This is a genomic window from Actinotalea fermentans, from assembly GCF_007991475.1.
GTDB classification, from domain to species: domain Bacteria; phylum Actinomycetota; class Actinomycetes; order Actinomycetales; family Cellulomonadaceae; genus Actinotalea; species Actinotalea fermentans.
Genome location: NZ_BJYK01000014.1, coordinates 1 through 52,907, shown reverse-complemented (window position 1 = coordinate 52,907; position 52,907 = coordinate 1). Strand labels below are relative to the sequence as shown.

Here is a 52,907-nt window from a genome sequence, read left to right as displayed (position 1 = left end):
TTCCGATCGAGAGATCGGGAGGGCCTCTGGCGTCGGAGTGGCCATGAGGCACGCGAGGGCGCCCGAGGTCGCGTGTGTGGGACTCCGGTAGATGGTGGACATCGTGCTTCCAGCTCCGCCATCACAGGTCGCGGACGCGGTTCCGGCACGTGGGCGACGGCGATTCCGGCTCGTGCCTGACGCTCGCGCTCACGTCCGCTCGTTCGCGGCTGCGGGGTTTGGCCGTCGTGTCGATGCGTCGCGGTCAGCGGAAGTGTTGTGCTGGTTGGGCGGCATGGTGGAGCAGCGGCTCCAGTCGACGGTCGAGATCCTCGGCGGAGTGTCGCCGGCTGAGGTCGTCCACCGCAACGGAGTGGTCCCCCCAGCCGATCCACGAGTCGCTGCGCCGGTATGCCGGACTGGCCGACTGGCCGACTGGCCGCGGCAGACACCCTCCGTGGCCGAGGCGACGGAGATTCGGCGGCGGCATCCAGTCTGCGGTTCGTCGTGCAGGGAGGCGTGAGGCCCGCCGGTTGACGTACTCCGCGGCTCCCTACTACTGTGCGGAAACCGGTTGCGAAACTTCGAGCAAGGGAGCTTGAGCGATGACTGCAGCGAGATGGGCGCGGTGCGTGCCCGCCGTTGGAGCGACACTGGTTCTGACCCTCGCGGCGTGCGCCCCGTCGGCGCCCGAGGCAAGCGGGCCGACGGCGCCGACTGGTGGAGAAGGTGGCGAGAGGTCCATCACCGTGGGTATGGAGGCTGGATCTCCCCACGAGTCCTTCTACAAGGAGAAGGCCGAGCAGTTCACCGCGGAAACCGGTATTGGCGTGGAGATCCTCGGCGTTCCGCACGACAACATGCACCAGCAGTTCCTCTCGGACGCCGTCGCCGCTGGCGGCGCGCACGACGTCCTCATGGTGGATCAGCCGTGGGTCGCCGAGTTCGCCGCGAACGGGTACCTCGCCAGCCTCGACGAGCGGCTGTCTGACGAGGACCGCGACGACTTCATCGAGGGCACGCTCGATACCGTCAGCTATGAGGGCGCGGTCTACGGGCTGCCATTCCTCGTGCACAACCAGGTCATGTACTACCGCCCGAGCCTCCTCGAGGCTGCAGGCTACGACTCGCCTCCCGCCACGTGGGAGCAGTACCGCGAGATCGCGGCTGCGACGACCGATGCGGCCGCCGGGACCTTCGGGACGATGATCCCCGGCAACCGCGACGGCGAGGTCGCCACCCGCTTCATGTCGTACGTCCAGCAGGCCGGCGGTGACATCGTCGACGAGAACCTCCGCCCTGCCATCGAGAACGATGCCGCCCTCGAGGCGTTCGCGATGATGCAGCAGATCCAGTTCGAGGACGGCTCCAGCCCCGAAGGGCTGCACGATCTCTCGGCTATCCAAGGCCAGTTCCTCGAAGGCAAGATCGCGATGGTCGCCCAATGGCCGTACATGTGGGCGATGGCAACCGACCCCGAGCAGTCGAAGGTCGTTGACGACGTGGCCGTAGCGCTGGACCCGGGCAACCCGGACCAGGTCGCTACGACCTTCGCATGGGGTCTCGGCGTCAGCGCTTCGTCGGACGACCAGGACGCCGCGTGGGAGTTCGTCCACTGGGCGACGAGCGGCGAGGTGCTCGCGGCCAAGGCGATCGAGCAGCTCTCGCCCGTGCCGCGCGTCTCGTCGATGGAGGCGCTCGCGGCGGCCGAGGAAGTCTCCGAAGCAGACCGTGCCGCCTTGGCTGTGTTCGGGGAATCCGTGGCGCGTAGCCGCACCATGCCGATGACGCCGGCGTTCCCCCAGTACCAGACCGCCATCGCCGAGGCCGTTTCGGCTGTCATGTCGGGCCAGGCCACGCCGGAGGCGGCGCTCCGGCAGGCCCAGAGCCAGATGGAGCAGGCCGCCGGCTGAGGCTCGCGGTGGGCCGGCGCCCCGTCGCCGGCCCACCCGCTCACCGGCACCGGTCCCGTGCGTCAGCACGCGACCGCCGCACCGAAGGGAGGAAGTTGTGGAGCGGAACGCACCAGGCGACGCGATCCACCTCGCCCCGCGCAGGGTCGCCGAAGCGACCCGGGCCCCCGCGCCCGTCCGGGCCGCACGGCACGGCCGTCGAGGCTCGCTCGTCGACCGGCGCCGCCGGTCGGGGATGCTCCTGACGCTGCCGGCATTGCTCACGCTCGCCGCGACGGCCCTGTACCCGCTTCTGTGGACCATGTCGCTGAGCTTCCAGAGCTTCAGCCTCGCCGTCGGCGGTGAGGAGCCGGCCTTCGCCGGACTCGCGAACTACGAGCGCGTGCTCGGTGACGCCGCCTTCTGGACAGCGATCGGCCAGACCGTCGGCTACGTCACCGTCACGCTCACTGTAGAGCTCCTCGTCGGCCTCCCCATCGCCCTCGTACTGCACCGGGAGACGCGCGGGCGCAAGGTCCTCCGCCTCGTCGTCGCCCTCCCGCTGATGATCGCGCCGGTGGTCGCCGCAATGGCCGGCAAGTTCCTCTTCTCACCGGGCTACGGCCTCGTCAACGAGGGCCTTGCGGCTCTGGGCATCGATGGGCCCGCCTGGTTCGCGGACCCGTGGCTCGCGCGCGCCGCCGTGCTGAGCACGAACGCGTGGCTTGCCCTGCCCTTCGTCGTCCTCGTCCTTCTCGCCGGCCTCGCCAACATCCCAGGCGAGCTGCGGGAGGCTGCGGTCACCGATGGTGCAGGCCGGTGGCGGATCCTTTGGCACATCACCTTGCCGCTGCTGCGCCCGTCGATCCTCATCATCCTCGTGATCCGGCTGGCGGACGCCTTCCGCGTGTTCGACGCCGTCTACGTCATGACGGGCGGAGGCCCCGGCTCCGCCACCGAGGTCCTGAGCACCTACCTGTACCGGCAGATGTTCACGCGCACCGACTTCGCCGGTGGCGCCGCGACCTCCGTCCTCTTCGTCCTCGTGATCGGCATCTGCGCCGGCGCTGTGTTCCTGTCGTTGCGCGGACGGAGAGGTGAGCGATGACCACCGACAGCATCACTAGGGCGCGGCGGGCTCCCGCCCGAGGAAGCAGCGAGTGGCTTCGGTTCGGCCCACGCGCGGTCTCGCGGCCCGTCGCCTTCACGGTGGTGGCCCTGGCCGGCGCGTTCCTCCTCCTCATGCCGGTGATCTGGATCGTCTCGACGTCCCTCAAGCCGGACGGAGAGGTCTACGCGATCCCCCCGACGTTGCTGCCGCAAAACCCGACGCTGGAGCACTTCGTCTCTGTGCTCGGGGACGAGACCGTCCTGCGCTTCTTCGGCAACAGCCTGGTTGCCAGCGCCGGCGCCACGGCAATCAGCCTCCTCATGGGCATCCCGGCGGCGCTCGGGTTCGCCCGGTTCCGCTTCCGGGCGTCGGGAATGCTGCTGGGCGCGATCCTCGTCACCCGGATGTTCCCGCCCGTGGCTCTCGCACTGCCCTTCTTCCTGCAGTTCAGGCAGCTCGGCCTCATCAACTCCCCAGTCGGCCTGGTCATCGCGTACATCCCGATCGTGCTGCCGCTGGTCATCTGGATGCTCGAGGGGTTCTTCCGGGACCTGCCCGAGGAACTGCTCGAGGCATCCCGCCTCGACGGCCTGGGCACCCTCGGCACGCTGCTGAGGATCGTGCTCCCGATCGCCAAGCCCGGGGTCGCCGTCGCCGCCCTCTTCGGCTTCCTGGCGGCGTGGAACGAGTTCATCATCGCGCTCTCGCTGACCCGGACGCCCGATGCGCAGACCATGCCCGTCGGCATCGCCGGGTACATCACCCAGTTCCAGACCCTCTGGGGCGACATGACGGCGGCCTCGGTCATCTACCTGGTGCCCGTGCTGATCGTGACCGTCGTCACCCAGCGGGGCATCATCTCCGGCCTCACCGCAGGAGCCACCAAGGGCTGACACGCCGGCGCCCGTCGGTACCCGCCGCCGTCCCGTGCCGGCCTCGGCACCAACGCACCACAAGGAGCACCCGTGATCGACATCCGAACGACCGGCACCACCGGTCACCAGGGCATCGAGCTGCTGCTGACCGGCGGCGCCCCCGAGACCCTCGTGCGGCTGGACCGGCCCGTCCGGCTCGAGACGTTCGACGGTCGGGGCGACCGATGGGAAGGCGCGGCGTCGACCCACGCGTACGCGACGGTGACCCGTGAGGGTGCACGGGTCGTCGGCACGGTCACTGCTCCCACCTCCGCCGGGCCCGTCGAGGTGGTCGACCGGTGGACAGTCGACGATCGGGGCGTGCAGGTCGAGCGCCGGGTCCGGCAGCTCGAGCCGGTCGCGGGCGGGGCGGTCCGCGCCGTCCTGGAGCTCCCCGTGGTCGCCGACGGCTTCGGCGAGGACGCGCAGGTGTTCGCGCCGCCGGCGCTGTACGACCTCAACGACATCGACGGCGACGGGGTGGAGGACTACCTCGACACGCGTGAGCTCGTCTTCCGCGACGATCGGCTGTCCGGTCTGGCGGTGCTGCTCCACGCCAGGTCGCGCGGGCTGGGCGTCGCGCTCAGCCGGGAGGACCTACCCGACCACGACGACGTGCCCGAGCGGGTGCGCGGGCAGCAGGCGTTCGTCCAGCGGACCGACATCGGCAGCCTGGGTGTCGTGCCGCGTGACGGGGGCTGGTCCGTTGTGGCCGCGTACCCGTTCGTCGAGCGCGCGCGCTCCCACGCCCTGACCGCTCGGGCGCGCGAGCCGTGGGGCGCCTTCTGGCCGGCCGACGGCGGCGACGCGATCGCTCGGTACCGGGTCACCGTCGTGCACGGTGCCTCCGCGATCGACTCCCTGTGGGCGCTCTGGCGGGACCGCGCCGCCCACCTCGCGCCGCGGCGGGTCGAACTGCCGGAGACGGTCGAACGTCTGACGCGCCTGCGGCTGGACGCGCTCCTGCCCTACTACCGGCAGGACGAGAACGTCGCGGGGTTCGTCACCAACTGCCACCCGCAGGACGGAGTGCAGCTCGAGGACATCGTGCAGTACGGCTTCACCGGTCAGATGGTGCTGAACGCGCTGCACGTGCTCAACCACGCCGACGAGCTCGACGACCCCGAGGCACGAACCAAGGGGCTGCGGACGGTCGAGAGCTTCGTCCGCCGCGCCGGCGCGTCGCCGCACGGCCTCGTGCACACGCTGTACGACTTCGAGAAGCAGCGGGACGCGTCCTGGTGGAGCGGCCTGCTGCTGCCCCTCGCCTACGCGGACGAGGACACGAACCTCGAGGAGCTCATGGGCCCGGTGCTCGACCACATGCGCTATGCCGTCGACGCCTTGTCTGCGGCCCCGGACGGGACGTACGTGCGCTGCGTCGCCGAGGAGCACCACGCCCTGCTCCGGGCCTACCGCGCCGAGCGGGGGCGCGGGCAGGACCACCCCGAGTGGCTGTCGACGGCCCAGTCCTTCGCCAGGTTCCTCCTGCAGGTGCAGGAGGAGGACGGCTCGTGGCGCCGGGCGTACACCTTCGCCGGGGAACCACTCGTCGAGCCGCGGGCCTGGTTCGGCCGAGCCGAGCTCAACCAGAAGTCGTCGACCGCGACGGTGGTGCCGTTCCTCCACGAGCTGTACGCCCTCACGGGTGACCTGGCCGTCAGGGACGCCGCGATCCGCGCTGCGCGCTTCGTGGCCGAGCACTTCGTCCGCGGGGTCTCGCACAACGGCGGCATCCACGACTCCATCTACGCACGGGCCCAGCTCGTCGACTCCGAGAGCATCCTCTTCTCGCTCCGGGCCTGCCTCGCAGCGGCCGAGATGAGCGGGGACGAGGACCTCGCGCAGGCGGCGGTCGACGCCGCCCGCCTTCTCGCGACGTGGGTCTACCTCTGGGACGTGCCCCTGCCGCCGTCGAGCACTCTGGCCCGGTACGGCTTCCGGACCACCGGCTGGAGCGCCTGTGACACGGCCGGCGCCGGGTACATCCACCCGTACGAGCTGCATGCGGTTCCCGACCTCGTGGAGGCGGCGCTGATCGGGCGGGACGAGCTGCTCGCCACGGTGGCCGACCTCACGCTCCACGGCTCGAACGAGACCGTCGCCACGGAGGCCAAGGACTGGGGCTACGCCCGCCTGGGACTCCAGGAGGAGGGCGTCCTCGTGAGCTGGTGGCTCATCGACGACCCGATGTTCGTCGACACCGGCTTCGGCGGCCGAGGCAAGGGCGAGGGCAACAAGACCTGTCTCCCCTGGATCTCCGCCGTCGGTATCGACGCGACCGACGTGGTGCTCGAGCGCTACGGAACGACGGAGGTCCTCGAGGCATTCCGGGTCCGTGCTGCATCGGTCACCCACTAGCTACGGTACGAGCACGGCTGTGATCGACGGCCGCAGGGAGGGGGACGGCATGGGCGCTGACCTTCAGGTCGTCGCCGGCCAGGGGCGCCGGCCGACCATCGCCGACGTCGCACGGGTCGCCGGGGTGTCCAAGGGCACCGCGTCCAAGGCGCTCAACGGACGCGGAGAGCTGACGGACGAGACCCGTCGCCGCGTCCTCGAAGCGGCGGAGGAGCTCGACTTCCGTCCCTCGTCGCTCGCCCGCAGCCTGGTGAGCGGTCGGACCGGGATCGTCGGCGTGCTCACGAACGACCTCGAGGGCCGGTTCGTCCTTCCCATTCTCATGGGCGCCGAGGACGCCTTGGGTGCTGGGCGCGTGTCGGTCATCCTCACCGATGCGCGGGGCGACGCCGTACGCGAGGCCCAACAGCTCCGCACGCTGCTGGAGCGACAGATCGATGGGCTCATCGTCGTGGGAGGCCCCCGTAACGACGCACGCCCGTCCCTCGGCCGGGACCTCCCCGTGCCGGTCGTCTACGCGTACGCGCCGTCCGAGGACCCCAGGGACCTGTCGATCGTGCCTGACAACGTCATGGCTGGTCGGCTCCTGGCCGAGCACCTGTGGGAGCTCGGCCGACGCCGGATCGGCTTCGTCGGGGGCGACCCGACCTACGGCGCCTCCCGCGCACGCGAGTCAGGGGCGGCGGCGGCGCTCGCCGAGCGCGGTGCAGAGCTGCTCGGTGCCGGCGTCACGGCCGGCGACTGGACGGAACGTTGGGGACGCGCGGCGACCGCTCGGTTGCTCGCGGCGCACCGCCCGGACGCGATCATCGCGGCGTCGGACATGCTCGCGCGAGCCGCGCTAGACGTGCTGCGGGACCTCGGCCGCCGCGTGCCCGAGGACGTTGCGGTAGCCGGCCACGACGACTGGTCTGTCATCGTCACCAACACCCGACCTGAGCTCACGAGTGTGGACGCGCGGCTCGAGTCGCTCGGCCGGCGCGCTGCCGCAGCCATCTTCGCCGCCCTCGCGGGAGAGCCGATCGGCGAGGGCGTCGAGTACCGCCCGGTCCGACTCGCCATCCGTGGGAGCACCGTTCCGGACAACTGGGCCTCCGGGACGCACGAGCCCTGAACAGTTCCCATCGTCCTCACATCCCACGATCAGACCGCGCGCAGTCGACAGTCGTCGGCGTGTGCGACGAAGGAAGCAGCCATGCCATCGAACGCGACCACCCCACTCCTGCGGGGCGCCGCCGCACCCGTCCGGGGCCTCCCCGTCGTGCCGTCCCAGGGAGTCCTCCGGCCGCTCGGCATGGCGGATGTGACGATCGACGACGGCTTCTGGGCTGACCTGCAGGAGCTGAATGCGTCGACGATGATCGAGCACGCGCAGTCGTGGATGGAGCGCCTGGGTTGGATCGGGAACTTCGACGCCGCCGTCGAGGGCCGGCTGCCGCACGACCGTCGCGGCCGGGAGTTCTCGGACTCGGAGATCTACAAGCTCCTCGAGGCGATCGCGTGGGAGGGTGCGCGCACGGGCGACCCCGCCATGGAGTCCCGCTTCCAGGCACTGTCGGCGCGCGTGGCCCGCGCGCAAGAGCCGGACGGCTACCTCGGCACGATGTTCGGCCGTCCCGGCCAGCGGCCGCGCTACAGCGACCTGGAGTGGGGGCACGAGCTCTACTGCCTGGGCCACCTCATCCAGGCCGGGGTCGCGCGGGCGCGCACCGCCGGTCTGGATGACTCGTTCGTCGACGTGGTCCGCCGGGCTGCGGACCACGTGTGCGACGTCTTCGGCCCGGGCGGGAACCCTGGGGTGTGCGGGCACCCCGAGATCGAGGTGGCGCTTGTCGAGCTGTTCCGCGTCACGGGGGAGCGGCGGTACCTGGACCAGGCGCGGCTCTTCGTCGACCGGCGCGGTCATGGGGTGCTCGCCGAGATCGAGTTCGGTCAGCAGTACTTTCAGGACGACGTCCCGGTGCGTGACGCGACGGTGCTCGACGGACACGCGGTGCGTGCGCTCTACCTGGCGGCAGGAGCCGTCGACCTTGCGATCGAGGACGACGACGCCGACCTGCTCGCCGCGGTGCGCGCGCAGACCCTCGCCACGCTGGCCACCCGGACCTACCTCACGGGCGGCATGGGCGCGCACCACGAGGGGGAGTCGTTCGGCCAGGACTTCGAGCTCCCCCCTGACCGGGCCTACTCCGAGACGTGCGCGGGGGTGGCGTCCGTGATGCTCAACCAGCGGCTGCTCCTCGCCACCGGCGAGGCCCGCCACGCCGACGCGGTTGAGCGCACGCTCTACAACGTCGTGGCTGGGTCCCCGGCGCAGGACGGCCGGGCCTTCTTCTACACCAACACGCTCCACCAGCGGACGCCGGGCCGGGCGCCGGCCGAGGACGAAGTAAGCCCGCGCGCCGCGTCGTCGTTGCGCGCGCCGTGGTTCGCCGTGTCCTGTTGTCCGAGCAACCTCACCCGCACGTTCGCGTCCCTGGCGGCGTACCTCGCAACGGTGGATGACGACGGGGTACAGCTCCACCAGTACGCCGGCTCCACGATCCGGGCGGCGCTTCCCGCAGGCGTCGTCACGCTCCGGGTGTCGACGGCCTACCCTGCCGACGGCAGGGTGGAGGTTCAGGTGCTCGACGCGCCGCCGTCGGCGTGGGCCCTGCGGCTGCGCGTCCCCGGCTGGGCGCAGGGCGCGACCCTGACCGCGCCGGACGGTACGTCGACCGGCGTGGCACCGGGGTACGCGGAGGTGCGTCAGGTCTTCGCCCCGCGGGACCGCGTCGTCCTCGACGTCCCGATGGCGCCGCGATGGACCTGGGCCGACCCGCGCGTCGACGCCGTCCGGGGGCAGGTCGCGGTTGAGCGTGGCCCCGTGGTCCTGTGCATGGAGTCCGTCGACCTCGGCGCGGACGTGTCGCAGGTGCGGGTGGACACCGCTCGGCCACCGCGCGAGCACGACGGGCAGGTCGTCGTGCGTGCCACCGTGCTGGACGTCGCGAAGGGCCCCTGGCCGTTCGCGGCCGATCCTGTGGCCTTGGTGCGTGGCGCGGACGCTGCTCGGGAGGTTCCTCTACTGCCGTACCGCCAGCGGGCGAATCGAGGCCCGTCGACCATGCGGGTCTGGATGCCCGTCGTCGATCCCGCATCCCCGACCGGCTGACAGGTCTTCGACGCCAGGGCCGACCGTCAGGGCAATCGGTCGGTGGCCGCCGGCAGGTCGATGAGGTCCGCGTTCGCGACGCCGAGGGACGGTGTTCTCGCTGGAGAAGGCTCGGGAGGCAGGGGCGGCGGCCGCGCGCGCCGGTCGCGTGCAGCCGGTCCTCGCGCGGATCGTCGCCGACGGCGACAGGTTCTACCGCGGCCACGAAGGCGGCTTCCCGGCCGACGACGTGGTCTCGGTTTCAGATGCGCTCGACGCGATCGACGGGGTTCGCTTCGCCGGCGTGACGTCGTTCCCCACTGCACTGTTCGACGTCGAGAGCGGCGCGGTGCGCACCACGCCGAACCTCCGCACGCTCACGGCCGCGAAGGTGGCGCTCGACGCGACGGGCCGCACCGGCGTCGAGCTCAATGCCCCGGGCACGACGTCGACGGCGATGCTCGCGATGCTCGCCGAGGCCGGAGCGACGCAGGTCGAGCCGGGCCATGGCCTTACGGGCACGACGCCCTGGCACGCGGTCACGGACCTCGTCGAGGAGCCCGCGGTGGCGTACGTGACGGAGGTGTCGCACCTCTGGGCGGGTGAGGCGTTCGTCTTCGGCGGCGGGCTGTACGTCGACCCCGTGCTCGGGCGCACGCCGACCCGGGCGCTGGTCGTACCGGCCGGCGGTGGGCTGGCCGACGCGCGTCTGTTCGACGTCGACATGCCCGCACCTGAGGCGATCGACTACTACGCGACGATCCCGCTCGAGGGGGCGCCGGTGCGCCCGGGTGACACGGTCATCATGGGTTTCCGCCCCCAGGTGTTCGTCTCGCGGTCGCTCACGGTGGGTATCGCAGGGGTGGGCGGTGCGCCGACCGCCGGGGTGCCGTGGTCGGCCGATGGCGCCCGGCCGCTCAGTCTCACCGACACGACGGGGGGCGCCCGATGACCGCCACGACCACCACGTCTCCGCTGGTCCTGCGAGGCCTGAGCAAGCACTTCGGGGGCGTCGTTGCTGTCGAGCGGTTCGACCTCGAGGTCGCCGCCGGCGAGATCGTCGCGCTCGTCGGCGACAACGGCGCCGGCAAGTCCACGCTCGTGAAGATGATCTCGGGCCTGTACCAGCCGACGGACGGGGAGATCGTCATCCACGGCAAGCCCGTGCACTTCAGGGACGCCTCCGACGCGCGGGCCGCAGGTGTCGAGGTCGTCTACCAGGACCTGGCCCTCGTCGACCAGCAGCCTGTCTACATGAACCTCTTCCTCGGCCGAGAGCTGCGGAAGCCGTTCACGGGTGTCCTCGACCGGCGCCGGATGGCGGACGAGACCCAGCGGCTCATCGACGAGCTCGACGTCCGCATCCCGTCGGCGCGTGCGGTGATCTCGGACCTGTCGGGTGGTCAGCGTCAGGGCATCGCCATCGCGCGGGCCACCCACTGGGCGTCGGGACTCGTGCTGATGGACGAGCCAACCGCGGCGCTTGGCATCGCGGAGACCGCGCGGGTCGAGGACACGATCATGCGGCTCAAGCAGCGCGGTGCCGCCGTACTCATCGTGTCGCACAACCTCGACCAGGTCTTCCGGCTCGCGGACCGTGTGGCCGTGCTGCGGCGCGGTCGTCAGGTCGGGGTCCGCGCCATCGGTGAGGTGGAGCGCAACGACATCGTCGGCATGATCACCGGGTTGGTGTCGTGACCGGGGAACCCGATGTCGCCCCGGTGGTACCCCTCGTCCTCCCCCAGTCGGGCGCCTCGCCGGACCTGCTCGCGGTCGTCGCCGGCGCGCGCGCCGCTGGCCGGCGGGTTGTCGCGTTCACGAACGCCGCGGACAGTCCGCTGGCACGTGAGGCGGACGTCCACGTCGACCTGAGCGCGGGACCCGAGCGCTCGGTGGCGGCGACGAAGTCGTACACGGCCGAGCTCCTGGCCCTCTTCGCGACGGTTCGGGTCGCGGCGGGCGAGCCATGGGAGGCCGTGGTCGCCTGGGCCTCGGCGGCGGCCGACGTGGCCCGTGGAGCCGTCCCTGCGGCCGAGGAGTGGGCGCGGACCGTCGTCGCCGGCTGGGGCCGGCCGGACCACGCCGTGATGGTGGGTCGGGGGGCCAGCCTCGCGTCGGCGCTCGAGGGTGCGTTGAAGCTCGTCGAGACGTCCGGGATCGCGGCGTCCGGCTGGTCCTCGGCGGAGGTACGGCACGGCCCGCTCGGGCAGGTGTCGTCCGGGGTCCCGTTCGTCACGTTCGGGGTTGGCGCGCCCGGCGACCAGTCCACGGTCGATGCCGCCCTCGCCGCAGCGGACCTCGGCGCGCGGGTCATTGCCGTCGGGTGCGGGCACCCTGGTGCCGCGCACGTGTTCGAGATGGACGGACGAGCCGGGCTGGACCCGGCGCTCGTACCGCTCGTGGACATCATCGCGGCGCAGCACCTCGCCCTGGCTGCATCCCTCGGGCGCGGCCGCGACCCGGATCACCCGAGAGGGCTGTCGAAGGTGACACTCACGCGTTAGTGAGTTCGCCGGTCGGAGGTGACGCACGACTTCCCCGCTCCCGTGTTCTCCAAAGGGGTCGTGGGTTACTCCGTCAGCGACCGCACGGTTCCCTGAGAATCGTGGCGAACGCGCTGGTCAGTGCCGTGCATCAGCGACGCGATGTGGCGGGCGCGTGGTGCATCGGAGAGCGTCTTGTTCCGTTGCTGCAGAAGAACGTCCTGGAACGGGGTCGGTGGGATCGCTCGGATCGGGAGGCCGTGCTGTCGCCGGCGACGCCACAGAGGCTCGGTCGCCTGACTCCTGTCGAGTTCGGGGCGATCATGACCACTCAGACCCGCTGTGTACCCATGCAGCGGATCCCTCACCGCCGGTGTGAGGTGAGTCCGGTGGACTCCCGGACGACCAGACGCGGTTCGACGGTGTGACGCCCGGGTGACGGTGCGCCCTCGATCGCCGCGACGAGGAGCTGCGCCGCTCGCTGTCCGAGCCCTTCCAGATTGAGGTCCAGGCTTGTCAGGGGAGGGGCGGAGTCGGCGGTCAGGACCTCCCAGTTGTCGAATCCGATCACGGCGATGTCGTCGGGCACGCCCCGGCCACTCTGCTGAACCACCTCCATCGCGCCTCGCGCTATCTGGTCGTTCGCGCAGACGAGGGAATCGACGTCTGGGTCGAGTTCAAGGACCACGCGTGCGGCAGTGCGCCCCCAGCTCTCTGACCAACTCCCGTAGTGCGGCCGACCACCGGCCCCGAGGGGTAGGGAGGCTTCCTCGAGACCGACGGTCACGCCCGCGGCCCGGTCACGAGCGGCGGCGAACGCGCTGTCACCGCCGATGTGAGCGATCCGCCGTCGGCCCATCTGCACGAGGTGCTCCACCGCGCGGCGGCCCGCGGCGACGTCGTCAACGGCGACGGAGATGTCCTCATCCGACGTCGAGGGCGCGTACGCGTACACGACTGGGACCTCCGCATCGAGCGATAGCGGCGGTCGAGGGTCCGTGCTGTTGCCCACGACGATGAAGCCGTCGATCTGCCGCCGGAGCAACGCCCTGATGTGGTGTTGCTCGCGGATCGAGTCCCCGCGAGCGTCACAGAGGAAGACGGACAGTTGGCCGGCCCCGAACGCATCCTCTGCACCCATGAGGATGGGGAGGCTGAAGCGACCCACGAGGTCACTGGTGAGCATGCCCACCGTGCCCGAGCGCCCGGCCGAGAGTCCTTGAGCCAGGGTGTTGAACTCAAACCCGAGTCTCTCTGCCGCGACCCGGACTCGCTCTCGCGTTGCGTCCCGCACGTCGCCCCGGCCGTTCAGGGCCTTCGAGGCGGTCGCGAGGGAGACGCCGGCGAAGGCCGCGACGTCCGCGAGCGTGACGCGGCGGCTGCCGGAGCCGGGCGACGACATCGATGCACCTCGCGGAGACGGTTCTTGACTGGGCCTGAGCATGAGCCTAGAGTACCCGAAACAAGCGAAAGCGCTTTCGAGAGTTTCGGAAAGGAGCATGGCGATGGTGCGCGCCCGCGAGGCAGTCCCGGTCGCACCGGTCGGCGGCCGGCTTGCGCCGATCGGCGTCGGTGCTGTTGAGATCACCGGTGGCTTCTGGGCCGAGCGTCGGGCTGTGAACAGTGCAAGCACGCTCGAGCACTGCACCTCGTGGCTTGAGGAACTGGGTTGGCTGGCGAATTTCGACCGCGCCGCGGCAGGGCAGCGCAGCGAGCGGTCGGGCCGGGAGTTCGCCGACTCGGAGACCTACAAGGTCATAGAGGCGTGCGCCTGGGATGTGGCTGGCGCGGCGGACCCGCAAGCCCGGGAGACGGCCGAGCGGCTCTACCAGTCGTTGGCCGCGCGCGTCGTCGCGGCGCAGCAGCCGGATGGGTACCTCAACACGCGGTTCGGGGGAGCAGGGCAGCCGGAGCGTTACTCCGACCTTGCGTGGGGGCACGAGCTGTACTGCGCTGGTCACCTGATCCAGGCGGCGGTCGCCCGGCTTCGGACGGCGGGCGAGGACGCGTTCGTGCGTGCCGCATATCGGGTCGCGGACCACGTCTGCAGCGTGTTCGGGCCTGGTGGTGCGGAGCAGGTCTGTGGTCACCCCGAGATCGAGACGGCGTTGGCCGAGCTCGCCCGAGCAACGGGCGTCGACCGATACCGCCAGACGGCGGCGGCGTTCGTCGAGCGGCGCGGGCGCGGCCTGCTGCCCCCTTCGTTGTTCGGGTCTGCGTACTTCCAGGACGACGTGCCGGTCAGGGAAGCGACCGTACTCAGGGGTCACGCCGTACGAGCGCTGTACCTGTCTGCGGCGGCGGTGGACGTCGCCGTCGATACGGGGGACGACGACCTCCTCGCGGCCGTCGTGCGCCAGTGGGACGCCACCCTGGCTCGACGGACCTACCTGACCGGCGGGATGGGCTCCCGCCTCATGGACGAGTCCTTCGGCGACGACTACGAGCTCCCTTCGGACGGCGCCTACGCCGAGACCTGTGCAGGCATCGCGTCGATCATGCTCGCGTGGAGGCTGCTCCTCGCTACCGGCGAAGAGAGGTTCGCCGACGCGATGGAACGCGCCATGTACAACATCGTGGCCGCGAGCGTCGGTCGGGACGGTCGTTCGTTCTTCTACGCGAACACCCTCCACCGCCGGGTCGCGGTCGACGATGTCGACCCGAGCACCCCGCATCCGCGTTCCGTGTCCGGGCTGCGAGCACCGTGGTTCGACGTGTCCTGCTGCCCGACCAACTCAGCCCGGTTCCTGGCCAGTCTGCCCGGCTACGTCGCCACCGCCGATGGCGACGGGGTCCAGATTCACCAGTACGCGACGTCGCGGGTTCGGACGGTGGTCCGCGGGATGAACGTCGACCTGGACGTCGAGACGGACTACCCCGTGAGCGGGCGTGTTGCCGTCACAATCCGAACGGACGCCGCCGAGCCATGGTCTCTGAGCCTGCGCGTGCCGGAGTGGGCCGACGGAGGTGCACGGCTCGACGGCGTGCCGGTCGTCGGGCCCGTCGCACGTGTCACCCGTGCCTTCTCTTCGGGCGACACGGTGGTTCTGGACCTTCCTGTCGTACCCAGGCTGGTGCACCCGGACCATCGGATCGACGCCGTCCGCGGCACGGTCGCGGCGATGCGTGGACCGCTCGTCGAGTGCCTGGAGTCCATCGATCTCCCGCCCGGTGCACGCCTCGAGGACGTTGTCGTGTTGCCCGAGCCGCCGCGATTGGAAGCCGGCAGGGTCGTCCTCCGCGGCGTGACCGTGGAGGCCTCGCAGCAGCTTCCCTACCGGAGAGAACCAGACCGGTCTTCCCGGTCATCGGAGCCGTTCGACGTGGTGCTCGTGCCGTACCTCGAGCACGCCGAGCGAGGGCCGAGCGCCATGCGCGTCTGGCTGCCTCTAGCAACGCCGGACCCGGAGGCGACGGCATGACAAACGCAGCACCGCAGGGGACCTGCGTCGGGCAAGGTGCCGCGACGCGCACACTGAGGGCGAGGAGGCCCACGATGCACAGGATCATGCGCCGACGCGGCGCGCTCGCGGTTGCCACGGCGGCATCCGTGGCGGCCCTGGCCGCTTGCAGCGGCGGCGGTAGCGGCGAGGTAGAGGACTCCGCGACGCCGGCCGCCGAGGAAACGACCGAGATCACCGTCGGGTACGCCGCCGGCTCCCTGGACGCGTACCTGGAAGCGATGTTCGACCGCGTCGAGTCGGAGCTCGGCGTCACCGTCACGCCCGTCGTCTACCCCACCTACGACGACCAGCTGAACCAGCTGCCCAACCAGTTCGCTGCACAGACCGCGCCCGACATCATCCTGTGGGACAACGCAGCCCCCGTCGCCCAGTACGCGACCGAAGGTGTGATCCAGCCCATCGACGGCCTCGTCGCCGACGCGGGGGTCGACCTCGGCGCTTACCCCCAGGCCCTGGTGGACGGGTGGACGATCGACGGCGGCCTCTACGCCGTCCCGTCATACCTGCAGAACTCGGCAATGATCTTCAACCTGGACGTCCTCAGCGCGGCAGGTGTGGCGGACGTTCCGACGTCTGTCGAGGAGCTCGGACGAGTCGCCCAGCAGGTGAAGGACGAGACCGGCAACGCCGGCATCGTGGTCCTTGAGAACCTTTTCCATCTCACGCAGTACGTGTTGGCGTTCGGCGGAGGCTGGGACTACGGGCGGACGATCGACTCGGCGGAGAACGTCGAGGCACTCCAGTGGCTCGCGGACCTGTACGGCACCGGTGCGGCCGCCTCGGCGCAGCAGCTCGGCGCAACGTGGGACGGCGAGGCGATCGCGGCGGGCACGGCGGCGATGTCGGACGGCGGTCCGTGGTACGTCGGCTTCATGGCCGGCTCCGCTCCGGACGTGAAGTACGAGATGCTCCCGATCCCCGGCGCGGACGGCTCGGGAGTCGTCACGACCTACGGCGGCGGCTTCAGCATCAACGCTCAGGCGACCGATCCGCAGACGGCGATGGATGTCGTCAAGGTCCTCACGGACGCCACGGCCCAGGAGGCGATCGTGTCGATGGAGGTCGGCTTCGTGCCGGCGATGACGCAGTTCGCGGCGGACTACCGAGGCGCCACGCCGCAGTACGCCGCATTCACCGACGAGGTGCTCGGTTCCGGCCGCACGCTCGACTACCCGCTTCAGACGGCCGAGTTCGGGAACGCGCTCGTCTCGGGCTTCCAGGCCCTCGTCGCCAACCCGGGGAGCACCACGGCGGCAGAACTGCTCGCGGACCTCCAGGAGCAGTTCGGTCAGTGACCCGAGCCGCTGCGCGGCTCCGACCGTCGCGTCGGGCCCCCTCTTCTTCTCCTCCAATCGGGGGCCCGACGCGGCAGATCACAGAGAGATGACATGACGACGATGCTCGATCGGCGGCCTGGACCTTCGCCCAGTTCCGGGCAGAGCGCCAGCGCTCAGCTCACCGGGCGCTGGCGCGGCCGGTGGCGACGCACGACCACCCGCGAGGCGGGCGCCGCATGGGTCATGCTGACCCCGGCGATCGTTCTGCTCGCGTGGTGGTTCGTCACCCCCATCGTGCAGTCGGTGGTTCTGAGCTTCCAGCAGGTGAGCAAGTTCCGGTTCGACGAGCGAACCTTCGTCGGCCTGCAGAACTACTCCGAGCTCTTCGCCGACGACGCGTTCCGACGCTCGCTCGGGATCACAGCGACCTTCGTGCTCTTCGTGGTTCCCGCGCAGACGGTCCTGGCGATCCTCGTCGCCGCGACGCTCCAGGGCGTCGCGCGCGGCCGGACCCTCTTCCGCACGGTCTTCTTCGTCCCCTACATGACCTCGACCGTCGCGATCACGACGATCTTCATGCAGCTGTTCGTGAAGGGCGGCCCCGTGTCGTCCACCCTCGCCAGGTTCGGGACGCCGGACGTCACCTGGTACGCGGATACGGGGATGGCCCTCATCTTCCTGGTCATCGTGTACGTCTACATGTTCGTCGGCCTCTACATCGTGATCTTCGTCGGCGGGATGGAGAGCATCCCGGCGAGCCTCTACGAGGCGGCGACGATGGACGGCGCGGGGGTCGTGCGGCGCTTCTGGCACGTCACACTGCCCGGGCTGCGGCCCTATGCGGTCTTCGTCGTGGTCGCGGGCGTCATCCAGGCGATCCAGGTGTTCGACCAGGCGTACGTGATCTCTGGGGGGACGGTGCTCGGCAGTCCGGCGGGTGCGACGTCGACGATCGTCGTCTTCATCTACCAGCAGGCGTTCCGGCTGAACGCGATCGGCTACGGAAGCGCTGCGACGGTGGTGCTGCTGGCCACCGTGATCATCGCCGGCGTGATCAGCCGTCGCATCGCTCCGAAGGAGGCATGATGGCCGCCACCGCCACGCGAGTCCCGCCGCCGTCGGTCGTTCGTGGGGGCCGCAGCAGCGCTCGGCGGGTCGCTCGCATGGCCCAGCTCCTGGTGCTCTCGGTCTTCGGCCTCGTGATGGTCGCCCCCCTCGCCTTCGCGCTCTACGTGTCGATGCTCGACCGAGCGGACTACCTCTCGTTGGTACCGCCGAGCCGACTGACGCTCGACAACTACCGCTTCGTCTGGGAGAACGCGCCCGTCGGGCGCTGGTACCTGAACACCATCCTGGTCACGGCGCTCGTCGTCGGCGGTGCCGTCGTGGTCAACACCCTCGCGGGATACGCGCTCGCCCGGTTCCGTTTCCGTGGACGGCAGCTCGTCTTCCTGGCCGTCGTGGCGATCCTCATGGTGCCGCTCCAGGCGTACCTCATCCCCCTCTACCTCCAGGTGGTCGACCTGGGCTGGCTCAACACGATCCTCGCCCTGACCGTCCCCTTCATCGTGAACCCGCTGCTGATCTTCCTCATGCGGCAGTCGTTCTCGACCTTGCCCAAGGAGCTCGACGAGGCCGCGGCTGTGGACGGTGCGGGACGCTTCTACACGTTCTTGCGGATCGGTGTTCCCCTGACGCTCACGGGCGTGGCGACCCAGGCCATCCTGGCCGGGACGTGGACGTGGAACTCGTTCATGATCCCGGTGACCATGACGACGGAACCTGAGAAGTTTGTGCTCACCGTCGGGCTGAACAGCCTCCAGGCCCAGAACTACGTGCTCCCGACCGTCCAGATGGCCGGCGTGGTCCTGCTCACGATCCCCGTCGTCCTCATGTTCGTCGTCTTCCAGCGCTTCATCGTCCCCAGCTTGGCCTCGACCGGGATCAAGGGGTGACCACCCGGTTCGAAGCCGTCCGCTCTGCGGACGGGTGGGGCGTGCGGCTGGCGGCCGACGGATGGCGACTCGTCCAGGACCGACCCGTGGCCGTGCTGGTGCCCGGCGGACCGGCGACCGGGACGGCCGTCGCCTATGCGCAATGGACCGCCGACGGCGGGGGAGGTCGAGGCTGCGCCCGCGTCCCGCTGGGGGACGACGCCTGGGCGGACGTGACGGACACTTGGTCGCTCGTCGGCGACGGCGTCCGCGTCGCCCGCGAGCTGGTGGTCTGCGGGACCTCGCGTGGCGCTTTCGGGTCGCGCCTCTCCCTGCGCCGGGACGACGTTCGTGCCGGGTGGGCGGACGTCGCCGTCTTTGTTCCGGGCGTCGCCTACGGCGACGCGACCCAGGTCGCGGAAGGGGCGCTCGGTGGGCTGCCGGCGCGGCATGCGGGCGTGCGGGCGGTCCTCGTGCGGGAGGACCGGGCGGCAGCCCCGCTCTTCGTCGCACGCTACCCGGATGGCGGCTTCGTGGCGTTACTGCACGAGGACGTCCGCGGCGGCACGACCGCTGCCGACTGCCTTGTGCCTGACGGTGGCGAGACGCTGGTGGACGAGCGCTTCGACTTCGCCTCGCTCGGTGGTGTCGTGACCACGGACGAGACCGTCGAGCTCGGCCTGTGGTTCCCGGCCACGGAGGGTGAGTACACATACTCCAGCGGCGGCCTGCCGCTGGGTCAGCCGCGAGCCTGGCGTGCCCGCTTCCAGCCGGTGCGCGACGGCCTGCGGCAGCGCTACACGATGGTGGTACGCACCGGTTCGACCGCGGTGGGGAGTGGCGTCGCGGCGCTTGCCGGGCTGGCGTCGACGACGTGGCGGTGGGCCTGGGACGAGCTGCGCCCGGCGGTCCCGTCGGTGGACATCGGGCGCGTCGCCGGCGCCGTTCTCGACGTCTTGGCCGAACGCGTCGTCACGGTGGCCGACCGGACCGGCGTCGCGCTCGAGGCCGACGCGGTGGAACGGCACGACCACGGGTGCGCCACCGTCTCGGTCATGGGCTTCGTCGGTGCGGCCACGGACGCCGGCTACCTCCTGCTGCGTGCCGGGGGACACCGTTCCGGCGACCGTGGAATGACCATGGCCCGCCAGGGAGCCGCGATCCTCGACACGTTCGCCGCGATGCCGATGGATCCGCCGGCGGGCGAGGGCTTCGACACGGTCACCGGCGGCTGGGCGACGTACCGGTCCGTGGCGGGCAGGCCCGCGGTCTACGCGCGATCCGTCGCCGAGGGGTGCCTCGCGACCCTCCGGGCGGAGGCACACGAGGAGGACGCAGGACGCAGTCGGCCGGTATGGCGGACGTGGTGGCAAGCGGGAGCCCGCTGGCTCGTGGCCAACCAGGATCCCGACGGCGGCCTCCCACGCGCCTGGGAGGCAGGGACGGGGGAGGTGCTGGATCCCTCGCGCTCGTCGGCGGCTGTCGTCGTGCCCTTCCTCGTGGCCGCGTCGAGGCGTGCCGATGAGCCCCGCTGGCTCGAGGCGGCCGTCGCGGCCGGGTCGCACGCCTGGGCCGAAGCGGACCGGACGGGATGCTTCGCCGGCGGGACGCTCGACAACCCCGACGTGGTCGACAAGGAGGCGGCCGTGCTCGCCCTGGAGGCGTTCTGCGACCTGCACCAGGCCGTCGGCGGAGAGCCGTGGCTCGAGCGGGCGCTCGTCGCGGCCCGCCTCGCCGAGACGTGGACGTACGTCTGGGACGTGCCGATGCCTGTGGACGCCGATCCGGCGGACCTGCACTGGAAGCCTGGCGTCCCTACCGTGGGCCACCAGCTGATCACTACGGGCGCGTCGATGACCGACGGGTTCCTGGCTGTGAACGCCGCAGCCTTCGCGCGGCTCTGGCGTCTGACCGGCGACGACCACTGGCTCGATGTGGCGCGTCTCGTGACGCACGGGACGACCTCGATGCTGGCGCTTCCCGGGCGTACCTTCGACCTGCGTGGCGTCGGCTGGCAGCAGGAGCACTGGTGCTTCGGCGGCCGTCGCGGATATGGGCTCAACCGGCGCTGGCTCACGTGGGTGCCGGTGGCCCACGCCCTCGGCGCCGCCCGGCTCGAGGACCTAGGCCCCTGGGCCGCCACGGTGACCGGCGGGGGAGGCCGATGAGCGCGCCAGGACACCCCCGCGCGTGCTGGGTGCGGCCTGACGGCCTCGTCGACGTCCTCGGTACCGGCGGCTCCTCGACGGCCGTCGCGCCCCACGGCCGGATCGACGGCTGGACGCTCATGGCTACCCTCGGTGACGCAGCCATCCTGGAGACCCTCGGCATCGACGAGGGGGCGATCCTCCTGGTCGGACCCGAGGGGACACGGCGCTGCTGGCCCACGTCGCTCGCCTGGACCGGCCGTGACCAGGGCAACCAGCCGTCCCACGAGGACGTCCTGCCCGGGACACCTGACGTCCTGCGTGCCCAGCTGTTGGCGGGGCCCGATGATCCCGACCCGGCAGCCATCGCCCGTGCTGTGGCTCCGATCAGACGCCTCGCGGACGGCGCCGGCGAGCGGCCGCACACCTTCGTCGGCTCGCCCGGGTGCGCCGACGTCGTGCCGGTCTACTACGACAGCCTGCGGGCCACGACCCGGGTGAACCCGGTGGTCGTGGCACCGGAGGCGCGCGCCGCCATCGAGGCGCAGGAGCTCGGCGAGGGCCTGGTGGGCGGTTGGCTCCCCGCGGTGCGGATCGTCTACCCCGTGGCGGACGGCTCCCGCTGGGAGCAGCTGCTCTTCGCCGCGCCGAACGCCTCGCGCGAACGGTCCCAGCCCGTCTGGTACCGCTTCTGCCACGTCGGCGCGGACGGTGCCCTCCTTGCGGTCCGGTACGTCGACACCTACCTGCCGTACCCGGTCGGCGAGGAACCTCCGGCCGAGACGTTCTACGCCGCCCTCGCCGAGCTGGACGACTTCTGGTCGGAGCGGCTGCCCGGAGGCGTCCAGGTCGACCTGCCCGAGCCCCGGCTCGCCGATTTCGTGCGGCACTCCTTCGCGCTGGAGATGATCACACGACAGGGCGACGCGCCGCGGTACGGCGTCGTCGACCGGATCTACGGCGCGCCGGAGCACGACGGCTTCCAGGACACCCTCACGAGCACTGCGGCCGCGTACCTCGCGTGGGGGAGGTCCGATGTGGCTGGCCGTTACTTGGACCAGTACCTGGCCGACGTCGTCCGCCCTGACGGGTCGCTGGACTACCGCGGGCCCGAGATCGGCCAGTACGGCCGGATGCTCACCGTCCTGGCAGACCACGCGACGCAGACCGGGGACTGGTCGCTGCTGCGGAGACATGGCGCCAAGGTGGACGCCATCGTCGGGATCCTCCTTGCCCGCCGTGCCGCCGGCCTGCGGCGTCCCGCCGAGGATCCCGCACATGGGCTGATCGCCGGCCGGCACGAGGCCGACATCAGTTTCGACACGCCCTCGTTGGGCACGCACGACTACGAGCAGCCGTACCTGTCCAACTCGGCCGAGGGGTGGAGAGGTCTGCGGGACCTCGGGCGCGCCTGGCAGCGCCTGGGCCGGGTGGACGGGGACGAAACGCGCGTCGTCGCGGGCCGTTCGCTGGTACGCGCGGCCGAGAGCCTGCGCACTGACCTCCTGCGGGCCGTCGAGGCGTCCTGGATCGAGCGGAGCGACGACCGAGTGCTGCCGATCGTCGCCGGGTCCACGCACGGCCACCTCGACGCGCCGTACCGCAGCAGGCCTGAGTCCTTCGACGACAACCGCGTGTGGCACGAGCTGTTCGGCTCCGGCGCGCTACCCGCCGACGTCGTCAGGGAGATCGTCGAGGGAGGCGCGCGGCGCGGGGACACCGCCTTCGGCATTTTCGGCAACCGCAAGCACGCCGTGGCGTTCACGGCGCACGGCGTTGCGTACGGTCTCCTGCAGCACGACCTTGTCCGTGAGTACCTGCTGCTTCTGCGCGCGCACCTTTTGCACATGCACACCCGAGGGACGTGGACCGCGGTCGAGTGCTCGGACCTGGACCGCGATCGCGGCGAGCACTGGCCGTACTGCGCCCCAGCTCAGATGACCATCCCACTGCTGCTGCGTTGGCTGCTCGTCTTCGAGGACCCGCTGGCGCCGCGGGTGTGGCTGGCGCGCGCGGTGCCGCGAGACTGGCTGCGGCGTGGGCAAACGGTGGCCGTGTCGGGCGTCCCGACGGCCTACGGTCCTGTGGGGTTCAGGATCGAGTCGACGCTCGGGGGGGGAATCATCACCGCGGAGGTCGACCGCCCGGCCGGCGCTACCTTCGTCCTCCGGCTACGCGCGCCACAGGGATGGACCCTCGACGAGGCGGAGGTGGACGGTCGAGACGTGCCCGTCGTGCGCGGTGCGGAGGACCTCGAGCTACCGCGGGGATCGGGCATTGTCAGAGTTGCTGTGCGTTACCGGGTGGAATGAGGGCTGCGAAGCCAGCCCCCCGTCTCGCAGCCTGCGCCCGGTAGGTAGCGCTCCGTGCGGATCGAAGCACGACCACGGCTCGACGACTACGCGCCCGCGATCGTCGAGCCCCGGACCACGACGTGGACCGGGACCGCTTCGATCCCCTGGGCAGGGCGCCCGTTGATGGCGTCGACCAGTCGCTGCGCGGCGATCCGACCGAGGGTCTTGAAGCTCATGTCGACGCTCGTCAACTGGGGTCGTGCGCCCGAGGTCATGATCTCCCAGTTGTCGAAACCCATGACGGCGACGTCCCGTGGGACGGCAGCGCCGCGCTCATGGAGTGCGTCCAGAGCGCCACGGGCGATCTGGTCGCTGCCGCACAGCAGAGCGTCCACGTCCGGCGCGTCGTCGAGGGTCGCGTGCGTCGCCGCCCTTCCCCACGCCTCCGTCCAGCTCCCGTACCGGACGGGTCCGACCTGCTCAAGCCCGGCGGCCGCGAGCGCGCTCGCGACGCCGAGCGCGCGGTCCTGCGCGGCGGTGTAGTGCACGTCGCCGGAGATGTGGGCGATCCGACGCCGACCGACGGAGACCAGATGTTCCACCGCGAGCGACCCGGCGCTGACGTTGTCCGGGACGATGCTGCAGTCCTCCGGGTCCTCGGAGGGCGCGTACGCGTACACGACGGGAACGGCGAGGTCGCGGCCGAGCGACGGCCGGGGGTCGGTCTTCGAGCCGACCACGATGAGGCCGTCCACCCGCCGGCCGAGGAGCGCCTTGAGGTGGTACTGCTCCCGGATGGCGTCCTCGCGCGCGTCACACAGGAACACGGACATCTGCCCGGCGCCGAAGGCGTCCTCCGCGCCCTGCGGGTGTCGCCGTTTGGCGGCGGTGTTCGGCTGGAGTCCGACGGCGACGTCGTCGCGACCTGCGACGCACCGGTGCGCGTCCTCGCGGAGGGCGATGCGCCGATAGCCATGGGCTACGCCACGACGACCGACGGGCCGGACGTTGTCGGCGAGGCTGAGGTCACCCGGGTCGGCGCTGTGGTCCGGGTCGTGGACGTCTGGGCGCTCGCGTCGGACGGCGTCACCCTTACGCGCCGGCTCACCGTCCAGCCACACGGACCTGCGTCGGGGGCGGTCCACGTCGGGCTCGACCTGGAGCTCCCGGGCGTGCGGCCGAGGTACTTCGCGCCCGGCATGGCCTACGCGCCCGGCCAGTGGGCCCGCGGGGGCTGCTTCACCTACGCGGACCATCGGCTGGCGTACCCCGTCGTCGCAGCCCACGTCGGTGAACGAGGGGCCGTCCTGTCCCTCGAGCGCCAGAGCCTCGCCACGTACGACGCCGCGCCCGAGCGGCGCCCCGGGCAGACGGTGTACCGGCAGCGGACCGATGTCGGATCGGTCGGCTTCAGGGCCGGCGACCGGGCGGCCCTCTGCGCCGCCTGGCCGTACGCGGAGGTCGACGAGTCGGCGATGCTGGACGCGCAGCGCAGCCCCGCGGTGGCGCTGCACCCGGTCGGGGACGGCCTCGACGTCGTCGTCCGGTACCGGCTCCGCCTGCTTCCGGCCGCGGACTACGTGTCCGCCGTCCGAGGCGTCTTCGGTGCCGTCGTCGCCGCCGTCGCTCCGGAGCCGAGCCCGCTGCCGGTCTCGCTCGAGGAGAGCATCGCGCTCCGCCTGGACTCCGCGGCGAAGACGTACACCCGCTTCGCCGACGGCTTTGCAGGGTTCGTCCTCAACGTCGACCCGGATCGCGGCTACGCCTCGCAGGCGAAGGCGTTCGGCGCGTCGTTCGCCGACCACCACATGGACGGGTCCCGCGAGATCCTCGAGTTCGGGTTCACCGGCCGACAGCTCAACATCGCGGCGATGCTCGCCAGGCGTTCACCCCGCCAGTGGCGCGACCGCGCCGCTGCGGTCGTCGACGGGTTCGTCGAGCGGATGACGACCCCGTCGGGCTGGGTGCACACCCTCTGGGACGCGGGCCGCGGGCGCCCACTCTTCGCCTGCGGTGATCCGAGCGGGACGGTGATGCACTACCTCGGCCGCTCCGACGCACCTGGCACCTACACGCGGATGATGTGCGAGGCCGGCTCGGACCTCCTGCTCAACGTCGACCTGCGGGCGCGGGACGACGTCGTCCGAGGGCGGTGGTGGGCGGCGGCCGTCCGACTCGCGGAGTTCCTCGTCAGGGTCCAGGAGCCCGACGGCGCCTGGTACCGGGCCTATGCGCCCGACGGCTCCCCCCTGACGGGTGACTGGTTGGGCGATGCAGGCAGCGGCGGCAAGAGCGCCACCGGCACCGTCGTCCCGTTCCTGCTCGATGTTGCAGCCCGGGCGGATGACGGGGCGCGATACATCGCCGCCGCCCGCCGCGCAGCTGGCTACATCCTCGCGGAGCAGACGGCGTCAGACGAGTACCGCGGCGGCACGCTCGACAACCCGAACGTGGTGGACAAGGAGGCCGCGTTCATCGCCATGCGGGCGCTGCTGGCCGTGCATCGTCACGACCCGGACCCCGCGCTCCTCGAGGGCGCGCGACGTGCCGCCGTCCTTGCCGTGACCTGGCACAGCATCTGGGAGGTGCCAGCGGTGCCCGGCACACGGCTGGCCACGGAGCGGGTCCGCTCCGTGGGCTGGGGAGGCATCAACCCGGTCTGGGGCGTCGGCGTCACCGACATCTACTCCCTCTTCTTCCTGGCGGACCTGCACGAACTCGCCGGCCTCGTCGGCGACCAGCTCTTCGCCGAGGTCGCCCGGCTGTCCGCGCACTCGTCCCTGCAGATCCTCGCCGTGCCGCACGACCGGCACGGGCTGGCGGACGCCGGGATGCAGCCCGAAGGCATCTCCTTCTGTCCCCAGGGCGTCGACGACGGCCTCATCGCCAAGGGCGACACCTGGGGCGGCCTGGCCTGGCCCTACACCGCAGGAACATTCGCGCTCGAGCGCTATCTCGAGGCGTGCGCGCGCGATCGGAAGTCCCCCGAGCACGACCGAGCGAGACCAACGGAGGTTTGGCAATGAAGAGAACGACCCTGGCGATCGCGGCGTCCGCCGCCGTGACCCTGCTCCTCGCCGCTTGCGGGAGTGCTGTCCCCGACGAAGATGGCGGTGACGACGGCACGACCGCACCGGGCGAAGAGGTGCGCATCGAGGTCATGTCGAACTTCACGTCCGACATCGCCCGCGGCGAGGTCCTCGACGAGCTCATCGCGGAGTTCAACGCCGCGAACGAGGGCACGTACGAGGTGGTCTCCACGACAGAGGCGGACTGGCCGACGCTCCAGCAGCGGATCCGCGCCATGATCACCGCCGGCACGACGCCGGACCTCTTCCTGTACAACTTCAACCCCACCGACCTCAGCCGCGAGCAGTCCGGTGCGCTCATGGACTGGAGCCAGTACCTCGCCGAGGACCCTGAGTGGGCGGCCCGGTTCGCCGACGTCAACATCGACGCGCTCACCATGGACGGGCAGGTCGTCGGGATTCCCGGCGACCAGTCACCCGCGCTCGTGTACTACCACGAGGATCTCCTCGAGCAGGCGGGATTCAGCGAGTTCCCGCAGACCTGGGACGAGGTCGTCGCCCTGGGCGAGGCGCTCGCCCCCGAGGGCATCGGTGCGATGGCCATGATGACGGCCGACGACGCATGGCACACCATGAACGTCTTCAGCTACCTCGCCACGTCGGCGGGCGGCGAGGACGCGTACGCGCCGGGCACCAGCCTGAACAACGACGCCGTGGTCACGGCGGCGGACTACACCGAGCGCCTGCTCGAGGTGTCCACGCCGGATGCCGTCGGCGCCAACTACTCGGTGAGCTCCGCCAACTTCCTCGGCAAGCGCGCGGCCGCGATCATCGACGGCCCATGGCTCATCAGCTCGATCCAGTCCGAGGTCGAGGACCCGTGCTCGGTGAAGGTCAGCCCGGCACCGGTCCTGGCGGACTCGGCCATCCCCGCCGGCTACACGATCACCGACTCGCTCAACGTCTGGGGCGCTGCCAAGCAGGACGACCCGGCCCGGGAAGCGGCCGTCGTCGCCTGGATGAAGTTCTTCACCTCGAACGAGAGCGCGGTGCGCATGGCCGTCGACGGTGAGTACGCGCTCGCCGTCCAGACCGAGCTGACCGACGAGGACGCCGAGCGGGCCTCTTGCCAGATGGCCCAGGTCCTGGAGATCACGAATGCGGCGCCCACCGCCGTCGTTCAGATGGGCCGGGGAATCACCGCGAGTGCGCAGGAAGCCCTGCCGTCGCTGCTCGAGGGACTCGCGCTGGGCCAGCGCACCCCCGAGGACTTCGCCGCGGCGCTCGACGAGGCGAACGCCAACTGACGTCCGCGTGCGGCGGCCGACGAGCGACGCTCCGCCGGCCGCCGCACGCCACCGAACGGAGCACCATGGCATCGCGCCGCAACATCGCTCTCTACCTCGTGCCAGCCGTGGCGCTGGTGACCGTCTTCCTCGTCCTACCTCTTGTGGTCGTGGCGATCCTCAGTACGACGCGCTGGGTCGGCGTCGGTACGCCGGAGCCCGTGGGGTTCGACAACTTCAGCCACCTGCTGACCGACCCGGCCTTCCGTCGGGCGCTCGCGAACACCGTGTTGTGGGTGGTCGTCGGAACGGTCGTCCATACCCCGCTGTGCGTGCTCGTCGCCCTCGTCGTGGCGCGGCGGCCGCGCGGCTGGCGGTTCTTCCGCACGGCGTTCTTCGTGCCCAACGTCATCTCCGCCACGGCCTTGGCGCTGCTCTGGTACTTCGTCTTCCACGTGAGCCTGGGGCCGCTCAACACTCTGCTCAGAGCGGCCGGGCTGGACGACTGGGCGCGCGCCTGGCTGTCGGACCCGAGCACGGCACTGGGCGCGACCATGACGCCGTGGGTGGTCTACGTCGGCTTCGGCATGGTGCTGTTCCTGACCCAGATCTCGACCATCCCGCGGGAGTACTACGAGGCCGCCCAGCTCGACGGGGCATCCGGGCTCCGGCAGGACCTGCACATCACGATCCCGCTGATCCGTCGGGCGATCGCACTCCAAGTGCTGTTCGTCGTCGGCTACGCGCTCCGGAGCTTCGAGTACCCGTTCATCATGACGAGCGGCGGTCCCGCGGACTCGACCATGACGCTCTCGCTCTACATCTACCGCCAGATGATGACGGCCAACCAGTACGGGCTCTCCATGGCGGCCGGCGTCGTGACGCTCGTGGTCGGGATCGTCCTCACGGCCCTGATCTTCCTCGGCCTGAGAAGGGCGGAACGCTGATGCTCGGAAAGATCGCCCGATGGAGCGTGCTGGTCGTCTTCACGCTCATCACGCTCGCGCCGCTGCTGTGGCTCGTGCTGTCGTCCTTCAAGACGGACGCTGAGCTCTTCGGCAACCCGTTCGGGTTGCCCGCATCCTGGTCCTTCGTCAACTACCAGGACGCGCTCGACGCGCACCCGCTGCTTCTGTTCCTGCGCAACAGCTTCGTGGTGGCGTTGCTCTCGAGCGTCCTGATCATCGTGGCCGGCCTGCTCGCCTCGTACGCGTTGATGCACCAGTTCCGGCTGAGCAGGTTCACCTTCGGCTTCCTGCTGTTCGGGATCCTCCTGCCCGTGAACGCCCTGATGACGCCGATCTTCTTCCTCGTCAACATGATGGGCCTTTACAACAACGTGCTGGGGGTCGCACTCGTCTACGCGGGGCTCTTCTTCCCGCTGGGGTTCCTGGTCATCAAGAGCTACATGGACACCACTCCCATGGAGATCCTCGAGGCAGCGCGGGTCGACGGAGCGTCCTTCCACCGGATCTTCCGGAGCATCGTCGCGCCGCTCAGCGCGCCCGGCGCCGTCACCGCGGGGATCTTCCTCATGATCACGGCGTGGAACGAGCTGCTCTTCGCGTCGATCCTCACGCAGGACGCCTCCGCCCAGACGGTCCAGGTCGGAGTGCGCTACTTCCTCACCGCGTACTCGGCCAACTACCCCGTGGCCTTCGCCGCGACAGTGATGGCGATCGCGCCGACCGTCGTCATCTACATGGTGCTCAGCGAGCGCATCGTCGACGCGATGACCGCCGGAAGCCTCAAGTAGCGCCGTGGCATCGCCCTCTCACCGCCTAGGAGCACGTGTGCACCCCAACCCGTCGTCCGTCGAAGGCGGAGACCCCGCCGACCCGGCAACCGTGACCGGCACGGACAGCGGCCTTCCGTTCGCCCCGTCGCGGGGCCGTCTGCGGCCGCTCGGCCTCGCCGACGTCGTGATCACGGGCGGCTTCTGGGCGGAGCTCCAGCAGCTGAACTCGACGGCGATGATCGCCCACGCTCAGTCCTGGATGGAGCGGTTGGGCTGGATCGGCAACTTCGACGCCGCCGTCGAGGGCCGCCTGCCGCGGGATCGGCGGGGGCGTGAGTTCTCGGACTCGGAGATCTACAAGCTCCTCGAGGCGATGGCGTGGGAGGTGGGGCGCACCGGCGACCGGGACATGGATGCGCGGTTCCGCATCCTCGCAGCGAGGGTGGCGCGTGCCCAGGAACCCGACGGGTACCTCAACACGATGTTCGGACGGCCGGGACAACAGCCCCGGTACAGCGACCTGGAGTGGGGCCACGAGCTGTACTGCTTCGGGCACCTGATCCAGGCTGGTGTCGCCCGTGCTCGTACGGCTGGGACGCAGGATCCGTTGGTGGACGTCGCGAGGCGCGCGGCGGACCACGTGTGCGAGGTCTTCGGTCCAGAAGGCAACCCAGGCCTGTGCGGGCATCCCGAGATCGAGACCGCGCTCGTCGAGCTCTTCCGCGCGACAGGGGAGCGGCGGTACCTGGACCAGGCGCGGTTGTTCCTCGAGCGGCGTGGCCATGGCGTGCTGGGCGAGATCGAGCTCGGGCAGCAGTACTTCCAGGAGGACGTGCCCATCCGCGAGGCGACGATCCTCGACGGGCACGCGGTCCGCGCGCTGTACCTGGCAGTTGGCGCCGTCGACCTCGCCGTCGAGGACGACGACCGGACCCTCCTCGCCGCGGTCCGAGCGCAGACTCTCGCCACGCTCGCACGCCGCACCTACCTGACCGGCGGCATGGGTGCACACCACGAAGGCGAGTCGTTCGGACAGGATTTCGAGCTTCCGCCGGACCGCGCGTACTCGGAGACCTGTGCCGGCGTCGGCTCCGTGATGCTCAACTACCGCCTGCTCCTCGCTACGGGCGAGGCCCGCCACGCCGACGCCGTCGAGCGCACCCTCTACAACGTCGTCGCCACTTCTCCGGCGCAGGACGGCAGAGCCTTCTTCTACACCAACACACTCCACCAGAGGACACCCGGACGGGTCCCGGCCGAGGACGAGGTCAGCCCGCGTGCCGCATCCTCGTTGCGCGCGCCCTGGTTCGCCGTGTCGTGCTGTCCGAACAACGTCACGCGCCTTGTCGCATCGCTCGGCGCATACATCGCCAGTGCGGACGACCAAGGGGTTCAGATCCATCAGTTCGCGGGTTCGACGATACGAGCGACAGTGCCGGATGGTGTCGTCGCCCTCAAGGTCGACACGACGTACCCGGCCGATGGGCGTGTACACGTGCGGGTGCTCGAGACGCCGTCAACGCCGTGGGCACTCAGCCTGCGCGTCCCTGCATGGGCCGAGGGTGCGACCGTCCGAACTGGTGACGGCTCGGCGGTTGCCGTCGGCGCGGGGTACGCGGTCGTGCGCCGCGTCTTCGCGGTCGGCGACGAGGTGGAGCTCGACCTGCCGATGGCACCGCGCTGGACGTGGGCCGACCCTCGCATCGACGCTGTTCGCGGCCAGGTCGCCGTGGAACGGGGGCCACTGGTCATGTGCCTTGAGTCGGTCGACCTCGGGGCCGACGTCGCGGGCGTGCGTGTGTGCACAGACGAGCCGCCGGCAGAACGAGGTGGACGGGTCCTCGTCCGTGCCAGCCTTGTGGATGCAGCGGCCGATGTGGACGAGGCATGGCCATACGGGCCTGGGCCCGGACGCAGCACCCGCGATCCTGAAGTCGGCGGGCAGGTCGGTCTCGTGCCATACCACTCGTGGGCCAACCGAGGCCCGTCCACGATGCGCGTCTGGCTGCCGGTTGACGACGCCCATGGGCTCGCCCCTCACTAGCGGATGCGCTCCTCCGCTTCCGAGGAGACGGGCGCTCCCGCTGGCGTCACCTGACGCCGGCGACTCCAAGTGTCGGCGAGGTCGGCGAGCTGTTGGGCGGACCGCGTGGAAGGCGGCGAGGCGCGCTGATCGGCGTCGTCGAGGGTGTGCAGGTACTTCTGGGTTGTCTGGATCTGGGCGTGGCCCATGCGTGCCATGACGGATCGCAGGTCGGCGCCGCCGGCGAGGAGCCAAGAGGCGTGGGCGTGTCTCAGGTCGTGCATTCGGACGGGGAAGTCGATGCCGGAGCGTTTGACGGCGGGCTGGCCCCTGTGTCCGGGCCTTCGTCGTACGCGCAGCATCCCCCGGAGCACCCGGCTCGCTGCCGGTAGAGCACCGTGGCCCCGCCGACGGGGGCCTGGTCGGCGGCGCGGGGGTCGCTGACGCTGCCAAGCGGCCGTCGACCGTCGGCCGCAGCGTCCCTGAGGCAGCCCGCCGCGGCCACGCCGCTGGTGGTGAGGGCTGCAGTGGGTCCGCCGTCGTACGCTGACGGCGGCAGAGGTGACGAGCCGGGCGACCGGACATCGCGACGTGGCGAGCGCCACGACGGCGCAGAGAACTGAGGGGCGAGTGACGAGCGGACGACGGCCCTCCCTGAAGGATGTGGCCCGCGAGGCAGGGGTCTCGTACCAGACCGTCTCCCGCGTGATCAACAACGGCCCCCGTGTCTCGGTCGCGACACGGGACCGCGTGCTCGCCGTGATCGCAGAACTCGGCTATCGCCGGAACGACGCAGCGCGCGCCCTCGTGACGAGCAGGTCGCACGCCATCGGGGTCATCGCCGACGCGTCGCCGCGGTATGGCCCGGTGAGCACGCTGGCTGCGGTCGAGTCTGCCGCCCGGGACGCCGGCTACACGGCCCTCGTCGCCACGATGAGCAATCCTGATCTGCCGACGGTCGTCGGAACTCTCCGGAGCTTCATGGAACGCGGCGTCGAGGGCATCGTCGTCATCGCCCCGCGCGTGCCGATGGCGCACGTTGCTCAGGCGGTCTCCGCGACGATCCCCATTGTCATGCTCGCGCCCGGCGAGGTGAGTCAGCGGGGCATCACCGTCTTCGCGGAGGACCAGGAGCTCGGCGCCCGTCTCGCGACGCGCCACCTGGTGCACCTCGGCCATCGGGAGATCGCGCACCTCGCCGGGAGCCAGGAGTGGCTGGATGGTCAGGTCCGCCTCAGGGGTTGGCAGGCTGAGCTCGCGGCGCACAAGATCCCCGCGGTCGCGGTTCAGTACGGTGACTGGTCGGGTGACAGCGCGTACCGCATCGGTCAGAAGATGGTGGCCGACGGCCTACCGAGCTCGATCTTCGTGGCGTCCGATCTCATGGCGCTGGGCTTCATGCGCGCCCTCTACGAGAACGGCGTCTCCGTGCCCCGAGACATCTCGATCGTGGGCTTCGACGACAACGAGTTCGCCCCGCAGGTCCACCCCCCTCTGACGACAGTCAGACAGTCGTTCGCCACCGTCGGCGCCCGCTGCATGGAGATCCTCCTGGGGCTCATCGCTGGCGACGAGGTGGACACGACGCCGGCGATGCCGGAACTGGTCGTGCGCAAGTCCGCGAGTTCGCCGCGTCCTCACGCGTAAGTGGTCCCCGCGGGTGACGTGAGCGCCCCCGCCCACCAGGGTCGACTGCCGCGCGCACCTGGATCCCTTTCGCGCATCGCTGGGGACGCGTTACCGAATCGTTAGGCGAACGTTCGCCCTGCTCTGTTGACCGTGGCGAGGGCGAACGTTCACACTCCTTCTGTCGGGCGCCCCTCGGGGGCGGCGCGCGGCGCCTCCGAGGCCACCTGGCAACCGGGGGCAGTCAGAACCACGACCGCACACCGATCGAAGGAGATTGATGATGTTGCGTAGGCTGCGTTGGGTAGCCCCCCTGGCGGTCGCCGCCGTCGCGCTGACGGCTTGCGCCTCCGAGCCCGGCGAGACCGCGCCGGCGGCGTCCGAGGAGAGCGAGACGCCGACGAGTGACGTCGCGGCGCGGGCGGACGAGGCGCTCGAGATGGTGACGGGCCAGATCCTCGCGAGAGGCCCACACGGCGAGGAGCCGTCCCCTGCATCCGTCGCCGATCTGACCGAGTACGAGGTCGAGCAGATCCAGGGGCTCGGGGCGACGGCTGCCATCGTTCTGCACTACGGCGGCAACGACTGGGCAACCGCGCAGGTGGCCGGTCTGCGCGCCCGGTTCGAGGAGCTGGGCATCGAGGTCGTCGCGGTCACCGACGCCGATTTCGACCCGGGTCAGCAGGTCTCCGACATCGAGACCGTGATGGCGATGGACCCCGACATCATCGTGTCGATCCCGACCGACCCGGTCGCGACGGCCGCCGCCTACAAGGCTGCCGCTGATGCGGGCATCAAGCTCGTCTTCATGGACAACGTGCCCAACGACCTGGTCGCGGGCACGGACTACGTCTCCGCGGTCTCCGCGGACAACTACGGCAACGGTGTCGTCTCTGCCCATCTCATGGCCAAGGCCATGAACGGCCAGGGCACCCTCGGGATCATCTACCACGAGGCGGACTTCTTCGTCACCCAGCAGCGCTACGACGGGTTCCGGACGACGATCGAGGAGGAGTATCCCGAGATCGAGATCGTGGAGGAGCAGGGCATCGCCGGGCCGGACTTCGCCGGTGACGCCCAGGCCGTCACCGACGCCTGGCTGACGCAGCACCCGGACCTCGACGGCATCTGGGCCGTCTGGGACGTTCCGGCGGAGGGTGTCATGGCGGCGGCCCGCTCGGCCGGCCGGACCGATCTGATGATCGCCACCGAGGATCTGGGAACGAACGTCGCGATCGCGCTGGCGAAGGGCGAGATGGTCGTGGGTCTGGGCGCGCAGGTGCCCTACGACCAGGGCGTCACGGAGGCCAACCTGGCCGGCGGCGCCCTCCTGGGGAAGTCGTACCCGCCGTACGTCGCTCTGGCGTCCGTGCCGGTCACCCACGACAACGTGCTCGAAGCCTGGGAGATCGTCTACCACACCGCGCCCCCTGCTGAGGTCGCCGACTCCTTCGTCGACTGAGCACCCCACGCGACCGGCGACGTCGCGCCCGGGCCGGGAGTCGCCCTCTGTCCTCCCGGCCCGCCTCACAGACCCCTCACCACGAACGGAGGTTTGGCATGCCCACCGACGGCCCGCTCGCTGTCCGCATGGCTGACGTGTGCAAGTCCTTCGACGGCGTGAAGGTGCTCGACGGCGTGCACTTCGAGGTGCTCCCCGGCGAGGTTCACGCGCTAGCGGGTGGCAACGGTGCCGGCAAGTCCACCCTCATGAAGGTGCTCCTGGGCGCCTACCGGCGAGACGCCGGGCACGTCGAGGTGTTCGGCCGAAGGCTCGACGCGGCCTCGATCCACGCAGCCAAGGCCGCTGGCGTCGGCATGGTGTACCAGGAGTTCTCGCTCATCCCGACCCTGACGGTGGCGCAGAACATCTTCCTCGATGCCGAACCCTTGCGGGCCGGGCTCATCGATGACGCGGTCATGCGCAGGCGCGCGGCCGAGATCCTCGCCCGCATGGAGGTCGCCATCGACCCCGCCGCGGAAGTGGGGTCGTTGCCCACTGCCCAGTGGCAGCTGACTGAGATTGCCAAGGCGTTGAGCCAGGACGCCCGTGTGCTCGTGATGGACGAGCCGACGGCCTCCCTCGCCAAGCACGAGGTAGATGCGCTGTTCGGCCTGATCGAGAGGCTCAAGGCCCAGGGAATCGCGATCATCTACATCTCGCACCGGATGGACGAGATCCATCGGATCGCGGACCGGATCACCATCCTGCGCAACGGCCGCAACCTCGTGACGGCTGCGCTTGACGAGATCACCCCCCAGGAGATCGTCGCCGGGATCGCCGGCCGCGAGCTGGCCGCCCAGGTGTCCTACGGCCCCCGAAGCGCCGCGCGAGAAGGCAAGGTCCTCCTCGACGTCCGAGAGGTCTCGGCGGAAGGGGTCCGTGAGGCGACGTTCCAGGTCCGCGCAGGCGAGGTCCTGGGCGTCGCCGGGCTGATGGGCTCGGGCCGCACGGAACTTGCCCGCGCACTGTTCGGCATCAGCGCCATCACGTCCGGAGCCGTCGTCAAGGATGGTCAGCCGCTGCGGCTCGCGTCGCCGGCGGACGCCATCCGCGCCGGCATCGCGCTCATCCCGGAGGACCGGCGTCTCCAGGGGCTCGTCCTCGACCACTCGGTCCGGACGAACCTGACCCTGCCCATGCTCGCGTCGCTGCGCCGTTGGGGACTGGTCGCGGTCGACAAGGTACGTGCGATGTCGGAGCACCTCATCGAGCAGCTCTCCATCGCGGTGGCCCGACCGGACGCGCCCGTGCGCCTCCTGTCCGGAGGTAACCAGCAGAAGGTCGTCATCGCCAAGTGGCTCGGCACCGAGCCGGAAGTGCTCGTCATGGACGAACCCACCGCGGGCGTCGACGTCGGCACCAAGTCAGAAATCGTCCGTATCGTCCGCGACCTCGCGCGGGCGGGAAAGGGAGTCGTTGTGATCTCCTCGGAGTACCCCGAGCTCATCGCCATGTGCGATCGCTACCTGATCATGCGCGACGGGCGCGTTGCCGAGTGCCTGGACGCCCGCGAGATCCGCTCCGAGCTCGATCTCGAGCTCGCCGTGCAGGGACTCTCGGCATGACCGCCCTCGCCGCCCCGCCGAAGGACAAGGACCGGCGCACGTTCACGTGGCCCGACATCGGCATCGACTGGCGCCGGGACATCGTCTACATCGGGTTCGTCGTGGTCTTCATCGCGTTCGCGATCCTCCTCGGCGACGAAGGGTTCCTCTCCACGGCGAACCTCCTGAACATCTTGCGCCAGGCTTCGATCGTCGCGGTCATCGCGGTGGGCATGACATTCGTCATCGGGTGCGCAGAGATCGATCTCTCGGTCGGCTCCGTCGCCGGACTCGCCTCGATCACCACGGCGATGGTCATCTCCCGGTACGGCCTTGTCGCCGGGATCATCGCCGGCGTCCTCGTCGGCCTGGTGGTCGGTGCGATCAACGGATCGCTCGTCGCCTTCGTGCGCATACCGTCGTTCCTGGTCACCCTTGCGATGCTCGGCGTCGCGGTGGGCATCGCGCAGTGGGTCACGGACTCCGCGCCGCAGCCCATCCTCGACTCGACCTACACCAGCATGTTCGGGTCCGGGACCGTCGGCTTCCTGCCCGGGCTCGTCGTCTGGAGCGCCGTGGCGGTGGCCGTCGGCGCAGTCGTGCTGAAGAAGGCGCGATTCGGGCGCCAGGTCCTCGCCACCGGGGCGAACAGGACGGCGGCCGAGTACTCCGGCATCAACACAAGGGCGATCAAGTTCCGCGTGATGATGATCTCGGCAACGGCTGCCGCCATGGCAGGAATGCTCTACGCAGGCCGTCTCCAGTCGGGTCGCTTCCAGTTCGGCTCGGGCGACGAGATGAATGCGATCGCCGCCGTCATCCTCGGCGGCACGGCGCTGTCCGGGGGCCGTGGCTCCGTCATCGGAAGCCTCTTCGGCGCCCTCCTCATGCAGCTCATCACCAATGGTCTGATCCTCGCCGGCCTCGACCCGAGCCAGCAGCAGGTGGTCAGGGGCGTGATCATCGTCCTCGCGGTGGCGCTCGCCCGTAACAAGTAGTACCTCACACACCGAAAGGAGCAGTCGTGGCACACGACACCGGCACTTCGCGCCCCGTGACGATTCAGGACGGTGCCCTCGCCCTCGCGGGCGAGCCGGCACGTCTGTACGGCGGCGCAGTGCACTACTGGCGGCTCGAGCGCGAGAAGTGGGACGGCATCCTGGAGTCCGTCAGGCGTATGGGCTTCACGATGATCTCGATCTACATCCCATGGGAGGTGCACGAGATCGAGAAGGGCCGCTTCGACTTCGGCGAGATCAACCCCTCGAACGACATCGATGCGTTCCTCACCCTCTGTGAGGAGAAGGGCTTCAAGGTCATCGTCCGGCCGGGGCCGCAGATCAACTCGGAGCTGACCTGGTTCGGTTACCCCAAGCGGATCCTGGCCGACGAGCGGCTGCTCGCCAAGAGCGGCCGTGGCTCGAAGGTCATTCTGACCCAGGTGCCCAAGCCGATTCCCGCGCTCAACTACGCCTCGGACGCGTTCTTCGACGAGACCGCCCTGTGGTACGACGCCATCTGCGCCATCCTCGCCAAGCACGCGTATCCCCAGGGCGGCATCGTCGCCGCTCAGGTCGACAACGAGATGGCCTACTTCTTCGGCGTCAACGCCTATATCGCCGACTACTCGCCCGAGTCCGTCGAGGCGTACCGGCGGTTCGTGGTCGACAAGTACGGCGATCTGCAGTCGGTCAACGCCGCCTACTCACGCGACTACGCCGACATCGCCGACGTCGAACCGCCTCGCCGGTTCGCCGCCACCGACAAGGCGGAGATCCCCTGGTACGCGGACTGGGCCGAGTACCGCGAGGAGTACCTCGTCACCGCCATGGACCGGCTCGCGGGCATGATGCGCCAGCGTGGGCTGGGCGGGATCGCGCTCTTCCACAACTACCCGCACCCGCTCGGGCCGGGCGGTGCGGCGTCGGGGTTCACCACGCCGTTCAACCTGATGCGCCTGGAGGAGAAGCTCGACTTCACCGGCTTCGACATCTACTCCCGCAAGGAGCTGTTCTCCCACGTCAAGACCGTCGCCTCGTACGTCGTCGGCACCAGCAGGTACCCGTACATCCCGGAGTTCATCGCCGGCGTGTGGCCCTGGTACCTCAACCCCGGCGACTGGCACGACGAGGAGTTCGTGACCAAGGCGGCTCTCATGCAGGGCATCAAGGGCTTCTCGCGCTACATGCTCGTCGAGCGGGACCGGTGGCTCGACTCGCCGGTCCGGCGCGATGGGCGAGAGCGCCCCGAGAAGGTCGCGATGTTCGGCAACGTCAACGCGATGCTCGAGCGCGGCGAGTTCCATCGGTTCCGCCGCGACGCCGACGTCCTCCTGCTCGCCAACCGCGAGTACGACCGGCTCGAGGCGACGAGCGTCCTGGTCTCCTTCCCAGGTGACTTCCTTGAGACGCCCTCGGGGTTCTCCGAGTACGCGGGCGCGCTGACCGTCAGCGAAGCCACGCTCGGGTTCGCGGAGCCTGTGCAGCTCGCCAAGGGCACGTGGTTCGGGGCGTTCACCGAGGCGCTCGCGGCGACCGGAGCGGGCACCGTGCTGTCGGACACCGATCTCCGGCCCGATCGGTGGGGCGGTCGAAAGGTGGTCGTCCTGGCGACGCTTGAGTACCTCGACGCGCGCGTGCAGAGGGCCCTCGTGGACTTCGCCCGTAAGGGTGGAAGCGTCCTGATCGGGCCCAAGGTTCCCGAGCTCGACAGCCTCATGCGCCCGTGCACGATCCTGTCCGATGCTCTTGGTGACGATGCCGCGGAGGCGGGCGTCCGTACTTCACGGCTCGGCGCGGGATCGATCACGGTCGTGGGTGACCTCGCGTCGGTCCCGACCGCCGTCGCGCGCGTGCTCCGCACGGCCGGCGTCCACGAGGTCGCGACCAACGACGCCCGGCTGGACGTGGCGGTGCACTCCGATCCACACGATCCCTCCGCGAGGCTGGTCTTCGTCGCCAACCCGACGGCGGAGCCCGTCGACGCGGAGGTGTCGCTCGGCGTGGACCTCAAGGAGGTCCACGAGATCTGGGACGACCGCGACGTCGAACCGAGCGGCCCCGTCATCGCCGAGCGGGTGCCGCCGTACTCGATCCACGTCTACCGGTGCACCGTCACCGCCTGAGAGGAAGAAGCACATGCTGCACCAAGACGTTCTCATGGCCGACATCGACGTCGACCAGTGGCGCAACGCGCAGGCGCTCCTGCTGCGCTCGGCCAAGGCGGCCCGCCGGCTCGTGGTCATCCACGAGGACGGCGACGTCGTCAAGTTCCGGCACACGAGCGGCGCGACGTGCGTCGGAGCCGTGGAGCGGGTCAACGAACCCCGCGCGCTGGCCCAGCGGCTGTACGAGGCGAACCGCGAGTCGGTCGACTTCGTCGTCGTCATGGAGCGTGGCGCCGTCGACAGCTACTTCGCGGCCCTGCAGGACTCCTGGAACATCGACGAGGACCTGGACGTGTTCGTCCAGCGCACGTACGCGCTCCTCGACGAGTACCCGGAAGGGGTCGTGACGTACCCCGGACCTGCGCGGGACATCCTCGGCCTGCAGTGGAGGACGGGAGCGTCGCTCGACGCGGTGAACGCCGCCGCGAGGGCCCTCGTCGCGCCGGGCAGCACGGTGGTGCTCGGGGTGCACGACAGCGGTTCCCTCTGGGCCTCCCTCGTGCTCGACTTCGACGACGAGTGGAAGGTCACCTCGATCACCACTGCCGACCCTTCACTGGTCGACGTCACCGGTGCCATCGGCCCGGTGCTGAACCGGGTGGTCGCCTGGCAGGAGAGCCGCGGCAAGAAGGTGTCCCTGGCGCTGTCGATGGACCGCACGGGCGCGGAGGAGTTCCTCGCTGCACCTGCGGCCGAGAAGGCCGGCGTTCTCGGACGCCTCGTCAGCGCCGGGCGCGCCGCTCGTCGGCCGTGACCCCGGACACGCCGCCGGTCGTGCCCCCGATGCACTGACGTCCGACGGCTGCCCTCTGCCCCGGCGCGCTGCGTCGGGGCAGAGAGGCCGCGGGTCGCCGACCCGGCGAGCGGCGGTGGGACGTCAACTGGAGTGCCCAGCGGGCGCAGACAGCGCGACGCCGTCCATGGTCGAACGGTACCCAAGGGCGGTCGCTGAGGACATCGCACGACTCGGCGGTGCGGTCGACTCGTTGACCAGAAGTCGGGTGACGAGCTGGATGTGGCGGGACTCCGGCGGGTTGCCCCGTGCACTCTCGACGATCATCCGAACCGCCATTCGCCCCATATCGGCAAGGGGCTGGAAGACCGTCGTCAAGCGCGGCGTGGTCCATGAAGCCTGTGGGATGCCGTCGTAGCCGGTGACCGACAAGTCCTCAGGGATCCGCAAGCCCAGGGAGCGTGCAGCTTCGATGACTCCGATCGCGATCTCGTCGTTGGCGGCGACCAGTGCCGTGGGACGGTTCTCGAGTCCGAGCAGTGGCGGAGCCGCCGACCGGCCGAACTCCACGCTGAAGTCCCCGTTCGTCTCGATCGAGTCGTCGAGCGGAATGCCGGCGGACTGGAGCGCCGCACGGTACCCGTGCAGGCGGTCCGTCGACGCCTCCGACTCCGGCGGCCCACCGACCCAGCCGATGCGCCGATGACCGAGTCCGATGAGGTGCTCCGTGGCGGCCTTGGCGCCCGCCCAGTTTGTGCCGCCGATCGTCATCCAGTCGGCCGGCTGCACCTCCGACGGGTCGATCACCACGACGGGCAAGTTCGCTTGGGCCTCGAGCAGCCCGATGCTGCGCATGCCGTAGGTGATGGCGACGATGCCGATACAGCCGAGCGGCAAGGACTTCTCGGGCGCGTCGTCGTCCGTGTGCGGGCCGATCCCGAACCGCACGACGACGTCGGCGCCCTGAGACCGTCCCGCCGCGACCATGCCGTGCAGGAGGGTCGCCGTGTAGACCGTCAGGATCCCGTCGGTGAGAACGAGGACCTGAGGCATCTGGGCGGCGTGGGCCCGCGCGGCCGGGTTGCGGTAGCCGACGGAATCGATCGCACGGATGACCCTCGCCCGCGTGCTGGCCGCCACGTCGCGGTGCCCGTTGAGCACCTTCGAGACCGTGGCCATCGAGACGTTCGCCTGGGCTGCCACATCGGCCAGGGTTGGACGAGCGCCCACCGGGACTCCCATCAGTGCATGTCGAGGTCGAAAGTATTTCGACCGTACCGGGTGGACCGCTTCCGCACAAGCGCCACATCACGATTAGGGTTCGGGGCGTTGCGGAGCGCATGTCGCCCGTGTAACGTGCCGACCGGACCGAAAGATTCCTGGAAAATCTTTCGGGATCCACCTCCCCGGCGCCGAGCGACGACGCTCGTCAAAGAAGGGTAACGACATGCCACGCCGAACCAGGAAGTACCTCGCGGTCTCCCTTGCCCTCTCGCTCACCGGTGTTCTGGCCGGTTGCTCAGGGGCTGAGTCCGCCGACTCGGACGCGATCGAGCTCGAGTTCTGGAACCCGGAGGCCGACGAGGCCGTCATCTCCGTGCTCGAGACGATGATCGAGAAGTACGAGGCGGAGAACCCGAACGTCAACGTCAACCTCGTGACAGTGCCGTGGTCAGACATCTTCACCAAGTGGCAGGCCGCGCTCCAGGGCGGCAACGCGCCCGACGTCACTCTCGGCTCGGCGGCCTTCGCGGCGTCGCTCCAGGAGCAGGGCGTCCTCCTCCCGTTGAATGACGTCGTCGAGGCGATCGGCGGTGAGGAGGCGTGGGCGGACACCGCGTCGTCCCTGGTCGAGTTGAGCAAGACGCCCGACGGCGAGTACTTCGCGCTGCCCTACTCCACCAACTCCGTTGTGCTCTGGTACAACAAGCCGATGTTCGAGGCTGCCGGCCTCCAGCCGCCGACCACCTGGGACGAGCTCGAGGCGGCCGCCGCGGCGCTGACACACGACGACCAGTACGGGATCCTCATCCCGTCGTCGAAGAGCTATGTGACCACCCAGAGCCTGTACAGCATGATCCTGGCCAACGGTGGCGACCTGGTGGACCGGAACGACCCGGACACGGTGACGTTCGACGCCCCCGAGGCCGTCGAGGCACTCGAGTTCTACTCCTCCCTCGCGCAGTACTCCCCACCCGGCGCCGGGGGCTATGACCGGCCCGAGGCGCAGGCCGCGATGACGACGGGCAAGCTCGGCATGTTCGTCTACGGCAGCTGGATGCAGGGCGCGCTCGAGGCGGCCGGTGCTGACGTCGCTGAGCAGTTCGGCGCAGTCCCCGTGCCGTCCAACGGCGGCGCCGGGGCGTTCATGGGCAACGTGTCGCTCTACGCCTTCAACACGACGGAGCATCCGGAGGAGGCCCGCGACTTCCTCGCATACCTGCTCGACCCGCAGGCATACGAGCAGTTCGTGCTCATCAACCCCGCTTCGTTCGTCCCCGTCATCGACGCGGTGCACGAGAGCGAGACGTACCAGACGAACGAGAAGGTCGTCGCTGCCGGGGAGCTGCTCGCCGCGGTTGGCACGACTCTCCCCGACGCCTGGGTGTTCGGCCTGCCGAATCCGCACGCCGGAGAGTGGGAGAGCCTCAACCTCGTCGCGCAGGCGGCGACCGCCGTGATCGAGCAGGGCGAGGACCCGCAGGCGGCCGCGACGCGGATCGCCGACGAGATGCGTGAGTCGATCGGCAACTGACGCCGACCAACCGAGCGGGGGCGGGCGGCCTCCCGGGTCGCCCGCCCCCCCAACGTCCGGAGGACGACATGACCGCCAATGCCGCGCTGCGCGAGCGCCCTCGCGCCGCAGGGCCGCGCCCTGACGCGGGCCGCGGATCGCACACCAGGCGCCGGGGGCGCAACGGGCGCCGGGACCTCATCGTGAGCGTCGCTCTGCTGGTCCCGGCGGCCGCCGTGATCGTCCTGCTCATGGGCGTGCCGCTGGCCACCGTCGTCGCCGACAGCTTCACGGACCGCAGTTTCCTGCGGCCGGTCGCGGAGTTCGTCGGCCTGGAGAACTACAGCGAGTTGCTCGGCGACCCGGCGTTCTGGCAGACGCTGGGCCGCTCGCTCCTGTGGACCGGCGCGTCCGTCGTCCTCCAGATCGCGCTCGGTCTGGCCTTCGCCATGCTGCTCAACCAGCGGTTCCGGGGGCGAGGGCTGCTTCGTGGCCTCTTCCTGCTCCCGTGGGTGACGCCCGTCGTCGTCGTCGCCCTCATCTGGAAGTGGATGCTCAACGACCTCTACGGCGTCATCAACGGGTTGCTCGGGACCGTCAACCCTGCCTGGGGCGACCTGGCCTGGTTCTCCGACCAGTCCCTGGCGCTCGGGACGGTCATCGGCGTCAACGTCTGGCGCGGCGTGCCCTTCACCATGATCATCCTGCTCGCCGGGCTGCAGAGCGTGCCGAAAGAGCTCGTCGAAGCCGCGTCGGTCGACGGTGCGGGCCGGCTCCGCACCTTCCTCAACGTCACCCTGCCGCACCTGCGAGGCATCCTCCTCACGGTCGCGATGATCTTCACGATGTTCAACTTCAACAACTTCGACCTCGTCTACCTGGGCACGAGGGGCGGGCCGGCGGACCGGACGATGATCCTCCCGGTCAAGACCTACGACGTGGCCTTCAACGGCCTGCAGGTCGGAGAGGCCGGCGCGTGGGCGGTCCTCACGCTCATCACCATCGCGCTCATCGCCGGCATCTACTTCGCGTACATGCGGCGTGCGGAGAGGAAGTACTGATGGCACGGTCGGTTCTCGCCCGCGTCAGCCCGCGGGCCGCCCTGTGGCTCGCCATCGTGACGGCCACGATCTACGTCACGTTCCCGTTCTACTGGCTGCTCATCTCGTCGGTGACGCATCCCGCTGAGCTGTTCACCGGTGACCTGGTGCCCTCGCGCTTCACGCTCGACAGCTACGGCCAGCTGTTCGCGGCGTCGCCCGTGCTCACCTGGGTCGGCAACAGCGTCCTCGTCGCGGTCGCCGTCACCTCGCTCACTGTCGTGGTGTCCGTGATGGGCGCCTACAGCCTCGCGTTCTTCGACACGCGGCTGGGCCAGGCGGCCGGTCGGCTCATCCTGTTCACCTACATGTTCCCGGGCGTCGTCATCGTCGTACCCGCCTATCGGATCCTCAGCCAGATGGGTCTCGTCGACAGCGTCGCCGGCCTCGTGCTCGTCGAGCTCGTGCTCACAGTGCCGTTCTGCATCTGGATGCTCCGGAGCTTCTTCATCCAGATCCCCAAGGCGCTGTTCGAGGCTGGTCGGGTCGACGGCGCCTCGCACCTGCGCGTGCTGTGGAGTGTCATGCTGCCGATCGCGCGCCCGGGCGTCATCGTCATTGCCGTCTTCTCGTTCATCTTCTCGTGGAACGAGTACCTCTTCCCGCTGGTGCTCGTGAACTCGGACGCGGACAAGACCCTGCCGCTCGGCGTCGCGGGGTTCATGGGCAACCTGACGGTGGAATGGGGACCGCTGCTCGCCTCCGGCGTCGTCACCGTGCTGCCGGTCCTCGTGCTGTTCCTCTTCCTGCAGCGGTACCTCGTCGAGGGTCTCATGGTCGGGGCGGTGAAGGGGTGACCGAGGTGCGCACCTTCACCAACCCGGTCATCCCGGGGTTTCACCCGGACCCCAGCATCTGCCGCGTCGGGGGCGAGTACTTCCTCGTGACGAGCTCGTTCGAGTACTTCCCGGGCCTCCCGATCTTCACGAGCCGGGACCTCGTCTCGTGGCAGCCGCTCGGCCACGTGCTCGACCGGGAGAGTCAACTCGACCTGACGCGGGCGCCGGCGTCCGGCGGGATCTTCGCGCCGACCATCCGGCACCACGACGGGCGTTTCTACGTGACCGCCACCAACGTGTCGGACCGCGGCCACTTCATCGTCCACGCGGAGGATCCGGCCGGCCCCTGGTCCGACCCGGTGTGGGTGGACCAGAACGGCATCGACCCGTCGCTGTTCTTCGACGAGGGACACGTCTACTTCACGTCGAACATCGAACCGGACCCCGCGGGACCCCATGTCGCAGATCCCCACTTCGAGCGCGGCATCCAGCAGTCCTTGGTGGACCCGCTGACGGGCGCTGTGCTGCAGGAGCCGCGGTTCATCTGGGGTGGCACCGGTGGTCGGTACCCGGAGGCGCCGCACCTGTTCCGGCGCGGTTCCTTCTACTACCTGGTCATCTCCGAAGGGGGGACGGAGTACGGGCACATGGTGACCGTCGGGCGCTCGACGTCGCCGTGGGGACCGTTCGCGGCCTCGCCGCACGGACCTATCGTGAGCCATCGGAGCATCGTCAGCCCTTTTCAGGCCGTCGGTCACGCCGACCTCGTCACCCTGCCGAACGGCGACTGGTGGATGGTCTGCCTCGGGGTGCGCCCGGTCGGTCAGTGGCCGAGGCACCTCCTCGGCCGGGAGACCTTGCTGGCCGCCGTGCGCTGGACGCCGGACGGGTGGCCGATCGTCGGCGAGCGAGCAGTGATCGAAGTCGACCAGACGCGCCCTGCTCTGCCCGCTGCGCCACCGCCCCGGCACGTCGTGCGCGACGACTTCGACGCCGCCACCCTCGGGCCGGAGTGGGCCTTCGTCAGGCGGCCGATGGCCCCGGAGGCGATCCTCGCACGCCCGGGTTGGCTGACCCTGTCGCCTCGCACCGGCCTCGCGGAGCGCTTCCCGTGCTTCGTCGGACGTCGCCAGCAGCACTACGACTTCGTCGCGGAGACGCGCCTCGTCCTCGACGCGCGGGAGGACGGGGACGAGGCCGGCATCGCCGTGCGGATGAACGAGGAGCACTTCTACGCCCTGGGGTTGCGCCGTGCCGGCGCGGCCATGGAGGCGGTCCTCAGGACGCGGCTCGGGCGGCTCGACATCACCTCCGTGGTGGGCGTCGTCGAGGGCCCGGATGTCGTGATCAGCGTCGAGGGCAGCGCCGACTCCTACACCTTCAGCGTGAGCGACAGCTCCGGGCGGGTCGCGCGCACTCAGCCGCGTGACGCGAAGTTCCTCAGCGCAGAGTTCGCGGGCGGCTTCACCGGCGTCTTCGTCGGCATGTACGCAGCGACGTCCAGCGCAGGGTCGGGCACCGTCGCGCGCTTCGACTGGTTCGACTACCGGCCGGCCCCCCGCGCGTCCTCGCACGGGCAGCTCGACCGCGAGGACTCGTGTCACGTCGCAGCAGGCAGCTGACCCGCCTCCCCGTCCGCCGACCAGAACCCGCACAAGGAGAGACCCTCATGTCGGCAGTCACCCTCCAGGTCGACGGCTCCCCGGAGTCCGTCGTCGGCCTCCGCCGAGGAAGGGCCACGATGGTGGTCCATCGGCCGATCGTCGTCGTCCCGACACGCGGTGCGCCGATGGCCACGCAGTACGACACCTTCGACGCCTCCGGCGAGACCGTCCGTTGCACGGCGACCGTCGAGGTGCCGGGAGAGCTCGCCCTCGACATCGTCGACATCTACCGGGTGGTCGCGCCGGATGCCGTCGCGTTGACGCGGCGGGTGGAGGTCAGGCAGGCCCGGGAGGGCGCCGGCATGCGGCTGGAGCTTGAGGCGGCGGCGACGAGCCCAGGCGGCGGGGGCGCCTGGCAGTACTTCCTGCCATGCACCCTCTACAACCGCAACGACTCGGACGGGGACGGGGTGGAGGACTACCTCGGCACGTTCGACCAGGCGCTCCGTGACGACAAGAACGGCGTGCTGGCTGTGCTGACCCGGTGCGAGGTGACGGGTTCGACCTTCTCGCTCGCGCGCACGTCGGCCCCCACGTCCGACGCCGCGCTGACCCGCGAGGAGCTCCTCGGGCGGCGCGTGCTTCAGCCCACGGACATCGGCTCCCTGGGGGTCATCACCCGCCCGGACGGCTCTACGGTCCTCCACGCCGAGTACCCGTTCCGGGAGGAGCGGACCTTCTGCCTCGACATGGCCGGCACAGGCTGGGAGGCGTTCTGCCCGGTCGAGACGGGGCAGGTGATCGAGCTCGCCTACGAGCTCCGCGTCGACTCGACGGGCGACCTCACGGAGGCGATCTGGCGGCTCTTCGAGCGCCAGCGGAGGCTCCTGGGCACTAGCCGCCCCGATCCGGGGGTGACGCTCGACGACGCCCTCGAGCACCGCCAGCTGGCGACCCAGCTGAGCTACCGCCGGTGGACCGCCGAGGAGAACCCCAAGGAGCCGGCCGGCTTCCTGGTGCACTTCTCCCCGCGGACCGGCGACGTGCAGGGGTCCCTCATCGAGTTCGGGTTCTCCGGCGACCAGACGCTCGTCGCGTGGGCACAGCTGGAGTACGGCTATCGAACCCGGGTCCCGCTCTACCGCGATCGGGCGCGATCAGTGATCGATTTCTTCGTCCGGCACTGCCAGCTCGACAACGGGATGCCTCAGGGCATCTACGACCCCGTCCACGACCGGTTCGTGTACTGGTTCACGGGCATCCTCATGCCGTTCCAGTACGCCGAGGACGAGCAGGACGTCCGCCGCTTCGTCGGCAAGCAGGTCGCCGAGGCGTTGATGCCCGTGGCGCGGGAGCTACGGGGGGTCGAAGGCAACTACACGCGAACGATGTGCGAGTCGTTCTGGCCCCTGCTCCTGGCCTACGAGCTGGAGCGTGCGCACGCCGTCGAGCACGAGGACTGGCTCCAGGCCGCGTGTCGCTTCGGCGAGTTCCTCCTGCGCAGTCAGGCGAGCGACGGCTCCTGGTACCGGGCCTACAGCACGAGCGGCCAGGGCCTCACGTCGCCCGCGAGCTGGTTCGGCGCCTCGGAGGTGGAACAGAAGAGCGGAACCATCTTCCCCGTCCCCGTCCTCGTGGCCCTGCATCGGATCACGGGGGACGGTCGATACCTCGACGCGGCGCGCAAGGCGGCCGACTACATCATCGACGCCCAGGTCGAGCCGACGGTGTACGTCGGAGGGCTGAACGACACCACGCACGTCAAGTCCGTGAAGACGGACGCCGTGGGCGTGATGTTCCTGATGCGATCGCTCCTGACCGTCCACGAGGCGACCGGCGAGCCGCGCTACCTCGCGGCTGCGGTCAAGGCGGCCAAGGTGCTCTGCTCATGGGTGTACCTGTGGGACGTCCCGATGCCCGAGGGAAGCCTGCTGGCGCGAGCGGGGTTCCGGTCGACCGGCTGGGCGGGGTGCGACGTGATCGCCTCGGGCAGCTACCTCGACAACGAGTTCCTCGAGTTCACCGCCGACCTCGTCCGGGTCGCCGAGCTGTCGGGCGAGCGGGCGCTCTTCGAGGTCGCCGAGCTGGTCGAGTACGGGATGCAGCATGCCCTCTCGACCCCGGAGAACGACCACGGCTACGTGGCGCCCGGTCTCCAGTGCGAGGGGGTGCTCACCTCGTACTGGCTCAGCGCCCCCGACGTCACGGCCTTCTCCGGCGCGGTGAACAAGGTCAAGGGCGACGACAACGACACGTGCAACGCGCTGACCAACGCGCAGGCCGCGTACGGCCTCTACCTGCTCGCCGACAGGTACGGCACGACGGAGTTCACCGAGATCCGGCGACGGCTCGGTTGGTCATGAACGCCCACGACGCCCGCGATGCGAGGCGTCCACGGGGCGGCACCGGATGTCCCCTCCTCTCCGACTACAGGAAGTGAAACGCATGGCTCTCCACCTGTCCTCCGCACCAAACGGCAACGGCAACGGCCTCGTGCTCCGCAGCGACGGCGCGGACGTCCTCGTCGCGCCCACCCCCGTACGACTGGCCACCAGCGACGGCGGTGCGGTGGCGCTGGGCTACGACACCGTCGAAGCCGACGGTGAAGGGACCCGCTGCCGGGTCGATGCCGCACTGGGCGACGGCACGCGCGTCCGCGTCGAGGACGTCTGGACGCCGTCCGAGCAGGGCGACGGCTTCCTCGTGGACCGGTCCATCACCGTCCTCGAGCCGGGCTCCGCCGCGGGCGTCCGCGCCGAGCTGCTCCTCGAGTCCTCGCTCGCCGCGGCCCAGGCGGACTGGCAGTTCTACGTCACCGGTGCCCTGTACAACCGGAACGACACCGACCTGGACGGGCGCGAGGACTACCTCGGGGGCCACGTCCAGGAGTACCGCGACGACCGGAACGGCCACCTCGCCGTGCTGGCCTACCTGCCGACCACCCGCCAGGGTCTCTCGCTGGCCCGCACGAGCGTCCCGAGGTACGACGTCGCGCTCGACACCGACGAGCTCGCCAGTGGCGTGGTCGTGAAGGACTCCGACATCGGGTCGCTCGGCGTCGTCTTCGCCGAGGAGAGCCCCCTCGTCCTGCGTGCGGGCTACCCCTTCGGCGAGGAGCGGACCTTCAGCCTGGAGACGAGCGGCCGGGCCTGGGCCGGCTACCTGCCGATCGAGCGGGGCCGTGCCGCCGGCGTGCAGTACGAGGTGCGACTCTTCAGCGCCGAGGACCTCACCGAGGCGATCTGGGACGTGACCCAGCGCCAGATGCTGCGCCTGGGCACGCGCCCCGCGCCCCTGCCCCTGCCGCTCGAGGAGCTGGAGCAGCATCGCTTCCTCCTGACCCAGCTCTACTTCAAGTCGTGGGAGTCGGAGGAGGACGAGCGCCGGCCGGCCGGCTACCTCACGCACTTCTCGCCCCGGAGCGGCAAGACCCTGGGATCTCTCATCGAGTACGGGTTCACCGGCGCGCAGTCGCTGCACGCCCTGAACGCCATCCGCCGAGGCCACCGGGACGAGGTCCCGCTCTGGATCAACCGCGGGCGTCAGGTCCTCGACTTCTTCGTTCGCGAGTTCCAGAGCCCGAACGGCTTCTCGCAGGGCATCTACGACCCGCTGCACCAGCGGTTCGTGACCTGGTTCACGGGCATCCTCATGCCCTTCCAGTACTCCGACGACGAGGCCACCCTCAAGACGTTCCTGGGCAGCCAGATCACCCGAGCACTCGGGCCGATCGCCGCCGAGCTCCGCGAGGTGCCGGGCAACTACACGCGGACGATGTGCGAGTCGGCCTACCCGCTCTTGCTCGCCTACGAGGAGGAGCTGCGCCACGGTACCGAGCACCCCGACTGGCTGGCCGCGGGGGAGGTGTTCGGAGCGTTCCTCCTCATGACGCAGGGGGCCGACGGCTCGTGGCACCGCGGGTACTCGCCCGAGGGCGACCCGCTCACGCACCCTGTCGAGTGGTTCGGGAGCAGTCGAGTGGAGCGGGGATCCGGCACGATCTTCCCCGTCGAGGTCCTGGAGGCTCTCCACCGGATCACCGGGAGGGACGACTACAAGGCGGCTGCCCTGAAGGCGGCGGACTACATCGCCGAGACCTTCGTGCCGGGGGTGCTGTACTGCGGCGGGCTCAACGACACGACGCACATCAAGTCGGTCAAGATCGACTCGGTGGGCGTGATGTTCGCCATGCGCTCCCTCATCCGCGCATATCGGCTCGGCGGCGACGAGCGCCACCTGGCGGCCGCCGTCAAGGCGGCGAAGATCCTCACCTCGTGGCTCTTCCTCTGGGACGTCCCGTTCCCCGACGGAAGCCTCCTGGCGAGCGGTGGGTTCCGGACGACGGGGTGGGCGGTCTGCGACGCGATCCCCGGCGGGAGCTACGTCGACGACGAGTTCCTGGAGTTCCTCGGCGACACGCTCGACGTCGCCGTCGCCGGCGAGGTGCCGGAGCTGGTCGACGTCGTCGAGCTCGTCCTCAACGGCATGCAGTACGGGCTGTCGATCCCGGGGAACATGCTCGGTTACGTCGCGCCCGGGATCCAGTGCGAGGGCTACATGACGGCCTACTGGCTGAGCGCGCCCGAGGCCACCGCCTTCTCGGGGGCCGCCAGCAAGGTCAAGGGCGACGACAACGACACGTGCAACGGACTGGTCAACGCCCAGGCCCTGTACGGGCTCGATGCACTCCGTGACAAGTACGGCACCGTCGACTTCGGCGAGATCCGCCGACTCGCGCTCGAGCGGATGGGCACCCAGACCCGCTAGCCCCACCGAGCGGAGTGGGTGCCGGCCCCGACCGGCACCCACTCCTCCCGCGGCGGCGTGACTCGCCCCAACCGACGTACCTCACCGACCACCTTGCGAGGAATCATGGAGTTCGACGTCACGATGTCCCCTGCTGGCGTCGCCATCGCCGTCGTTCTTGACGGAGAGACCGTCGCGCGAGCCAGCGCGCCCGTCCGGGTCGAGACCACGGCGAAGGCGTCCGTGACGCTGAGCTACGACACGGTCGTGCGGGAGGGGGACCATCTCGTGGCGAGCGCCGCCGTCGTGACGGGTGACGGCTGCGAGGTGAACGTCGTCGATCGGTGGGAGCCCGGTCGCGACGGCACGTCCCTCGTGATCAGGCGGTCGTACGACGTCCGCTCCGCCGGCACGTGCACCGGCCTGCGCTGGGACCTGATCCTCGAGAGCGCCTTGCCGGCCGCGTCTGACGAATGGCAGCTCTTCATCTCGGGCAACCTCTACAACCGCAACGACACCGACCGCGACGGTCGGGAGGACTACCTCGGCGGCGACGTGCACGAGTTCCGCGACGACCGGAACGGGCACCTCGCGGCTCTCGCCTACCTTCCGAACGCGGGCGTCGGGCTGAGTCTGGCGCGCACGAACGCACCCTCCCACGACGCCACGGTGACGGCGGACCAGCTGCGCGACGGCGCGGTCGTGGCCGAGTCCGACATCGGCTCGCTCGGCATCGCCGTCCTGCCGGAAGGCCCGCTCATCCTCCGGGCCGGGTACCCCTTCCGGGAGGAGAGGACCTACTGCCTCGACACCTCCGGCCGAGGCTGGGCCGGGTTCCTGCCCGTGACCGATGGACGTACCGGCACCGTTGTCTACGAGTTCCGGGTCGTGCGCGCTCGCGATCTCACCGAGGCGATCTGGGACGTGTCGCGCCGCCAGTGGGACAACCTCAGGACGGCGCCGTCGCCGCTCCCGCTCCCGATCGAGCGGATCGAGGATCACAGGTTCGCCTTGACCCAGCAGTACTACCGGCAGTGGACCGCCGCCGAGGACCCGCGGGAGCCCGCCGGGTACCTCCTCCATTTCTCGCCACGGAACGGGCGCACCCTCGGCTCGTTGCTGGAGTTCGGGTTCACCGGTGCCCAGTCGCTGCTCGCCCTCGCCGCACTCCGTCGCGGCCACAGGGACGGCGTGCCGCTCTGGGTCGACCGCGCGCGGCGGGTCAACGACTTCTTCGTCCGCGAGTGCCAGCACCCGAACGGCTTCGCCGACGGGCTCTACGACACCCAGACCGGCCAGTTCGTGCACTGGTTCACGGGGATCCTCATGCCGTTCCAGTACGCGCAGGACGAGGAGGCGCTGCGCCGATACCTGGGCTCGCAGATGGTGGAGGCCCTCGGACCCGTGGCCGAGCGGCTCCGGGACGTCGCCGGCAACTACACGCGCACGATGTGCGAGGCCGTCCTCGCCGTCCTCCTGGGGTACGAGGAGGAGCGCAAGCACGGGGTGGGCCAGCCGGGGTGGCTGTCGGCCGGCGAGCGGTTCGGCACCTTCCTCCTCGCCACGCAGCGACCCGACGGGTCCTGGTACCGCGGTTACTCGCCCGACGGGGAGCCGCTGACGGAGCCCGCGGAGTGGTTCGGCGCGAGCAGCCTCGAGCAGGGGTCCGGGACGATGTTCCCCGTTCCGGTCCTCGCGGCGCTGCACCGCCTGACCGGGCGCGAGGAGTACCGGGCAGCAGCGCTGCGAGCCGCCGACTACATCGCTCGGACCTACGGGCCCGACGTCCTCTACTGCGGAGGGCTCAACGACACTGCGCAGCTGAAGTCGGTCAAGGTTGACTCCACCGGTGTCCTCTTCGCGATGCGGTCGCTGATCACGGCCTATCGCCTCGGCGGGAAGCCGAGGCACCTCGAGGCCGCCGTTCGCGCGGCAAAGGTGGCCGCTTCCTGGATGTTCCTGTGGGACGTCCCGTTCTCCGAGGAGACGCTCCTCGCCCGTGCCGGGTTCAGGACGACCGGGTGGGTGGTGTGCGACGCAATCCCGGGCGGCTCGTACGTCGAAGACGTCTTCCTCGAGTTCGTCGGAGACGTACTCGCTGTCGCGACCGAGGCAGGCGTTCCTGAACTGGTCGACGTCGCAGAGCTCGGTCTCGCGGGAATGCAGCAGGGCGTGTCGGTACCTCACGCGATGCTCGGCTATGCCGCTCCAGGGATCCAGTGCGAGGGCTACATGACGTCGTACTGGCTGAGCGCACCCGACCAGACGGCGTTCTCCGGGGCGGTGGGCAAGGTCAAGGGGGACGA

At 70.1% G+C, this 52,907-nt stretch carries 37 protein-coding genes; 33 read left to right on the top strand and 4 right to left on the bottom strand.

Annotated features, from left to right (window positions below):
• The first annotated feature begins 734 nt into the window (after nt 1–734).
• The 9 genes from AFE02nite_RS16895 to AFE02nite_RS16855 all read left to right on the top strand — a co-directional run bounded on the left by AFE02nite_RS16895 (nt 735) and on the right by AFE02nite_RS16855 (nt 11,894).
• Entirely contained in the window at nt 735–1,892 is a 1,158-nt protein-coding gene (locus AFE02nite_RS16895; protein WP_034243541.1) for an ABC transporter substrate-binding protein, read from the top strand.
• A 97-nt stretch (nt 1,893–1,989) separates the two neighbouring features.
• Nucleotides 1,990–2,979 (top strand): carbohydrate ABC transporter permease, encoded by a 990-nt coding sequence (locus AFE02nite_RS16890; protein WP_052113391.1) that lies wholly within the window; start codon nt 1,990–1,992, stop codon nt 2,977–2,979.
• On the top strand, nt 2,976–3,875 hold the full coding sequence (locus tag AFE02nite_RS16885; RefSeq protein ID WP_146820091.1) for a carbohydrate ABC transporter permease: 900 nt from the start codon (nt 2,976–2,978) through the stop codon (nt 3,873–3,875). The genes AFE02nite_RS16890 and AFE02nite_RS16885 overlap by 4 nt, the downstream gene beginning before the upstream one ends.
• A gap of 72 nt (nt 3,876–3,947) precedes the next feature.
• Entirely contained in the window at nt 3,948–6,257 is a 2,310-nt protein-coding gene (locus AFE02nite_RS16880; RefSeq protein ID WP_034243546.1) for a glycoside hydrolase family protein, read from the top strand.
• 49 nt (nt 6,258–6,306) lie between these two features.
• Nucleotides 6,307–7,371: a LacI family DNA-binding transcriptional regulator gene (locus AFE02nite_RS16875; protein ID WP_034243548.1), complete on the top strand. Its 1,065-nt coding sequence runs from the start codon at nt 6,307–6,309 to the stop codon at nt 7,369–7,371.
• Between the two features lie 81 nt (nt 7,372–7,452).
• Nucleotides 7,453–9,411 (top strand): glycoside hydrolase family 127 protein, encoded by a 1,959-nt coding sequence (locus AFE02nite_RS16870; protein ID WP_052113393.1) that lies wholly within the window; start codon nt 7,453–7,455, stop codon nt 9,409–9,411.
• Nucleotides 9,412–9,502: 91 nt separating this feature from the next.
• Nucleotides 9,503–10,342, top strand: coding sequence for an alanine racemase (locus AFE02nite_RS16865; RefSeq protein ID WP_052113394.1), 840 nt, complete (start codon nt 9,503–9,505; stop codon nt 10,340–10,342).
• Nucleotides 10,339–11,088, top strand: a complete 750-nt coding sequence (locus AFE02nite_RS16860) for an ATP-binding cassette domain-containing protein (protein WP_034243553.1) — start codon at nt 10,339–10,341, stop codon at nt 11,086–11,088. The genes AFE02nite_RS16865 and AFE02nite_RS16860 overlap by 4 nt, the downstream gene beginning before the upstream one ends.
• Nucleotides 11,085–11,894 carry an SIS domain-containing protein gene (locus tag AFE02nite_RS16855; protein WP_052113395.1) on the top strand — a complete coding sequence of 270 codons (810 nt, stop codon included), beginning with the start codon at nt 11,085–11,087 and terminating at the stop codon, nt 11,892–11,894. The genes AFE02nite_RS16860 and AFE02nite_RS16855 overlap by 4 nt, the downstream gene beginning before the upstream one ends.
• Before the next feature lie 343 nt (nt 11,895–12,237).
• Here AFE02nite_RS16855 and AFE02nite_RS16850 read toward each other — a convergent pair whose 3' ends face one another.
• Nucleotides 12,238–13,275: a LacI family DNA-binding transcriptional regulator gene (locus tag AFE02nite_RS16850; protein ID WP_034243556.1), complete on the bottom strand. Its 1,038-nt coding sequence runs from the start codon at nt 13,273–13,275 to the stop codon at nt 12,238–12,240.
• Between the two features lie 40 nt (nt 13,276–13,315).
• Here AFE02nite_RS16850 and AFE02nite_RS16845 point away from each other — a divergent pair, with 40 nt between their 5' ends.
• The 6 genes from AFE02nite_RS16845 to AFE02nite_RS16820 all read left to right on the top strand — a co-directional run bounded on the left by AFE02nite_RS16845 (nt 13,316) and on the right by AFE02nite_RS16820 (nt 23,007).
• Nucleotides 13,316–15,295, top strand: a complete 1,980-nt coding sequence (locus tag AFE02nite_RS16845) for a glycoside hydrolase family 127 protein (protein ID WP_261765687.1) — start codon at nt 13,316–13,318, stop codon at nt 15,293–15,295.
• A 74-nt stretch (nt 15,296–15,369) separates the two neighbouring features.
• Nucleotides 15,370–16,632, top strand: a complete 1,263-nt coding sequence (locus AFE02nite_RS16840; RefSeq protein ID WP_034243561.1) for an ABC transporter substrate-binding protein — start codon at nt 15,370–15,372, stop codon at nt 16,630–16,632.
• 225 nt (nt 16,633–16,857) lie between these two features.
• Entirely contained in the window at nt 16,858–17,700 is an 843-nt protein-coding gene (locus AFE02nite_RS16835) for a carbohydrate ABC transporter permease (RefSeq protein WP_052113396.1), read from the top strand.
• Nucleotides 17,701–17,777: 77 nt separating this feature from the next.
• The gene (locus AFE02nite_RS16830) at nt 17,778–18,569 is read left to right on the top strand and encodes a carbohydrate ABC transporter permease (protein WP_034243564.1); all 792 of its coding nucleotides are present in this window, start codon (nt 17,778–17,780) and stop codon (nt 18,567–18,569) included.
• A complete protein-coding gene (locus AFE02nite_RS16825; protein WP_034243567.1) occupies nt 18,566–20,716 on the top strand; it encodes a hypothetical protein in 2,151 nt (716 codons plus the stop codon). Before AFE02nite_RS16830 ends, AFE02nite_RS16825 begins: the two co-directional genes overlap by 4 nt.
• On the top strand, nt 20,713–23,007 hold the full coding sequence (locus tag AFE02nite_RS16820; RefSeq protein ID WP_146820087.1) for a hypothetical protein: 2,295 nt from the start codon (nt 20,713–20,715) through the stop codon (nt 23,005–23,007). Before AFE02nite_RS16825 ends, AFE02nite_RS16820 begins: the two co-directional genes overlap by 4 nt.
• 86 nt (nt 23,008–23,093) lie before the next feature.
• Here AFE02nite_RS16820 and AFE02nite_RS16815 read toward each other — a convergent pair whose 3' ends face one another.
• The gene (locus tag AFE02nite_RS16815) at nt 23,094–23,951 is read right to left on the bottom strand and encodes a substrate-binding domain-containing protein (protein ID WP_261765688.1); all 858 of its coding nucleotides are present in this window, start codon (nt 23,949–23,951) and stop codon (nt 23,094–23,096) included.
• A 12-nt stretch (nt 23,952–23,963) separates the two neighbouring features.
• Here AFE02nite_RS16815 and AFE02nite_RS16810 point away from each other — a divergent pair, with 12 nt between their 5' ends.
• The 5 genes from AFE02nite_RS16810 to AFE02nite_RS16790 all read left to right on the top strand — a co-directional run bounded on the left by AFE02nite_RS16810 (nt 23,964) and on the right by AFE02nite_RS16790 (nt 31,086).
• The gene (locus AFE02nite_RS16810; RefSeq protein ID WP_034243571.1) at nt 23,964–26,015 is read left to right on the top strand and encodes a hypothetical protein; all 2,052 of its coding nucleotides are present in this window, start codon (nt 23,964–23,966) and stop codon (nt 26,013–26,015) included.
• Nucleotides 26,012–27,325, top strand: coding sequence for an ABC transporter substrate-binding protein (locus AFE02nite_RS16805; protein WP_034243573.1), 1,314 nt, complete (start codon nt 26,012–26,014; stop codon nt 27,323–27,325). The genes AFE02nite_RS16810 and AFE02nite_RS16805 overlap by 4 nt, the downstream gene beginning before the upstream one ends.
• A gap of 65 nt (nt 27,326–27,390) precedes the next feature.
• Nucleotides 27,391–28,251 carry a carbohydrate ABC transporter permease gene (locus AFE02nite_RS16800; RefSeq protein WP_034243575.1) on the top strand — a complete coding sequence of 287 codons (861 nt, stop codon included), beginning with the start codon at nt 27,391–27,393 and terminating at the stop codon, nt 28,249–28,251.
• On the top strand, nt 28,251–29,060 hold the full coding sequence (locus tag AFE02nite_RS16795) for a carbohydrate ABC transporter permease (RefSeq protein ID WP_034243577.1): 810 nt from the start codon (nt 28,251–28,253) through the stop codon (nt 29,058–29,060). Before AFE02nite_RS16800 ends, AFE02nite_RS16795 begins: the two co-directional genes overlap by 1 nt.
• Before the next feature lie 91 nt (nt 29,061–29,151).
• Entirely contained in the window at nt 29,152–31,086 is a 1,935-nt protein-coding gene (locus AFE02nite_RS16790; RefSeq protein WP_034243580.1) for a glycoside hydrolase family 127 protein, read from the top strand.
• On the opposite strand, the gene AFE02nite_RS18025 is transcribed toward AFE02nite_RS16790, so the two are convergent.
• A complete protein-coding gene (locus AFE02nite_RS18025; RefSeq protein WP_222594431.1) occupies nt 31,083–31,427 on the bottom strand; it encodes a tyrosine-type recombinase/integrase in 345 nt (114 codons plus the stop codon). The two genes, AFE02nite_RS16790 and AFE02nite_RS18025, sit on opposite strands and share 4 nt — an antisense overlap.
• A gap of 229 nt (nt 31,428–31,656) precedes the next feature.
• Here AFE02nite_RS18025 and AFE02nite_RS16780 point away from each other — a divergent pair, with 229 nt between their 5' ends.
• From AFE02nite_RS16780 to AFE02nite_RS16755, 6 genes are all read left to right on the top strand, one after another.
• Entirely contained in the window at nt 31,657–32,712 is a 1,056-nt protein-coding gene (locus AFE02nite_RS16780; RefSeq protein ID WP_052113398.1) for a LacI family DNA-binding transcriptional regulator, read from the top strand.
• Nucleotides 32,713–32,971: 259 nt separating this feature from the next.
• Nucleotides 32,972–34,153, top strand: a complete 1,182-nt coding sequence (locus AFE02nite_RS16775; protein ID WP_034243583.1) for a substrate-binding domain-containing protein — start codon at nt 32,972–32,974, stop codon at nt 34,151–34,153.
• Between the two features lie 158 nt (nt 34,154–34,311).
• Nucleotides 34,312–35,760, top strand: a complete 1,449-nt coding sequence (locus tag AFE02nite_RS16770; RefSeq protein ID WP_261765685.1) for a sugar ABC transporter ATP-binding protein — start codon at nt 34,312–34,314, stop codon at nt 35,758–35,760.
• Nucleotides 35,757–36,737, top strand: coding sequence for an ABC transporter permease (locus tag AFE02nite_RS16765; protein ID WP_146820084.1), 981 nt, complete (start codon nt 35,757–35,759; stop codon nt 36,735–36,737). The genes AFE02nite_RS16770 and AFE02nite_RS16765 overlap by 4 nt, the downstream gene beginning before the upstream one ends.
• Nucleotides 36,738–36,763: 26 nt before the next feature.
• Complete coding sequence (locus tag AFE02nite_RS16760; RefSeq protein ID WP_034243589.1) at nt 36,764–38,863, top strand: alpha-amylase family protein; 2,100 nt, start codon at nt 36,764–36,766, stop codon at nt 38,861–38,863.
• Between the two features lie 13 nt (nt 38,864–38,876).
• Complete coding sequence (locus AFE02nite_RS16755; protein WP_034243592.1) at nt 38,877–39,659, top strand: hypothetical protein; 783 nt, start codon at nt 38,877–38,879, stop codon at nt 39,657–39,659.
• A 123-nt stretch (nt 39,660–39,782) separates the two neighbouring features.
• Here AFE02nite_RS16755 and AFE02nite_RS16750 read toward each other — a convergent pair whose 3' ends face one another.
• The gene (locus tag AFE02nite_RS16750) at nt 39,783–40,880 is read right to left on the bottom strand and encodes a LacI family DNA-binding transcriptional regulator (RefSeq protein WP_146820083.1); all 1,098 of its coding nucleotides are present in this window, start codon (nt 40,878–40,880) and stop codon (nt 39,783–39,785) included.
• Nucleotides 40,881–41,085: 205 nt separating this feature from the next.
• Here AFE02nite_RS16750 and AFE02nite_RS16745 point away from each other — a divergent pair, with 205 nt between their 5' ends.
• From AFE02nite_RS16745 to AFE02nite_RS16715, 7 genes are all read left to right on the top strand, one after another.
• Nucleotides 41,086–42,393, top strand: coding sequence for an ABC transporter substrate-binding protein (locus AFE02nite_RS16745; protein WP_034243594.1), 1,308 nt, complete (start codon nt 41,086–41,088; stop codon nt 42,391–42,393).
• A 182-nt stretch (nt 42,394–42,575) separates the two neighbouring features.
• Nucleotides 42,576–43,433, top strand: coding sequence for a carbohydrate ABC transporter permease (locus AFE02nite_RS16740; RefSeq protein ID WP_186814595.1), 858 nt, complete (start codon nt 42,576–42,578; stop codon nt 43,431–43,433).
• Nucleotides 43,433–44,269, top strand: coding sequence for a carbohydrate ABC transporter permease (locus AFE02nite_RS16735; RefSeq protein WP_052113401.1), 837 nt, complete (start codon nt 43,433–43,435; stop codon nt 44,267–44,269). The genes AFE02nite_RS16740 and AFE02nite_RS16735 overlap by 1 nt, the downstream gene beginning before the upstream one ends.
• Entirely contained in the window at nt 44,266–45,873 is a 1,608-nt protein-coding gene (locus AFE02nite_RS16730) for a glycoside hydrolase family 43 protein (protein ID WP_222594430.1), read from the top strand. The genes AFE02nite_RS16735 and AFE02nite_RS16730 overlap by 4 nt, the downstream gene beginning before the upstream one ends.
• Nucleotides 45,874–45,920: 47 nt before the next feature.
• Nucleotides 45,921–48,218, top strand: coding sequence for a hypothetical protein (locus tag AFE02nite_RS16725; RefSeq protein ID WP_034243597.1), 2,298 nt, complete (start codon nt 45,921–45,923; stop codon nt 48,216–48,218).
• Nucleotides 48,219–48,300: 82 nt separating this feature from the next.
• Nucleotides 48,301–50,622 carry a hypothetical protein gene (locus AFE02nite_RS16720; RefSeq protein ID WP_052113402.1) on the top strand — a complete coding sequence of 774 codons (2,322 nt, stop codon included), beginning with the start codon at nt 48,301–48,303 and terminating at the stop codon, nt 50,620–50,622.
• 105 nt (nt 50,623–50,727) lie between these two features.
• Nucleotides 50,728–52,907, top strand: a 2,180-nt coding sequence (locus AFE02nite_RS16715) for a hypothetical protein (RefSeq protein WP_146820081.1), incomplete at its 3' end; no start/stop codon positions are given.

Coding starts and splice junctions, on each gene's coding strand:
- AFE02nite_RS16895 (WP_034243541.1), top strand. CDS start 735: ATGGAGGCTGGATCTCCCCACGAGTCCTTCTACAAGGAGAAGGCCGAG.
- AFE02nite_RS16885 (WP_146820091.1), top strand. CDS start 2,976: ATGACCACCGACAGCATCACTAGGGCGCGGCGGGCTCCCGCCCGAGGA.
- AFE02nite_RS16875 (WP_034243548.1), top strand. CDS start 6,307: ATGGGCGCTGACCTTCAGGTCGTCGCCGGCCAGGGGCGCCGGCCGACC.
- AFE02nite_RS16870 (WP_052113393.1), top strand. CDS start 7,453: ATGCCATCGAACGCGACCACCCCACTCCTGCGGGGCGCCGCCGCACCC.
- AFE02nite_RS16860 (WP_034243553.1), top strand. CDS start 10,339: ATGACCGCCACGACCACCACGTCTCCGCTGGTCCTGCGAGGCCTGAGC.
- AFE02nite_RS16850 (WP_034243556.1), bottom strand. CDS start 13,275: ATGTCGTCGCCCGGCTCCGGCAGCCGCCGCGTCACGCTCGCGGACGTC.
- AFE02nite_RS16845 (WP_261765687.1), top strand. CDS start 13,316: ATGAGCCTAGAGTACCCGAAACAAGCGAAAGCGCTTTCGAGAGTTTCG.
- AFE02nite_RS16840 (WP_034243561.1), top strand. CDS start 15,370: ATGCACAGGATCATGCGCCGACGCGGCGCGCTCGCGGTTGCCACGGCG.
- AFE02nite_RS16835 (WP_052113396.1), top strand. CDS start 16,858: ATGCTGACCCCGGCGATCGTTCTGCTCGCGTGGTGGTTCGTCACCCCC.
- AFE02nite_RS16830 (WP_034243564.1), top strand. CDS start 17,778: ATGGCCCAGCTCCTGGTGCTCTCGGTCTTCGGCCTCGTGATGGTCGCC.
- AFE02nite_RS16820 (WP_146820087.1), top strand. CDS start 20,713: ATGAGCGCGCCAGGACACCCCCGCGCGTGCTGGGTGCGGCCTGACGGC.
- AFE02nite_RS16810 (WP_034243571.1), top strand. CDS start 23,964: ATGGGCTACGCCACGACGACCGACGGGCCGGACGTTGTCGGCGAGGCT.
- AFE02nite_RS16805 (WP_034243573.1), top strand. CDS start 26,012: ATGAAGAGAACGACCCTGGCGATCGCGGCGTCCGCCGCCGTGACCCTG.
- AFE02nite_RS16800 (WP_034243575.1), top strand. CDS start 27,391: ATGGCATCGCGCCGCAACATCGCTCTCTACCTCGTGCCAGCCGTGGCG.
- AFE02nite_RS16795 (WP_034243577.1), top strand. CDS start 28,251: ATGCTCGGAAAGATCGCCCGATGGAGCGTGCTGGTCGTCTTCACGCTC.
- AFE02nite_RS18025 (WP_222594431.1), bottom strand. CDS start 31,427: ATGCTGCGCGTACGACGAAGGCCCGGACACAGGGGCCAGCCCGCCGTC.
- AFE02nite_RS16775 (WP_034243583.1), top strand. CDS start 32,972: ATGATGTTGCGTAGGCTGCGTTGGGTAGCCCCCCTGGCGGTCGCCGCC.
- AFE02nite_RS16765 (WP_146820084.1), top strand. CDS start 35,757: ATGACCGCCCTCGCCGCCCCGCCGAAGGACAAGGACCGGCGCACGTTC.
- AFE02nite_RS16755 (WP_034243592.1), top strand. CDS start 38,877: ATGCTGCACCAAGACGTTCTCATGGCCGACATCGACGTCGACCAGTGG.
- AFE02nite_RS16750 (WP_146820083.1), bottom strand. CDS start 40,880: ATGGGAGTCCCGGTGGGCGCTCGTCCAACCCTGGCCGATGTGGCAGCC.
- AFE02nite_RS16745 (WP_034243594.1), top strand. CDS start 41,086: ATGCCACGCCGAACCAGGAAGTACCTCGCGGTCTCCCTTGCCCTCTCG.
- AFE02nite_RS16735 (WP_052113401.1), top strand. CDS start 43,433: ATGGCACGGTCGGTTCTCGCCCGCGTCAGCCCGCGGGCCGCCCTGTGG.
- AFE02nite_RS16725 (WP_034243597.1), top strand. CDS start 45,921: ATGTCGGCAGTCACCCTCCAGGTCGACGGCTCCCCGGAGTCCGTCGTC.
- AFE02nite_RS16720 (WP_052113402.1), top strand. CDS start 48,301: ATGGCTCTCCACCTGTCCTCCGCACCAAACGGCAACGGCAACGGCCTC.